This window comes from Streptomyces sp. 3MP-14 (genome assembly GCF_006334905.2).
Lineage (GTDB): Bacteria > Actinomycetota > Actinomycetes > Streptomycetales > Streptomycetaceae > Streptomyces > Streptomyces triticirhizae.
Genome location: NZ_VDLZ02000015.1, coordinates 1 through 56,922, shown reverse-complemented (window position 1 = coordinate 56,922; position 56,922 = coordinate 1). Strand labels below are relative to the sequence as shown.

50 protein-coding genes and 4 pseudogenes (1 of these 54 only partly in view) are annotated in these 56,922 nt (G+C 73.6%); 35 read left to right on the top strand and 19 right to left on the bottom strand.

Annotation, left to right across the window (positions count from 1 at the left end):
* Both FH609_RS23375 and FH609_RS23370 read right to left on the bottom strand, forming a co-directional pair.
* On the bottom strand, positions 1–379 hold the beginning of the coding sequence (locus FH609_RS23375) for a hypothetical protein (protein ID WP_139667432.1). It extends 1,511 nt beyond the left edge of the window; only the first 379 of its 1,890 coding nucleotides appear in the window; it begins with the start codon at positions 377–379; its stop codon lies off the left edge, out of view.
* Positions 376–2,241 (bottom strand): MBL fold metallo-hydrolase, encoded by a 1,866-nt coding sequence (locus tag FH609_RS23370; RefSeq protein ID WP_226961898.1) that lies wholly within the window; start codon positions 2,239–2,241, stop codon positions 376–378. The genes FH609_RS23375 and FH609_RS23370 overlap by 4 nt, the downstream gene beginning before the upstream one ends.
* Before the next feature lie 401 nt (positions 2,242–2,642).
* Between FH609_RS23370 and FH609_RS23360 the strand changes: the two genes are divergently transcribed.
* Positions 2,643–3,233: a GNAT family N-acetyltransferase gene (locus FH609_RS23360; protein WP_139667429.1), complete on the top strand. Its 591-nt coding sequence runs from the start codon at positions 2,643–2,645 to the stop codon at positions 3,231–3,233.
* Here the strand turns inward: FH609_RS23360 and FH609_RS23355 are convergent, their stop codons facing one another.
* The 4 genes from FH609_RS23355 to FH609_RS23340 are packed head-to-tail and all read right to left on the bottom strand — an operon-like array spanning position 3,234 to position 4,872.
* On the bottom strand, positions 3,234–3,692 hold the full coding sequence (locus tag FH609_RS23355; RefSeq protein ID WP_139667428.1) for an NUDIX hydrolase: 459 nt from the start codon (positions 3,690–3,692) through the stop codon (positions 3,234–3,236).
* A gap of 57 nt (positions 3,693–3,749) precedes the next feature.
* Positions 3,750–4,100, bottom strand: a complete 351-nt coding sequence (locus tag FH609_RS23350; protein ID WP_139667427.1) for a hypothetical protein — start codon at positions 4,098–4,100, stop codon at positions 3,750–3,752.
* Complete coding sequence (locus FH609_RS23345; protein ID WP_139667426.1) at positions 4,097–4,417, bottom strand: hypothetical protein; 321 nt, start codon at positions 4,415–4,417, stop codon at positions 4,097–4,099. The genes FH609_RS23350 and FH609_RS23345 overlap by 4 nt, the downstream gene beginning before the upstream one ends.
* Positions 4,417–4,872, bottom strand: coding sequence for an ATP-binding protein (locus FH609_RS23340; RefSeq protein WP_139667425.1), 456 nt, complete (start codon positions 4,870–4,872; stop codon positions 4,417–4,419). The genes FH609_RS23345 and FH609_RS23340 overlap by 1 nt, the downstream gene beginning before the upstream one ends.
* A 249-nt stretch (positions 4,873–5,121) precedes the next feature.
* Here FH609_RS23340 and FH609_RS23335 point away from each other — a divergent pair, with 249 nt between their 5' ends.
* The 4 genes from FH609_RS23335 to FH609_RS23320 all read left to right on the top strand — a co-directional run bounded on the left by FH609_RS23335 (position 5,122) and on the right by FH609_RS23320 (position 7,679).
* On the top strand, positions 5,122–5,997 hold the full coding sequence (locus FH609_RS23335) for a helix-turn-helix domain-containing protein (RefSeq protein ID WP_139667424.1): 876 nt from the start codon (positions 5,122–5,124) through the stop codon (positions 5,995–5,997).
* Positions 5,994–6,218, top strand: a complete 225-nt coding sequence (locus FH609_RS23330; RefSeq protein ID WP_139667423.1) for a DUF397 domain-containing protein — start codon at positions 5,994–5,996, stop codon at positions 6,216–6,218. The genes FH609_RS23335 and FH609_RS23330 overlap by 4 nt, the downstream gene beginning before the upstream one ends.
* 578 nt (positions 6,219–6,796) lie before the next feature.
* On the top strand, positions 6,797–7,000 hold the full coding sequence (locus tag FH609_RS23325; protein ID WP_139667422.1) for a DUF397 domain-containing protein: 204 nt from the start codon (positions 6,797–6,799) through the stop codon (positions 6,998–7,000).
* Positions 7,001–7,103: 103 nt separating this feature from the next.
* A complete protein-coding gene (locus FH609_RS23320) occupies positions 7,104–7,679 on the top strand; it encodes a maleylpyruvate isomerase N-terminal domain-containing protein (protein WP_139667421.1) in 576 nt (191 codons plus the stop codon).
* Positions 7,680–8,287: 608 nt separating this feature from the next.
* Here the strand turns inward: FH609_RS23320 and FH609_RS23315 are convergent.
* Both FH609_RS23315 and FH609_RS23310 read right to left on the bottom strand, forming a co-directional pair.
* On the bottom strand, positions 8,288–9,268 hold the full coding sequence (locus tag FH609_RS23315; protein ID WP_139667420.1) for a threonine/serine dehydratase: 981 nt from the start codon (positions 9,266–9,268) through the stop codon (positions 8,288–8,290).
* A 34-nt stretch (positions 9,269–9,302) separates the two neighbouring features.
* Positions 9,303–10,151, bottom strand: coding sequence for a class I SAM-dependent methyltransferase (locus tag FH609_RS23310; RefSeq protein WP_139667419.1), 849 nt, complete (start codon positions 10,149–10,151; stop codon positions 9,303–9,305).
* 118 nt (positions 10,152–10,269) lie between these two features.
* On the opposite strand from FH609_RS23310, the gene FH609_RS23305 reads away from it, so the two are divergent.
* The gene (locus FH609_RS23305) at positions 10,270–10,878 is read left to right on the top strand and encodes a TetR/AcrR family transcriptional regulator (RefSeq protein WP_139667418.1); all 609 of its coding nucleotides are present in this window, start codon (positions 10,270–10,272) and stop codon (positions 10,876–10,878) included.
* A gap of 8 nt (positions 10,879–10,886) precedes the next feature.
* Positions 10,887–11,732, top strand: coding sequence for an alpha/beta fold hydrolase (locus FH609_RS23300; protein WP_193317871.1), 846 nt, complete (start codon positions 10,887–10,889; stop codon positions 11,730–11,732).
* A gap of 22 nt (positions 11,733–11,754) precedes the next feature.
* Here the strand turns inward: FH609_RS23300 and FH609_RS23295 are convergent, their stop codons facing one another.
* A complete protein-coding gene (locus FH609_RS23295) occupies positions 11,755–12,927 on the bottom strand; it encodes an epoxide hydrolase family protein (RefSeq protein ID WP_139667416.1) in 1,173 nt (390 codons plus the stop codon).
* Between the two features lie 103 nt (positions 12,928–13,030).
* On the opposite strand from FH609_RS23295, the gene FH609_RS23290 reads away from it, so the two are divergent.
* Positions 13,031–13,606: a CGNR zinc finger domain-containing protein gene (locus FH609_RS23290; protein ID WP_139667415.1), complete on the top strand. Its 576-nt coding sequence runs from the start codon at positions 13,031–13,033 to the stop codon at positions 13,604–13,606.
* A 22-nt stretch (positions 13,607–13,628) separates the two neighbouring features.
* On the opposite strand, the gene FH609_RS23285 is transcribed toward FH609_RS23290, so the two are convergent.
* Positions 13,629–14,663, bottom strand: coding sequence for a saccharopine dehydrogenase NADP-binding domain-containing protein (locus FH609_RS23285; protein ID WP_139667414.1), 1,035 nt, complete (start codon positions 14,661–14,663; stop codon positions 13,629–13,631).
* A gap of 114 nt (positions 14,664–14,777) precedes the next feature.
* On the opposite strand from FH609_RS23285, the gene FH609_RS23280 reads away from it, so the two are divergent.
* The 3 genes from FH609_RS23280 (at position 14,778) to FH609_RS23270 (ending at position 18,650) form a co-directional block, all read left to right on the top strand.
* Positions 14,778–15,755 carry a helix-turn-helix domain-containing protein gene (locus FH609_RS23280; RefSeq protein WP_139667413.1) on the top strand — a complete coding sequence of 326 codons (978 nt, stop codon included), beginning with the start codon at positions 14,778–14,780 and terminating at the stop codon, positions 15,753–15,755.
* A gap of 102 nt (positions 15,756–15,857) precedes the next feature.
* A complete protein-coding gene (locus FH609_RS23275; RefSeq protein WP_139667412.1) occupies positions 15,858–17,318 on the top strand; it encodes an AAA family ATPase in 1,461 nt (486 codons plus the stop codon).
* A 9-nt stretch (positions 17,319–17,327) separates the two neighbouring features.
* Positions 17,328–18,650, top strand: coding sequence for a tetratricopeptide repeat protein (locus FH609_RS23270; protein WP_139667411.1), 1,323 nt, complete (start codon positions 17,328–17,330; stop codon positions 18,648–18,650).
* Positions 18,651–18,720: 70 nt separating this feature from the next.
* Here the strand turns inward: FH609_RS23270 and FH609_RS23265 are convergent, their stop codons facing one another.
* The 5 genes and pseudogenes from FH609_RS23265 to FH609_RS23250 form a co-directional block, all read right to left on the bottom strand.
* A complete protein-coding gene (locus FH609_RS23265; protein ID WP_405378936.1) occupies positions 18,721–18,879 on the bottom strand; it encodes a DUF664 domain-containing protein in 159 nt (52 codons plus the stop codon).
* 21 nt (positions 18,880–18,900) lie between these two features.
* Positions 18,901–19,296: pseudogene (locus FH609_RS32490) on the bottom strand (YybH family protein); the annotation flags it as partial.
* A gap of 186 nt (positions 19,297–19,482) precedes the next feature.
* Positions 19,483–19,656, bottom strand: a pseudogene (locus FH609_RS32485) (MerR family transcriptional regulator); the annotation flags it as partial.
* Positions 19,654–19,890 (bottom strand): annotated as a pseudogene (locus FH609_RS32480) (SDR family NAD(P)-dependent oxidoreductase); the annotation flags it as partial. The pseudogenes FH609_RS32480 and FH609_RS32485, both read right to left, overlap by 3 nt.
* Positions 19,891–19,942: 52 nt before the next feature.
* The gene (locus FH609_RS23250) at positions 19,943–20,566 is read right to left on the bottom strand and encodes a TetR/AcrR family transcriptional regulator (protein ID WP_139667410.1); all 624 of its coding nucleotides are present in this window, start codon (positions 20,564–20,566) and stop codon (positions 19,943–19,945) included.
* Between the two features lie 118 nt (positions 20,567–20,684).
* Here FH609_RS23250 and FH609_RS23245 point away from each other — a divergent pair, with 118 nt between their 5' ends.
* Together FH609_RS23245 and FH609_RS23240 are read left to right on the top strand one after the other, a co-directional pair.
* Positions 20,685–21,599, top strand: coding sequence for a zinc-binding dehydrogenase (locus tag FH609_RS23245; protein ID WP_193317895.1), 915 nt, complete (start codon positions 20,685–20,687; stop codon positions 21,597–21,599).
* Between the two features lie 256 nt (positions 21,600–21,855).
* A complete protein-coding gene (locus FH609_RS23240; RefSeq protein WP_139667409.1) occupies positions 21,856–23,130 on the top strand; it encodes a cellulose-binding protein in 1,275 nt (424 codons plus the stop codon).
* A gap of 86 nt (positions 23,131–23,216) precedes the next feature.
* Here FH609_RS23240 and FH609_RS23235 read toward each other — a convergent pair whose 3' ends face one another.
* On the bottom strand, positions 23,217–23,819 hold the full coding sequence (locus FH609_RS23235; protein WP_139667408.1) for a TetR/AcrR family transcriptional regulator: 603 nt from the start codon (positions 23,817–23,819) through the stop codon (positions 23,217–23,219).
* A gap of 306 nt (positions 23,820–24,125) precedes the next feature.
* Between FH609_RS23235 and FH609_RS23230 the strand changes: the two genes are divergently transcribed.
* Both FH609_RS23230 and FH609_RS23225 read left to right on the top strand, forming a co-directional pair.
* Positions 24,126–25,397 (top strand): alpha/beta hydrolase, encoded by a 1,272-nt coding sequence (locus FH609_RS23230; protein WP_193317870.1) that lies wholly within the window; start codon positions 24,126–24,128, stop codon positions 25,395–25,397.
* Positions 25,398–25,573: 176 nt separating this feature from the next.
* Positions 25,574–26,617: a LacI family DNA-binding transcriptional regulator gene (locus FH609_RS23225; protein WP_139667406.1), complete on the top strand. Its 1,044-nt coding sequence runs from the start codon at positions 25,574–25,576 to the stop codon at positions 26,615–26,617.
* A gap of 285 nt (positions 26,618–26,902) precedes the next feature.
* On the opposite strand, the gene FH609_RS23220 is transcribed toward FH609_RS23225, so the two are convergent.
* Positions 26,903–27,442 carry an AAA family ATPase gene (locus tag FH609_RS23220; protein WP_139667405.1) on the bottom strand — a complete coding sequence of 180 codons (540 nt, stop codon included), beginning with the start codon at positions 27,440–27,442 and terminating at the stop codon, positions 26,903–26,905.
* Between the two features lie 45 nt (positions 27,443–27,487).
* Positions 27,488–27,769 carry a hypothetical protein gene (locus FH609_RS32475; protein ID WP_405378933.1) on the bottom strand — a complete coding sequence of 94 codons (282 nt, stop codon included), beginning with the start codon at positions 27,767–27,769 and terminating at the stop codon, positions 27,488–27,490.
* A 515-nt stretch (positions 27,770–28,284) separates the two neighbouring features.
* On the opposite strand from FH609_RS32475, the gene FH609_RS23210 reads away from it, so the two are divergent.
* The 18 genes and pseudogenes from FH609_RS23210 (at position 28,285) to FH609_RS23125 (ending at position 54,546) form a co-directional block, all read left to right on the top strand.
* On the top strand, positions 28,285–29,415 hold the full coding sequence (locus tag FH609_RS23210) for a Gfo/Idh/MocA family protein (RefSeq protein WP_139667404.1): 1,131 nt from the start codon (positions 28,285–28,287) through the stop codon (positions 29,413–29,415).
* Entirely contained in the window at positions 29,412–30,350 is a 939-nt protein-coding gene (locus FH609_RS23205; protein ID WP_139667403.1) for a PmoA family protein, read from the top strand. Before FH609_RS23210 ends, FH609_RS23205 begins: the two co-directional genes overlap by 4 nt.
* Positions 30,347–31,087, top strand: coding sequence for a cupin (locus tag FH609_RS23200; RefSeq protein WP_226961896.1), 741 nt, complete (start codon positions 30,347–30,349; stop codon positions 31,085–31,087). The genes FH609_RS23205 and FH609_RS23200 overlap by 4 nt, the downstream gene beginning before the upstream one ends.
* Before the next feature lie 412 nt (positions 31,088–31,499).
* Positions 31,500–32,450 (top strand): carbohydrate ABC transporter permease, encoded by a 951-nt coding sequence (locus FH609_RS23195; protein WP_139667401.1) that lies wholly within the window; start codon positions 31,500–31,502, stop codon positions 32,448–32,450.
* Positions 32,443–33,327 (top strand): carbohydrate ABC transporter permease, encoded by an 885-nt coding sequence (locus FH609_RS23190; RefSeq protein ID WP_139667400.1) that lies wholly within the window; start codon positions 32,443–32,445, stop codon positions 33,325–33,327. The genes FH609_RS23195 and FH609_RS23190 overlap by 8 nt, the downstream gene beginning before the upstream one ends.
* Positions 33,328–33,385: 58 nt before the next feature.
* A complete protein-coding gene (locus FH609_RS23185; RefSeq protein ID WP_139667399.1) occupies positions 33,386–34,711 on the top strand; it encodes an ABC transporter substrate-binding protein in 1,326 nt (441 codons plus the stop codon).
* Positions 34,712–34,949: 238 nt separating this feature from the next.
* Positions 34,950–35,726 carry an SAM-dependent methyltransferase gene (locus FH609_RS23180; protein ID WP_139667398.1) on the top strand — a complete coding sequence of 259 codons (777 nt, stop codon included), beginning with the start codon at positions 34,950–34,952 and terminating at the stop codon, positions 35,724–35,726.
* Positions 35,727–36,079: 353 nt separating this feature from the next.
* Positions 36,080–37,525: an endo-1,4-beta-xylanase gene (locus FH609_RS23175; RefSeq protein WP_139667397.1), complete on the top strand. Its 1,446-nt coding sequence runs from the start codon at positions 36,080–36,082 to the stop codon at positions 37,523–37,525.
* Positions 37,526–37,914: 389 nt separating this feature from the next.
* Positions 37,915–39,921 (top strand): annotated as a pseudogene (locus tag FH609_RS23170) (BTAD domain-containing putative transcriptional regulator); the annotation flags it as partial.
* Positions 39,922–40,043: 122 nt separating this feature from the next.
* The gene (locus tag FH609_RS23165; protein WP_139667665.1) at positions 40,044–42,230 is read left to right on the top strand and encodes a TOMM precursor leader peptide-binding protein; all 2,187 of its coding nucleotides are present in this window, start codon (positions 40,044–40,046) and stop codon (positions 42,228–42,230) included.
* 70 nt (positions 42,231–42,300) lie between these two features.
* The gene (locus FH609_RS23160) at positions 42,301–44,211 is read left to right on the top strand and encodes a TOMM precursor leader peptide-binding protein (RefSeq protein WP_139667664.1); all 1,911 of its coding nucleotides are present in this window, start codon (positions 42,301–42,303) and stop codon (positions 44,209–44,211) included.
* Between the two features lie 78 nt (positions 44,212–44,289).
* The gene (locus FH609_RS23155) at positions 44,290–45,879 is read left to right on the top strand and encodes a nitroreductase family protein (protein ID WP_139667396.1); all 1,590 of its coding nucleotides are present in this window, start codon (positions 44,290–44,292) and stop codon (positions 45,877–45,879) included.
* Positions 45,880–45,889: 10 nt separating this feature from the next.
* Positions 45,890–48,658, top strand: a complete 2,769-nt coding sequence (locus FH609_RS23150) for a lantibiotic dehydratase (RefSeq protein WP_139667395.1) — start codon at positions 45,890–45,892, stop codon at positions 48,656–48,658.
* A complete protein-coding gene (locus tag FH609_RS23145) occupies positions 48,655–49,740 on the top strand; it encodes a lantibiotic dehydratase C-terminal domain-containing protein (protein ID WP_226961894.1) in 1,086 nt (361 codons plus the stop codon). Before FH609_RS23150 ends, FH609_RS23145 begins: the two co-directional genes overlap by 4 nt.
* Positions 49,737–50,846: a M50 family metallopeptidase gene (locus tag FH609_RS23140; RefSeq protein ID WP_139667394.1), complete on the top strand. Its 1,110-nt coding sequence runs from the start codon at positions 49,737–49,739 to the stop codon at positions 50,844–50,846. The genes FH609_RS23145 and FH609_RS23140 overlap by 4 nt, the downstream gene beginning before the upstream one ends.
* Before the next feature lie 77 nt (positions 50,847–50,923).
* Positions 50,924–51,838: an ABC transporter ATP-binding protein gene (locus FH609_RS23135; RefSeq protein ID WP_139667393.1), complete on the top strand. Its 915-nt coding sequence runs from the start codon at positions 50,924–50,926 to the stop codon at positions 51,836–51,838.
* Between the two features lie 3 nt (positions 51,839–51,841).
* Positions 51,842–52,630 (top strand): ABC transporter permease, encoded by a 789-nt coding sequence (locus FH609_RS23130; RefSeq protein ID WP_139667392.1) that lies wholly within the window; start codon positions 51,842–51,844, stop codon positions 52,628–52,630.
* Between the two features lie 50 nt (positions 52,631–52,680).
* Complete coding sequence (locus FH609_RS23125) at positions 52,681–54,546, top strand: TOMM precursor leader peptide-binding protein (RefSeq protein ID WP_139667662.1); 1,866 nt, start codon at positions 52,681–52,683, stop codon at positions 54,544–54,546.
* A gap of 108 nt (positions 54,547–54,654) precedes the next feature.
* On the opposite strand, the gene FH609_RS23120 is transcribed toward FH609_RS23125, so the two are convergent.
* A complete protein-coding gene (locus FH609_RS23120; RefSeq protein WP_139667391.1) occupies positions 54,655–54,831 on the bottom strand; it encodes a thiazolylpeptide-type bacteriocin in 177 nt (58 codons plus the stop codon).
* 212 nt (positions 54,832–55,043) lie between these two features.
* On the opposite strand from FH609_RS23120, the gene FH609_RS23115 reads away from it, so the two are divergent.
* Together FH609_RS23115 and FH609_RS23110 are read left to right on the top strand one after the other, a co-directional pair.
* Positions 55,044–56,381, top strand: a complete 1,338-nt coding sequence (locus tag FH609_RS23115) for an amidohydrolase (RefSeq protein WP_139667390.1) — start codon at positions 55,044–55,046, stop codon at positions 56,379–56,381.
* Positions 56,378–56,635: a hypothetical protein gene (locus FH609_RS23110; RefSeq protein WP_139667389.1), complete on the top strand. Its 258-nt coding sequence runs from the start codon at positions 56,378–56,380 to the stop codon at positions 56,633–56,635. The genes FH609_RS23115 and FH609_RS23110 overlap by 4 nt, the downstream gene beginning before the upstream one ends.
* Positions 56,636–56,922 lie beyond the last annotated feature (287 nt).

Sequence of the window (56,922 nt, the reverse complement as noted above, 5' to 3'; positions counted from 1 at the left end):
CGACCTCGTCCAGCCGGCCCTCGCCCTCGACCTCCCAGGTCAGCTCGGGCCCCTCGGGCGCGCAGACGATCCGGGTCGTGGCCCGCCGCCAGGCGGTGGAACGGCGCCGCACGACCACCACCGGGTCCTCGCCCGCCCACTCCGGCTCGGCGATCTCCAACGCCAGCGTCTCGTCCCGGACATCGGTCCGGTCCAGCGCGCCGGCCAGCTCCAACACGACCGGGTGCGCGCCGCGTTGGGGCCCGGCCAGCGCGGCGTTCCGCCCGTCGGCGGCCACGGTCAGCGTGTACGCCGCCCGCACGACCTCGATCCGCCCGTCCGCCAGCCGGCGCACGCCCGCGCCCGCCCGCGCGCCGGCGCACGTTCCCTCCGCGCTCATCGGACGCTCACCAGGGCCTCGGCCTGCTGCCCCAGGCGCAGCGCGCCCACGGTCAGGTCGGCCGCCAGCCGCAGCCGCTCGGCGCGCGGCGCGCCGGCCGGCACCCGCACGACGAACTCGACGCTCGCCTCCCGCCCCGGCGGCACGGTGGAACGGACGGCGGGTGGCTCGGCGTGCCAGCCGGCGGGCAGGATCAGGCGCACCTCGGCGGCCTCCTCGTGCGGGAACGGGTTGCGGATCTCGACCGTGTAGCGCACGGTCTCGCCCGGGCGGGCGACCTGGCGGTAGGGGCCGATCCTGGCGGCGAACCCCTCGGCGCCCAGGTCCAGTTCGGCCGGCAGCAACTCCCGGTGCAGCCGGGCCAGTTGCTGCCCCTTCTCCAGCAGCATGTCCAGATAGGCGTCGCTGACCTCGAACGGGAACCAGTGCCCGCTGATCATCAACTCCGGCCGCAGCGCCCGGTACAGCTCGGCGCTGCGCGTGTAGTCGTCGATCTGGAAACGGTTGCGGTACTGGTAGTTGAGGATCTCCGGGCGCAGCCCCGGCTCCCACTCGGTGGTCTGCTGGTCGCCGGTGGCGATCACCCGCCGCCCGTCCACGGTGAACGCGTAGGCGGCGGCGTAGAGGGTGTGCCCCGGCAGGTCGTGGACGCCGATCTCGTACTCGCGCCAGCGGACGCTCCCGTTCACCGGCAGCTCGCGGTCCACCGGGATCGGGTCGTACCACAGGCACGGCAGGTCGAATCGGCGCGGCGCGGCCAGCACCGGCGCGATGTGCGACGGCGACCAGACCTCGGTGCCGTGCACCTCGCGCAGCAGGTTGAACCCGGCCACATGGTCGTCGTGGTAGTGGGTGGGCAACGCGACCTCGACGCGGTCGATCCCGTGGTCGCGGCGCAGCGCGGCGATGGACTCCAGCAGCGGGCGCCGCGCCGAACGGTCCTGGCCGCCCGGCAGCCCCGTGGTCAGGTCGTAGCCGAAGTCCAGCAGCAACGCGGTGCCCGAATCGGACAGCAGGGCATAGGAGTTGGCCATGCTGGTGGTGTTGCGCAGCAGGTGCGGGGTGATCTCGGTCCACGGCCGGTAGAGCATCCGCTCCGGGTCGAACGGGGTGCGCCGGTTCATCTGGAGCAGCTCGGTCAGCTTCGCCCGCAGCCGTGCCACGGCTGCGGGCGGGTCGGTGACCGGGGCGCCGTGCGAGGGCAGCAGCAGTTCGGCGCCGGTGTCCAGCAGTTTCATGGTGGAGAGGATGGTGGCGGCCACGCCCTCCTTGCCGTGGTTCTCGTGGCTGCCGGTGTAGGCCCACTGGGTCGCGGCCAGCGACCAGACCCGCCCCTCGCCGTGGATCAGGTCGCCGACGAACGCCAGCCGTCGCCCGCCGACCGTCACCAGATAGCCGACGGAGCCCGGGGTGTGGCCGGGCAGCGGCAGGGTGTGGATCTCGGCGTGGCCGTAGCGGCGGGTGCGGTACTCGTCGACGGTGCCGGTCACCGGGACCTGCTCCAGCAGCGAGAAGCGGTCCTGCCGGACGTCGTAGTCGTTGTCGAACCGGCGCGTCCGCCAGTGCTCGTCGACCTCGGCGATCAACTCCCGCTCCACCGGCGGCACCCACACCCTGATCCCGGCGGCCACCGCCCGGGCCAGGCCCTGCACCTGGTCGCGGTGGTGGTGGGTGACCAGCACGTCGGTGACCTCGTCCACGTCGAAGTCGGCGAGGTGGTCCAGCACCGCACCGTCCCCGAAGTCGATCAGGACCGCGCGGCGGTCGTGCCGGAGCAGGTAGACGTTGCAGGTGTCCTCGAAGCGGAGGACGTCCGGCGGGAGAGGCGTGGGGGCGGCCGACGCGGCCGGGTTGACGTGCACGGAAGTCCCTTCTGGGGCCTGTGGGAACGATCCCAGATGGGAACGATGTCATCTGCTCGCCGGGTCCGTCAACAAAGGGGTTTGTGGCGGAGTCGCCAGGGCGCTGCGCGCCCGGCGCGGGGCGCCGGCGCGGCGGGTGGAGCCGGCGCGGGCGCCGGCGTGCGCGCGGGCGCCTGCCCGGCGCGGGGGTACGCGCGGGTGTGCTGCGCGGGCGTAGGCCCGCGTACGGGCGCGGATGCGGATGCGGGCGCCGGTGTGCAGCGCTGACGCCCGGGCCGGCGCGCGCTCCGGCAAGGCCGCTCCACCGCCCCGCCGCCGGCACTCCGCACGCGCGTGCGAAGATCGCCCCGGCGGCGCGGAACGCACGCGCCGCCGGGGAGCGCGACAGAGGGAGACCGACGGTGTTCGAACGTTCACTGGGCGATGATGGTGCGGTGCTGAGGCCGTTGGAGCCTAGGCACGCGGAGGAGTATCTGGCCCACATCGACCGGGGCCGGGAGTTCATCGGCCGCTTCACCGGCCTGTCCGCCGCCGCCACCGACCTCGACTCGGCCCGCGCGTTCCTCCAGCGCTACGCCGAGAAGGCCGCCAACGACACCGGCCGGTTCTACGGCATCTGGACCCGGGACGAGTCCGGGACGTACACGCTGGTCGGCGGGGTGCTGTTCCTCGTGATGGACGTGGCCCAGGGCACGACCGAGGTCGGCTGCTGGCTGGAGCCCTCGGCCGTCGGCCGGGGCCTGATCACCCGCGCCTGCCGCGTGATCATCGACTGGGCGATCGAGGAACGCGGCATCCATCGCGTCGAGTGGCACGCCGCCTCCGCCAACACCGCGAGCATCGCGGTGGCACGCCGCCTCGGGATGAAGCGTGACGGCGTGCTCCGGGAGAGCTTCCTGAGGGACGGCGTCCGCCACGACATGGAGGTCTGGTCGATCCTCGCCCCCGAGTGGCGGGCCGCCGCCGCGTCGGCCGAACCGACCGCGCGTTGATCAGCTGAAGGCGGCCTCGGGCCGGTCGGCGTTGACCAGCAACGGCAGTCGGCGGCGCTGTCCGGCGGCGATGATCGCGTACTGGTACAACGCCGGCGGCTCGTGCAACTCCCGCATGGGCACCCAACTCGCGCCCTCCACCGGGTCGTTGTCGGGGACCTCCGGCAGCACCCCGCCGTCCAGCACATAGGAGAACCCGTTCAACTCCCCCTCCTCGTCCGTCGTCGGCGTCATGGCCAGGACCTCGGCGAGGGAACGGTCGCACCCCGTCTGCTTCATCAGTACCTCCCGCGCGGCCAGGATCACGCAGCGCCCCTGCGGCACCGTGCCGTGCGGCAGCACCCACCCGTCGTCCATCCCCTCCCGCTTCCCCCGCACCATCAACACGTGGTTGGACTGCGTGGTCGCCAACACGTGAAAGGTGAACGGAACGGTGGAGCGGACAATCGTCGTACGCATGAGAAACCCTTGTCTCGTGTAGATGAGTTGACTTGCTGAACTTGCTTGGCCAGTTGGTCAGTTGGTGAGTGCCGGGAGGAAGCCGGCCAGGGTGGTCAGCAGGCACATCAGCCCGACGAACGCCGGCCCCAACACCCCGCCCGCGTCCGGCGGTTGCGGTCCCTGGGTGTCCTCGTGCGGGCGGGGCACAACCCGCCAGTGCCGCTCGGTCCGCGCCAGAAACAACGTGTGCTCCGGGAACTCGGCCGTGTGTTGGATCGACCACACCGCCACCGGCAGCTCATCGTCATCAAAGAGCGGCGAACGCGCCTCGCAGCTCATGCACTCCGCCCCGTAGATGCCCTCCGGCACCCCCGGGCCCCGCTCCCGGCACAACACCCAGTCGGCGCTACGAACGATCTCGTTCATCCCCCGCCGCTCCCCTTCGTCTCCGTTGGTTGATACGCGTCGGCCAACCGCCGCAGCCGCCGCCCGAACACCGTCCGCGCTTTGCGGTAACGCGCCTTCCACCCCGACTCCGCGAAGTCCCAGACCATCGCGTGCAGTTGATCCAGACACCCCCCGCAGGCATAGAGCGGGGCGTGCGCCCCCACGGTGGAGACCGCCCCGATCCACACCACCGCCGTCACCTGATGACCACAGAAGAACCAACACGGCCCGACCACCCAGGAGTTGGCCCCCCACCGCCCCGGCAAGGGCAACGCGAACTCCCAGTCCGAGGCCATCAGTTGGTCTTCTCCGGCCGGACGGCCTTGCAGGAGAACCAGACGGTCTTGCCCATCCGGACGACCGTCCCCCGACAGCCGACGCGGAGGGTGAACGGCCTCGGCATGTAGCCAAAGTCGTCGGCCATCTCTCGCAGCAGCCACAGCCCGCGCCCGCACTCCGCCGTCCAGTCCGGGGTCTCCCCCACCACCGGCGGTCGGGCGGACCGGTCCCAGACCTCCACCAGCACGTCGTCGCCGGCCCGGCTGATGCGCAGTCCGCAACGCGGATCGTCCACGTGACGGCTGACGTTGGTGACCAACTCGGTCACCCCCAACCGCACGAGTTCGACCGCCGCCGTGGACGCGCCCCACTCCGTCAGCAGTTGACCAGCCGTCCGACGCCAGGTCTCCACCCAGCGCGGATCGGCGAGTAACCCCCGGCTGAACACCGGGAACACCGGCCTCGAAGCCATCGGAACCTTCATGGAACACCTCCAGCCGCGTTACGCGGACATGGGCAGCCGAACCCCTGCACACAGCGGAGCCGGTTGGCAGCGCTGCGCACATGTGGCAGTGTGGGTCACGTGACCCACACTGCGCAAGTCCCGTTGTTCTAACGGGGATTCGAACTTGTCTCACCAGGGGTAATCCGGCTTGCCACGCGTAAGCGACCGAGCGATACGCTCGCCCGAAGTCTCATGGGGCGGCAGAGAGGGACTGCGATGTCCATCACCCTGAACACCAACGCGATCTACGCCATGCGCACCGTCGGCGAGGAGCTGAAACGCCTCCGACTCAGGGCCAACCTGCGGCAGTTGGACGCGGCGAAGAAGCTCGGCGTCACACGATTCACCGTCAGCAAGATGGAGCGTGGGGCAGCTTTCCCGACGGACACTCAGCTGAAGGTTCTCGGCAAGCTCTACAACTGCGACGCGGACGAACGCGCATGGTTGAAGGCGATGACCGACCAGGGCCGGATGTTCGGCCGCGCCTGGTGGGAGGAACAGCGATTCCGCGACCTGTTCAAGGGCGACTCGTTCCGCTACTTCCACATCGAGGACGCGGCGGAGCGATTGATCTGCTACTCGGGCACCTACGTTCCCGGCCTGCTTCAGACTCGTGAGTACGCGGAGGCCGTCGCCGCCTTCGAGATGCACCACGAAAGCGCCGAACGGCGCGAGTCCTTCGTCGAGTCGCGGGAGCGTCGCCAGGCCATCCTCACCAGGAACAACCCGACCGTCGTGGACCTCCTGTGCCTGGAGTCGGCGCTGCGGGCGATCGTCGGCGGACCCGAGGTGATGCGCGCGCAGCTGCGGCGTCTGATCGAAATGTCGGATCGGCCGAACATCACCTTCCGGGTGATCCCCTACGCGGCGGGCGTTCCGAGCATCGTGAGCACGCTGTTCACCATCGTGGACTTCGCCGGGACCGAGAACCGGAGCGTGGTCTCCCAGGAGAAGCTCACGGGTGAGATGCTGCACGATGATCCGGTTGAGGTTCGACGTACGCGACGCAAGTTCAACAGCCTCGCGGACCACGCGCTGAACCCGACGGAGACGCTTCACCTCCTGCGAGATATCGAGAAAGAAACCCGATGAACCACGAGAAGGAACGACTGCACTCCAGGCCCCTCGACGGCGTTTGGGTCAAGTCCTCCTACAGCAACGGCAGCAGCGGCGACTGCGTCGAGGTCGCCACGCTGGCGGCCGGCGTGCACGGCATCCGCGATTCCAAGCGAACGCGCGGGCCGGTCCTGACCGTTGACGCCTCCACCTGGCGCGCCTTCCTCAACGGCGTGCACAGCGAAGCGATCGACTGAATCACCCACCCCAGCAACAAGGGCTGCTCCCCCCGCGCGCGGGGATGGTCCGCAGCCCCAGGTATACGCACCCCACCACCGGGGGCACTCCCCGCGCACGCGGGGATGGTCCCCGCTGACAGTTCGCGATCCACCACCCCGGGGGCTCGCTCCCCGCACGCGCGGGGATGAGCCTCCGGGGTTCCCTTCTGCCTGTGAGAGCAACGGATACGCCCCGCACGCGCGGGGATGGTCCCGGCCGACTCGGCCACCCCATACCTGCGCCCCACTGCTCCCCGCCCACGCGGGGATGCTCTCGCCGATGTTCAGGGCTCCCATCGGACCGCGCGCGCTCTCCCCTCCCCCGAAGGCCCCCCGCTTGGGCCACCCCACCAGAAGCCCCATGACGGCAGCCGCCGTTCACCACCAACGCCACCTCCCGCGCGTTGCTCCGCACAGGGCCCGTGGTCAAGCGGTCAACCGGGCGTTACCGTGAGACACGACGGCCCCCGCGCGAAGAAGCCTCAACGCCCTAGCAACCTCCACGTCTCACGAACGCTTGGCGATCACCACCCAGCGCCTAGGCAAGAGAAGGACCGATGAACCCTGCGAACGAGCCCCGCATCTGGGTCAAGTCCTCCTACAGCAACGGCAGCAGCGAAGACTGCGTCGAAGTCGCCGCCCTGGCACCCCACACGCACGGCATCCGCGACTCCAAGCGGAAGACCGGCCCCATCCTCACCGTTGACGCCTCCACCTGGCGCGCCTTCCTCAACGGCGTGCACAGCAGAGCGATCGGCTGAGGCACCCGAACCCCGCCGCCCCAACGGGCGCCGGGGTTCGCTCCGTTCACACGCGGCGGTGAGGGAACGGAGTCCGGCACGCGCGGACCGCGAGGAGTTCTGCATGGACCACCAGGACGTCGAAGCCGCCGTGGCGGAGATGCTGCGGGTGCTCGGGCCCCATTCCGCCGAGGACTGGTCGGTGCCGGCGGGGACGCTCGAATGGACCTGCTGGCAAACGGCAGCCCACATCGGCCACGACCTGCTGGCCTACGCGGGGCAGTTGGCGGCGGAGGCCACCGACGGCTACCTTCCCATCGACCTCAACATCCGCCCCACCGCCTCGCCGGCCGAAGTACTCCGGGCCGTTGCCGCCTGCGGCGGACTGCTCAGCAGCGCCCTCGTCACAGCCAGCCCGACCGTGCGGGCCTGGCACTGGGGCCCGTGCGACCCCGAAGGGTTCGCCGCCATGGGCGTCGCCGAAACCCTGCTGCACACCTACGACATCACGCGGGGCCTGTCCGTGGACTGGCTGCCACCAGCACCGCTGAGCGCGGCCGTACTCGCCCGGCTCTTCCCCGCCGCCCCACACGGAGACCACACCCAGGTACTGCTCTGGTGCACCGGCCGCGCCGAACTCGACGGCCTCCCCCGCCGGACCTCCTGGAGATGGGAAGCGGCCCGACCCCTCAGGCGTTGAACGATCTGTTCACTTCCAGACGTGCGCCAAAAAAAGGGGGACCCCCACCCCCCGCCGCGCCCGCCCTCGGGAGTTGACGGCGCGCGGACTACCGAGACGACAGGCGATGTTCGCGCGGCAGCGTGGTCGTTGACCCAACCCCACCACCCACCGCCCGCCCCACCCGAACAACCGGCACCGCCCCCGCGAGACGCCCGACGATCCGCCACACTCCGAGACGGGCCACGCGCCGCAGCAGGCCGGCGAAGCCGGTGCGCGCCACGCACGCCCCCACCCACCAACCGGCCCCCGAACAAGCCGCAGTCCCCGCGCCCAGAGGGCACGGTCGCCATCACCCACCACCCCCACGGCAACAAACCCCACCTCCCGGAAGCCGCGCCCCCCCTCCCAGCCAGCCCCTTGCCGGCATTCGTTACGCCCGCACCCGGCCGATCGTCCGCCATCTAGGCCCGGCGTAGTAGCCGCGCCAGAACCCCAACCCCCCACAACAAGCCTCGTCGACCAACAAACGACCAGTCGGGCTGCCCCGCACCGGCCACCGGCCCGCACTTACCACCCGCACCCACCACCCCACCCGCACCACCCCACCACCTCCACCCCGTTCACCCCTAGCAGCCCACCGCCCCCACCCAACGGTGGTAGGACCCCACATCCACATTGCTGCCGCACACGATGGTGACGACGTGGCGGCCGGCAAAACGTTCGCCGTCCTCCAGGATCGCCGCGATGCCGAGCGCGGCCGACGGCTCGACGACGAGGCCGGCGTGGTCGAGAAGCATCCGCATCCCGGCGACGATCGACGCCTCCTCGACCAGAACGGCGTCGTCGGCGACCAGCAGCAGGTCGTCCAGGACGGCGGGGATGGGGCACCGGCCGGCCACGCCGTCGGCGATGGTGTGGGTCGAGTCCGTGGTGACAACCCGCCGTTGGCGCCACGAGTGGGTCAACGCGGGCGCGCCCAGCGGCTGGACGCAGATCACCTCCACCTCGGGGGCCAACGCCTTCACCACATGGCCCACGCCGGTGGCCAGCGCCCCACCGCCCAGCGCGATCAGCACGGCGTCGAACGCCGGCGCGGCGTCGTCGTCGTCCACCAGTTCCAGGCCGATGGTCGCCGCGCCCTCGCAGGTCTCGATGTCGAGGCTGTCCTCCAGCAGCCGGATGCCGTCGCGCCGCGCGATGACGGCCGCCCGTTCGCGCGCCAACTCGTGGTCGCCGTCGACGAGTTCCAGCCGAGCGCCCAGCGCGCGGATGCGGTCCAGCTTGGCCGCCGTGGCGAAGCGGGAGGCCACGACGGTGACGTCGAGACCCCGGGCCCGACCGGACCAGGCCAGGGCCTGACCGAGGTTGCCCGCGCTCGCGCACACCACGGCCCGCTGGCCGGCGTCCGCGAGTTGGCTCGCCACCACCTCGGTGCCCCGGCCCTTGAAGCTACGGACCGGGTTCGCCGTTTCGAGCTTGATGCTCACCGCGCATCCGAGGTCGGGTTCCAACGCCTCGCAGCGGTACAGCGGGGAGTCGAGAAAGACCGGGTTGATCACCCGGCGGGCCGCCCGGATGCGGTCGGTGTCGAGACGCGTCTTCCGCACAACGCGGCAGCGTAGCGCGCGACCGAACGCCCGTTCAGTGGGTTTTGGCGCGGACGGCGGTGCGGACGGCGGTCCTCGCCAGCGTGCGGACGGCCGTGGTCGCCAGCGTCGTGTAGGGCATCGTGAAGCGGCCGCCCAGGGCGTCGATCGCGGCGCCGACCTCGTTCAGCACCTGACTCATCTGGTCGGGGGCGAGACGGGTGAGGCCGCCGGTGGTGGGGAGCAGGTTCAGCCACTCGTCGCGGGTGTAGGTCCGTTCCCAGTCGAACCGCCACTCCTCGGGGGTGGTGAACTGGCCCGTTGTCACCAGCGTGTTGGCGATCCGGGCGTAGCCGGCCTGGTAGGTCTCCAGGGGGCGGCGGGCCGGTTGGCCGGCGAACGGGGCGTCGGGGGCGACGCGTTGGAGGGCGGTGGCGAGGGGTTCGGCCACCTCGGCGGGTGGCTCGTAGACATGGCCGAAGATCGCCAGGCGGCCGTTCGGGCGCAGCAGCTCGGCGGCCTTGGTGGCGCCGACGGCGGGGTCGACCCAGTGCCAGGACTGGGCGGCGATCACCGCGTCGAAGGTGCGGCCGGCCGGCTCCCAGTTCTCGAACGTCGCCACCTCGACGGTGAGGCCGCGGGCCCGGGCGAGGTCGGCCATCCGCGCGTCCGGTTCGACGCCGAGGACGGTGCGTCCCGCTGCCTGGAACTGGCGGGCGGCGATGCCCGTTCCGCAGCCGACGTCGAGCAGGTCGGGGCCGGGGCTGCCGGCGACGATGCGTGCCACCAGTTCATCGGGGTAGCGAGGGCGGGCCTGGTCGTAGCGGTGCGGGTCCGTGCCGAAGGACTCGGCGGTCACTCGGGCCTGGTGCGGGGCCGGCGGCTCCGGTCGTAGAGTGGGCATACGCCCACCATAGTGGGCGAGCGCCCACTCGCCAACCGGTCGCCGTCAACTGGTCGCCGCGAACCGGTCGCCGGGAACCGGTTGCCGGGAGCCGAGCTTCGTACGAGAGGATGCGTCCGTGCCCACCGGAACTCATCTCCGCGACGCGCGGCAGCAGCTGTTCGACGCCGCCGAACGCGTGCTGCTGCGCGACGGCCCGAACGCGCTGACCAGCCGGGCCGTCACCGACGAGGCGGGCTGTGCCAAGGGCGTGCTGCACCGGCACTTCGCCGACTTCGACGCCTTCCTCGCCGAGCTGGTGCTCGACCGGGCCGAGCGGCTCGCGGGGCAGGCGCGCGCGCTCCGCGCGTCCGCCGGCGCGGGCGCGGTGGCGGACAACCTCACGGACGCGTTGACCGTGTTGTTCGGGCCGGTTCCGGTGGCGATCATCCCGCTCATCACCTTCCGGGACGGGCTGCGCGCCCGGCTGCGGGCGGCGAGGCCCGGCGGCGGCATCGCGATCCTGTCCCAGGCGACGGCCGAGATCTCGGCGTATCTGGCCGACGAGCGGGAACGGGGGCGCATCGCGGCCGACGCCGACCTCGACTCACTCGCCCTCTCCCTCGTGGGGGGCGGGCATCTGCTGTTCGCCGACCGCGACGCGGACCCGCCGACCACGGCCGCCGTTCATCAGCTCGTGACGACGGTGCTCGCCGGCGTCGCGCCCCCGGCCCGGCCGGGGCCGTGAACATCTGGGTGACGAGCTGGGTGGCGGCGGACGACGGGGTGCGGCTGTGGACCGCGACCACGGGGGCGCCGGGGGCGTCCTGGCCGGTCGTCCTGGTGCACGGCGGGCCGGGGCTGTGGGACTACCTGGGCCCGGTGGCCCAACTCCTCGATGGGAACAGGGTCGTTCACCGGTTCGACCAGCGCGGCTGCGGGCGTTCCGACCCGTCGGACGACCAGCGGGTGGCGCGGGCCGTCGCCGATCTGGAGTGCCTGCGGCGGCACTTCGGCCATGAACGGTGGGCCGTCATCGGCCACTCCTTCGGCGCGACGCTGGCCCTCGCCTACGCCTGGACGCACCCGGAACGGGTCGCGTCGCTGGTCCCGCTCGGCTCCACGGGGCTCGGCGACTGGCGCACGCCGGCGCGCGCCGAACACGCGCGGCGCGCGAGCGCGCAGCAGCGCGCGCGGCTGGCGGAGTTGAGTGGGCGGGAGCGGCGTTCGGCTGAGGAGGAACGGGAGTTCCGCACGTTGGCCTGGTTCACCGACCATGCCGACCGCGAGCGCGCCTGGGCGTGGGCGGCCCAGGACGCGGCGGCGCCGCACGCGATCAACTGGACGGCCAACCGGCGGCTGGCGAGGGAGGTGGACTCCTGGCCGGAGGAGACGGTCCGCGCCCGCTGCCGCCGGATCACGGCCCCGGCGACCGTCGTCCACGGCGCCGGCGACCCGCGCCCGGCCGCGACCGCCGCCGCCCTCGCGGCGGCCCTCCCCCACGGCCGCTTCGTGCCGATCCCCGACGCCGGCCACCACCCGTGGCGCGAACAGCCGTCCGTGCTGCGGGCGTTGCTGCTGCGGGCGATCCGGCGGGCGTGAGGTCGGAGGCGCCCGGCCGCGTTCACCGGTGGGCGGCGAGCACGGCCGCGAGGCCCTCCCGGAGATCGTTGACGAAGTACCCGGGGACTTCGAGCGAGGGGAAATGCCCGCCGTTCTCGGGCGACCTCCAGCGGACGATCTCCCGGTATCGTTTCTGCGCCCAGGGGCGGGGATACCTCTCGATATCGCGCGGATAGATGGTGATGGCCGACGGGACATCGACCCGGAGTTCGGGATCGAGCGAATTGTGGCTCTCGTAGTAGATGCGGGCCGCCGAAGCGCCGCTCCGTGTCAGCCAGTACAGGGTGACATTGTCGAGAACGCGGTCCCTGGAGATTGTCTCGAACGGGCTGTCCTCGGTGTCCGACCACTCGGCGAACTTGTCGAGAATCCAGGCGAGCAGGCCGATCGGCGAGTCGACGAGCGCATAGCCGATGGTCTGCGGCCGGGTCGCCTGCTGCTTGGCGTAGGCCGCACGGTGGCGCCAGAACCGGCGGGTCTCCTCGGCCCACGTGCGCTCGACGGCCGTCAGCCCGTCCATGGTCATTCCGGGAGGCGCCTCGGCGAAGGTGGTGTGGATGCCGAGAACGTTCTCGGGAAACCTGCCGCCGAGAACCGTGGTGATATTGCCGCCCCAGTCACCGCCGTGGGCCACGAACCTGGGGTAGCCGAGCCTTTCCATCAGTTCCACCCAGGCGGCCGCGATCTTCTCCGTTCCCCAACCGGTGGTTGTCGGCTTGTCGCTGTAGCCGAATCCGGGGAGTGACGGGACCACGACGTGGAACGCCGGCGCGTCCGCGTTTTTCGGGTCCGCCAACTCGTCCACGATATCGACGAATTCCGCGATGCTGCCCGGCCAGCCGTGGGTGAGGAGCAGCGGGGTGGCGTCCGGGCGCGGGGAGCGGCGGTGCAGGAAGTGGATGCCCAGCCCTTCGATGGTGGTGCGGAACTGGCCGATCCGGTTGAGGCGCTCCTCGAACGGCCGCCAGTCGTATCCGGTGCGCCAGTGGTCCACGACATCGACGAGGTCGGCGAGGGGAACGCCCTGGTCCCATCGGCGGGGGTCGGGCGGGGCGCGGTAGACCGTCTCGGGCTCCGGCAGGCGTGCCGCCGCCAGGCGCGCGCGCAGATCGTCGAGTTCGGCTTCGGGCGCGTGGGCTTCGAACGCCCGGATGTCGGTGGTGGGGCGGGACATGAGACCTCCTCGTTCATGAGCGAGCCGGCGGCGACCGATGCGAACCGGCTAAGACGGTTCTAACAGACGTCCGCGCCATGCGGCAACCAGCTAAGGTGGTTCCATGCCTGTCCAGTTCCCCGACTTCCGCCTCGGCAGCGTGCTGGCGACGAGCTTCACCGGGACCCTCTCCGAACGCCATGGCGAACCCGTCGAGCGCGTTCCCACGCCGCGACGACTCGTCGACTGGCTGGAGGTGTACGGCCTCACCGTGGCGTCCTGCACCGCCGAGCAGCTCGAACTCGCCCGGGAGTTGCGGGAGTCGATCCACGCCGCCGCGACGGCGGCCGCGCTCGGGGACCCTCTCCCCGCGTCCGCCGTCCAGGTCATCAACGACCGCAGCGTTCAGGGCCGGGCCGCCGCCGTCCTGACGCCCGAGGGCGAGCGGCGTTGGCGACTCGGCCCGGACTCCCGCGTGGAGGACGCCCTCGGCGTGATCGCCGCCGACGCGGTCGAGATCATCGCCGGCGAGCGCGACGGGAAACTCGCTCTGTGCGCCTCGCCGACCTGCCGGGCCGCCTTCTTCGACACCAGCCAGAGCCGCACCCGCCGCTGGTGCGACATGAACACGTGCGGGAATCGGCAGAAGAAGGCGCGCCTCCAGGCCAGGCGGCGCGGGGCGTCCGGCTCGGCGGGGTGACCGGCCCCTCCCGGGAGCCCGCTCAGCCGGAGAACTCCACCGTGAGATGGGGGCGCAGCGCCGCGAGGAAGTCGCCGGCGTCGAAGGCGGCGCCGGCGGACGCGACGCCCGCGCCGGTGCGGGTCAGGCCGGCGAGGACGCGGTGCGTCGCCTCCACCACCAGCGGCGCGCTCACCGCGTAGATGTCCCGGCCACGGGCCACGGCCCGGCGTTCCTCCGCGCCGCGCCGCACCCGGACGTCGACGAGGAACGTCTGGTCGGAACGGCCGGACTCGTCGGCCGGCGCCGGCGGCGCGGTGTCGGGGGCGGCGAGGTCGCGGGCCGCCTCGGCGGTCATGTAGGTGCGGACCTCGGGGATGGCCAGATGGCTGGGGAGGGTCACGACATCGGCCATGGTGAACTCGCCGATGACCGTTCGGGAGCCGAGCGGTTCCGGGAAGGTCCAGTTCAGGGTCGGCGGGGCATCGGTTCGGTACTCCAACCGACCGTTGTGGTAACGGATGCGGCGGCCGTCGCGCCGTTCCCGGGAGACCGCGCCCGCCGCCCGGGTGCCGGCCGTGGGGTGCCAGCTGCTCAGGCCGTAGGCGATGTGCGCCTCGTCGGCGGCCGGCCAGCCGCCCAGGGCCGCCGTGGCCAGCAGGTCGCCGAGCCCGCCGAAGAACGCCATCGCCGGGACGACCAGCATCCCGGCCTCCCGGGCCCGGTCGGCGAAGTGGGCGAAGGCGTCGACGTTGGCCTCGATCTCGGCGGCCACGTCCAGGTAGGGGATGCCGGCGCGGAGGGCCGCCTCGATCACCGGGGCGGCGGTGGTGGCGAACGGGCCGGCGCAGTTGATCACGGCCGCCGCGCCGGCCAACGCGCGGTCGAGGGCGGCCGGCTCTTCCACCGTCGCGGCGCGCACCGCCCAACCCCCCTCGTACGCCTGCGCCTTGAGGCGGTCGGCGTCGCGGCCCACCAGCACCGGGAGGTAGCCGCGCTCGGCCAGCTCCGCCACCACGAACCGGCCGGTGTGGCCGTAGGCGCCGAACACCGCGACGCGTTGGCCCGTCGTCCCCATGAGTACTCCCGTCGCTTGTGCCGCTGGCGCTCCCGCGCCTCGTGGGCACGATCCTGGCCGGAGCGGCACCGCACGGCCACCGTCGGGAATGCCATGCCCCATACACTTTCGGACATGACGAGGAGCGCGCGCGGCACGACGGTCGCGGTGGCCGCGACGGACGGGATGCTGTCCTTCGAACTGACCCTGGCCTGCGAGGTGTTCGGCGACGACGCGGCCGAGCTGCCCGAACCCTGGTACCGGCTCGCGGTCTGCGGCCCGGGCGCGGTGCGGCTCGGGCGCTTTCTGGTGGAGCCGGAGCACGGGTTCGACCGGCTGGCGGAGGCGGACACCCTGATCGTTCCGGGGTGGGCGGACGTGGCACGGGAGCCGCCGGGCGCGCTGGTGGCGGCGGTGCGCGCGGCGCACGCGCGGGGCGCGCGGGTGGCCTCGCTGTGCACCGGCGCGTTTGTGCTGGCGGCGGCCGGGCTGCTGGACGGACGGCGGGCCACCACGCACTGGGCGCACGCCGGGGAGCTGGCCGCGCGGTATCCGGCGGTGACGGTGGAGCCGGACGTCCTCTATGTGGACGAGGGCAGCGTCCTGACCTCCGCCGGCAAGGCGGCGGCCCTGGACCTGTGTCTGCACCTGGTGCGCCTCGACCACGGCGCCAGGGTCGCCAACACGATCGCCCGCCGGCTGGTTGTCCCGCCCCAACGGGACGGCGGGCAGGCCCAGTTCGTGATGACGCCGCTCCCCGACCCCGGCAACCACCCGCTCGCCGAGCTGATCCCCTGGGCGATGGAACGGCTCGATCAGCCCCTGAGCGTGGAGGATCTGGCGCGGCAGGCGGGGATGAGTTCGCGCCATCTGGCGCGCCACTTCCAGGCGGCGACGGGGACGACCCCGCTGCGCTGGCTGCTGACCCAACGCGTCCGGCGCGCCCAGGAGTTGCTGGAGACCACCGATGACACGGTCGATGTCATCGCGGCGGCGGCCGGGTTGGGCACGGCGACGACGCTGCGCCGCCATTTCCAGCGGACGGTCGGCGTGCCGCCGGACGCCTACCGCCGCACGTTCCGGGTCGTTTCTCGGGGGCCGGACGCTCGCTAGCACCGGCGGGTTTGCAGGGTGCGGCGCGGTGGCGCACGCTGGGTGGGTGGCGCCACGACGGAGCGTGCGGTGGCGCGTTGCGGGCCGGCGAGGGGGCGTTACATGGCGCAACGGCGTTTGACGCGGCAGGAGTTGAGCCGGCAGCGGCGGGAGGGCGGGTTTGTCGGGCGGCGGCGCGAGCTGGACGTCTTCCGGGAGAACCTGGCGCGGGACCCGCAGGGCGAGGAGTTCAGGTACCTCTTCCATGTGCGCGGCAACGGCGGCGTCGGCAAGTCCTCGTTGATCCGGCGGTGGGAGCGGCAGGCGGTCGAGCACGGCGCGGTGACCGCCGTCCTCGGCGATGAGGTGCACGACGTCATCGAGGCGATGGAGGCGGTGGCGGTGCGGCTGCGCCGACAGGGCGCGCCGTTGAAGGACTTCGAGGCGAAGCTCGCCGAGTACCGGCAGCGCCGGCACGAGGCGGAACGCGAGTTGGGCGGGCCGGGCGTGCTGGACGCCGCCGAGGGGCCGTCGCCCGGCGGACTGGTCGCCGCCCAGGCCGGGTTGATGGCGGCGGGCGCGCTCCCGGTGGTGGGCGCGGTGGCGGGGGCGGTCGATCCGGCGGCCGTCGCGGCGGGCGTGGACCGGCTGCGCTCCCGGATCGCGGGCCGGCTGCGCGGCTCCGACGACGCGCGGCTGGTGCTCTCGCCGGTGCGACTGCTGACGCCGGTCTTTCTCGGTGACCTGGCGGAGGTGGCCCGGAAGTGGCCGCTGGTGGCGCTGTTCTTTGACGTCTACGAACGAACGGGATCGGTTCTGGACGCCTGGCTTCGGGAGGTGATCTGCGAGGAGACCCTTGGTTCGCTGGAGGCCAACGTTCTGATCGTTCTGTCCGGGCAGGGCCCGTTGCACGAACGGCACTGGGGCGACTGGCGCACGGAGATCACCGAGGTGGCCCTCGATATCTTCTCCGAGCAGGAGGCGCACGAACTGCTGGGCGCGCGGGGCGTGCACGACCCCGCGACGGTCGAGATGGTGCTGCGGCTCTCCGGGCGACTGCCGGTGCTGGTCGACATGTTGGCCCACCCGAGGCCGACCTCGCCTGGCGAGGTCGCCGACCCGGCGGAGACGGCCGTCGACCGCTTCCTGAAGTGGGTGGACGACCCGGACCGGCGAACCGTCGCGCTGGCCTGCGCGTTGCCGCTCCACCTCGACGAGGACGTCTACCGGTCACTCGCGCCCGAGGCGGCGGCCGACGCCTACGCCTGGCTGCGCGGCCTGCCGTTCGTCGGCGACCACGAGGGGCGCTACCGCTACCACGCCACCGTTCGGGCACTGATGCTGCGCCACCAGCGCCGGCACTTCCCCTCCGGGTGGGCCGAACTGCACGCGCGGCTCGCGGAGTTGCTGGCCGGCCGCCGCGAGGCCGTCGAGGCCGACCGCACGCCGGGATGGCGCTCCGGCCACTGGAACGTCGCCGAGTGGCGACAGCTGCGCCACGACGAGAGCTACCACCTGCTGTGCGCCCGCCCGGCCGCCGCCCTGCGCGGCGTCCTGGCCGACGTCGCTTCCGCCTGCGACTAGGGCTCGGCGGTGCTGCGGCAGTGGGTCCAACTCCTGCGCCAGGCCGCCGAGGACACGGCCGACGCCGGCGTGGCCGGGTGGGCGGAACGACTCACGACGGCGAGCGAGGCCGAACACCCGGTGATCGAAACGGTGACGGTCCTGCTGACCGCCCCGGAGTTGGACACGGCGCCACGGGCGTTGGCGCTGGCCGCGCGGGGCGCGGCGTACCAGGACAACTACGACCACGAGCGGGCCCTGGCCGACTTCGAGCGCGCGCTCGCTCTCGATCCGAACGACATCGTGACGCTGACCGAACATGGAGTCGCCTGCCAACAGCTGGAGCGCTTCGATGAGGCACTCAGGAGCCTCGACCACGCGGTCGAACGTGCCCCGGACCACGGCTGGATCTACGCCCTGCGTGGCCACACCCACCACTACATGGGGCGGGACAACGAGGCCATCGCCGATCTCGACCGCGCGGTCGGACTCCTCCCCGAGGACACGACGGTGCTCGCCCTGTGTGCCGACTTGCACCGGAAGCTGGGCCGGTACGACGAGGCCATCGCCGGTTGCCGCCGGAGCATCGCACTCAACGCGGAGTACGGCTGGCCGCACGCGATCATGGCGGACGCCTGCTTCTGGGTGGGCCGGCACAAGGAGGCCATCGCCGCTGGCCAGCGCGCCATCGCACTCAATCCCGACGATGCCGGGCCCTCCATGACCCTGGCCGCGTCACGACGGGTTCTGGGGTGCTACGAGGATGCCTTGGCCGACCTCGACCGGGCCATCGCACTCGACCCCTCGGCCGCCGCGCCGCGAGCCTTTCTCCCCTACGTCTACCTACAAACCGGCCGTTACCCCGAGGCGATCGCCGCGTTCTCGCGCTACCCGTCAGGAGAGCAGGACCCGTTCGACCTGCCGCCGATCGTGATCGCGGGCGCGGAGGCGCGGCTGCTCTCGGGTGGTGCGGAGCAGGCGTCTGCCGAACTCGCCGCGCTGCCCGACGGGTTCTCTGACAACGCCTGGGCCGGCGTTCTCGCCGCGCTGGCCGCGCGGCGGTTGGGGCGCGCGGAAGAGGAGACGGCGCACTGGCGGCGCGTCGAGGAAATCCGCGCCACCGCCAATACCTCTCCCTTCTTCCTGTATGCGCTGCGGCCCGAACCGCAGGCCGCGGTCGCGGAGTTGGACCGGCTGCTGGCCACCGCCGACCTTGATGTCGAGACGCTCACCAGCACCCGCAACACCCTGGAACGCTTCGAGCGGGCCGGGTTCGCCGATCCGGCCGTCACGGGGCCGCTGCGCGAGCGGCTGACGGCCGCGTTCGCTGAAGCCGCACCTGCCCAAGGCTGAGCAGCGCGGTGGTCGTTGGGCCGGTCACCGCAGGATCATCAGCGGATGCCCAGGGCAGCATCGACAGATCTCAGGCGCAGGTCCGCCCGTCGACGAGCTCGCGCACGACGTCGAGGTGGCCGTTGTGGCGGGACGTCTCCTCGATGAGGTGGAGGATCACCCAGCGGAGATTGATCGGAAGCGCCGTCGGGTGCCACAGCACCGGCTGTGCTCTGGGAGAGCCCGGCAAGGTCCGCCGGACAGACCCCAGTCACGGTTCGAGGTCGGTCACTCCGTTGCCGCTCGCCAGGTCGAACGGTACGGAGACCTGGTCGTGTGTGACCAACCAGTTGCCGTCGAACTTGCGGAAGCAATAGGTGACCCGGACCCACATACCGTTCGTGACCGTCCCGTCCTTCAGCGTTCCGCTGAACCGAGCGAAGCAGTGCCCGAAAGCCACGTCATCGCCCACGGTGAGTGTCAGGTCGCGAACTTCATAGCGTGCATCCTGGAAGAACGTGAACGTGGTCGCCCAGTTCTTCGACTTCGCCGCCAGCCCCACATGCTGTAGCGGCGGTTCGATATCGAAGGACACGACGTCCGTTGCGTAAAGCTGTTTCAGGCTCTCTAGATCCATGGTTCGGATTCCTTCGACGATCTTGTCGACCTGTTGCCTGATCTTGACGTCGTCCACCTCGCGTTGGCCTGGCATCGCTCCCCATCCTCCATTCGGACCCCAACCTTGGCTTCTCGCCCGTACGACAACACAGCACCCCGGTATGTGACACGCCAGGTCCGTAACCTGACGCGACGCCTGCGGCGTTCGTCGAGGTCCAGGCCCGGTCGAGGTCCAGGCCCGGTCGAGGTCCAGGCAGGGCAGGAACACCCGCACGTCGTCCAGGGTGAGGCCGGCGGCCAGCAGTTGGCGGATCTTGCGGACCCGCGCCACGGCCCGTTGGTCATAGACGCGGTAGCCGTTGGCGGCCCGTTCCGAGGTGATCAGCCCCGCCGCCTCGTAGTGCCGCACCGCGCGGGCGGTCCGTTCCGGTTCCCCCTCGGCGGTGATGTCGGCGGGCAGCGGCGTGATCCGGTCGTGGCCGGTCGCGGTCTCGGCGAGCGGTGCGCTGCGGCGGCCGATCGCGACGACGTGGGCGCCCTGGGCGGCGAAGGCGCGGGCGGTGGCCCGGCCGATGCCGGTGCCGGCCCCGGTGACGGCGACGCTCCTGCGGCGTGGCGGTGCGGTGTCGTTCATGCCGGTCATCGTGCGACCCTGCCGCCAGTGGCAGCGTCAACGGCGCGGGGCCGGTGGTCGGTCAGGCGCCGTCCAGCAGCGTGGTGGCGAGGGTCTGGACGGAGCGGGTGAAGCGGCGGGGCTCGTCGGGCGTGGTGAGGCGGCGGACCAGGGCGCCGTCGAAGACGGCGAGGACGGTGTGGGCCAGGAAGTCCGCGTCCTCGGGCGGGTGGCCGGCCTCCGCGAGCAGCGCGGCGAGGTGGCGGTGCCAGAACTGGTAGCTCGGATCGTCGAACTTGTCGTCGGCGCACGCCTGTTCGTGGGCGGTGAGCAGCAGCGCGTTGCCCTCGGCGATGGCGCCGAGCCCGTCGAGGAACGCGAGCAGGCGTTCCCTGGGCGGGGCGCCGGGGCCAAGCGGCGGTGGGCCCTCGGCGACGGCGGCACGCAGGGCGCGGGAGCGCTCCTCCAGGAGCGCGGCGAAGAGGCCGGCGCGGCTGCCGAAGCGGCGGAAGACGGTGCCCTTGCCGACGCCGGCGAGCGCGGCGACCCGGTCGAGCGAGACGTGTTCCCCGCCGACCCCGCCCGTTCCGCCGCTCCCCGCGCCCTCCGCGAGGAGGCGTTCGGTGGCCTGGAGCACCGCGCGGCGGTTGCGCGCGGCGTCGGCACGTTCCGCGCCCCGGGTGGGCGCGCCGCGTCCCTCGCTCATCAACGCACCTCCCGGTGAAACGGACCGTCGGTCCAGGTGATGCTAGCGTGTGCGAACCAAGCGGACCGTCGGTCCGATTAGCGGCGTTCCGATGAATCGAGAGAGGTTCCCCATGGAGATGCGCGCGATCGTCGTCGATCCGGCGGCCCCAGGTTCGCTGCGGCTGGGCACCGCGCCGGAGCCGGAGCCCGCCGCCGGTCAACTCCTGCTGGACGTACGGTACTTCTCGCTCAACCGGGGCGAGGTCACGGCGGCCGGTGGGCGGCCGGCCGGCGCCGTGCACGGCTATGACGCGGCGGGCGTCGTCGCGCGGGCGGCGGCGGACGGAACGGGGCCGGGCGTCGGGGCCAGGGTCGTCGCCTTCGGCCCCGGCGCGTGGGCGCGGCGGATGGTGGTGGCGACGACGGCGGTGGCGGAGGTTCCGGAGGGCGTGGGCCTGGCCGAGGCCGCCGCGCTGCCGATGGCGGGGCTCACGGCGCTGCGCACGGTCCGTTCCCGTTCGGTGCTGGGGCGGCGGGTGTTGGTCACGGGCGCGTCCGGGGGCGTGGGCCGGTATGCGGTGCGGTTGGCGGCGCTGGGCGGGGCCGAGGTGATCGCCTCGGTGGGTTCGCCGGCGCGGGGCGAAGGACTGGCGGCGTTGGGCGCCGACCGGGTCGTGGTCGGTCTCGACGGCGTCGAGGGCCCGCTGGACCTGGTCATCGACACGGTGGGCGGGCCCCAACTGGTGGCCGCCTGGGACCTGTTGGCGCCCGGCGGCGAGCTGCGCACGGTGGGTGCGGCGTCCGGGGAGCCGGCGGCGTTCGCGCCGGCCTCGCTCTTCTCCCTTGGGCCGCCGAAGGTGTTGAGCACCTTCGGCGATGTCACGGAGCCGGGTCCCGACCTGGCCACGCTGCTGCGGCTGGTCGCGGCGGGGCGGCTCTCGCCCGAGGTCGGCTGGCTCGGCTCGTGGGAGGCGGTGGCCGAGGCGGCGGAGGCGCTGCTGGCGCGCCGGATCGCGGGCAAGGCGGTGTTGGAGGTGGGCGGCGGCAACTGAACGGCGACGCGGGCAGCGGTAGTTGATGGATGGTCAACTGCACGCATGGTCAGTGGGGTTGTGCGGGGTGTTGTCGCGCGGTTACGGTGCTGGCGTACTGGGCCGCGGTTGGGGCCTGGGGGCTGCTTCGACGTACAGCGTGGTCCGGCGCGCTCTCAACATCGCGTGCGCGCCGGCGAGTTGGTGACCCTCCGCCCCGGGTGGCGGTGCGGTCGTCCGCGTCGACGGCGCGCCTTCCTCCGGGAGGTAGGCCCCCATGCGTTTCCACCGACATCGCCCCCGCCGCCGCTGGCTCGCCGCCGTGTTTGTCGCGGTCGCCGGCCTGACGGTCACCACCCTCGCCCCCTCGGCCGGCGCGGCCGACGACCTCGGCGCACCCCCCGCGACGTCGACCGTTCGGCTCGCCGACGAGGACGACGGCGCGGACTGCCCGGTCGATCCGGGGCAACAGCCGTCGCGGTCCCTGCTGCCCGACCCGTTCACCAGGCTGGACGGGACCAGGATCAGCAGCGTGGCCGACTGGCGCTGCCGCCGCGCCGAGATCAGGGAACTGGCGGAGCAGCACGTCTACGGCGACAAGCCGGCGCCGCCGCAGAGCGTCAGCGGCACCGTCTCCTCGACGTCGATCACGGTCAACGTCCAGGACCAGGGCCGGAGTTCGAGCTTCTCCGTCTCGGTCGACCTGCCCAGCGGCTCGGGACCGTTCCCGGCCGTGGTGGTCTACGGCGGCTTCGGCGCCGACACGGCCGCGATCAAGGCGGCGGGTGCCGCCGTCATCTCCTACGACCCGTATGCGGTGGGCGCCGAGGGCACGCCGCGCAACGCCAAGCGGGGCGCGTTCTACGACATCTACGGCGCGTCCAGCCCCACCGGGCTGCTCCAGGCGTGGGGTTGGGGCGTCAGCCGGATCATCGACGTGATCGAGCAGTCCGACGGCAGCGTGCTGCGGGCGGACGCGACGGGCGTCACGGGCTGTTCGCGGTTCGGGAAGGGCGCGTTCGTCGCGGGCGCGTTCGACCAGCGGATCGCGTTGACCATGCCGATCGAGTCGGGCACGGCCGGCGCGCCGATCTTCCGTGGCATCCCGGGCGAGAACGGCTCGCAGCCGTTGAGCAGCGCCTACGGTGAACAGCCGTGGCTCGGCGACGCGTTCGGCTCCTACACCGGGAACCCGAGCGCGCTGCCCGTCGACACCCACGAGATCGTCGGGCTGATCGCGCCGCGCGGGCTGTTCCTGATGGAGAACCCGCACGTGGACTGGCTGGGCGCGCGGTCGGGCAGCGTGGCGGCGCTCGGCGGGGCGGAGATCTACGAGGCGCTGGGCGCCGGCGAGAACATCAGCTACTGGTCCGACGTCCAGGACGGCACGCACTGCGCCTCGCGCGCGGAGTGGCGCGGACCGTTGACGCAGAGCATCCAGGCGTTCCTGCTGGGCTCGGGCAGCCCGCCGGACGTGTTCCGGGTCTCGGGTTCCAAGTCGGGGAACCTGGCGGAGTGGCGCGACTGGGACACCCCGGTGTTGACCAACTGAGCGCCGAACGTTCGCCGACTGAACGGCCGCGCTGAACGGCGGTCGGCGGCGGGGGTCGGGTGGGCTTCGCGGCCCGGGCCCCGCCGTCAGGGTGCGGTGAGCGCGGCGACGGCGGCCTCGACGGCGGCGCGCTGGGTGGTGAGCGGGGCGCCCGGGGGCTGGCGGGCGACGGACCACAGCAGTCCGTCGATGATCACCAGGAACAGCTCGGCGGTGGCGGCCGGGTCGCGGCCCTCGGGGAGGTGGCCGGCGGCGCGGGCGGCGGTCAGGGCGGCGCCGAGCCGGTCGCGGGCCTCGGCGTCCAACTCCTCGATGGCGCGGGCGAACTCGGGCCGCACGGCGGCCTCGGCGCAGAACGCGACCCAGATCCGGGCCTCCGCCAGGCCCTCCTCGTCGGTGGGCAGGAACGCGAGGAGCGCCTGCCGCAGGGCCTCGGCGAAGGTCGGCGCTGCCCGGTCGGCGCCGATCGCGTCGAGCCGGGCGCGGAAGCCGGCGACGGCGACGTCGAAGGCGAAGCGCAGCAGTTCGTCCTTGGAGGCGAAGTACCGCTGGACGGCGCCCAGCGACATGCCCGCCTCGTCGGCGACGGTGCGCATACTCACCGCGCTCAGCCCGTCGCGGGCGGCGATGCGCAGCAGGGCGCCGGCCACGGCCTGGCGGCGGGCGTCTCGGTCGACCGGTCTCGGCATGTTCCCCAGTCTCTCGCACTCCCGAGATGGAATACGATCGTATCGATACGATCGTATTCGCACGCCGGGGCGCGGGGCCCGCCCGCGCGCCGGCGCGCACGCCCGGAGGGAACCGTTCCGATGCGCCGCCCGCCCAACCGCCCGCCCACCCGTCTCCGCGACCGTCTCCGTGCCGGTCTCGGTGCCCGTCTCCGTTCCGGCTGGCGGGCCGTCCGTGCCCGTGGCCATTCCGAAGCCCGGTCGCCCGACCGTTCCGGTTCCGGTTCCGGTTCCGGGGCGTGGGCGAGCCGGGGCCGGGGCGTTCTGGTGTGGGGCGCGCTGGGGCTGGCCGCGTTCACCGCCGCGTTGGCCGTGCTGGCTGCGGCGCTGGTGCTGCTGCCGGCGCCGTCCTGGACGGCCTGGCAACTGGGCCTGCTGGTCCTGGAGTTCAGCCTGCTGCTGGCCGTGCCCTGCGCGCTGGGCGCGGCGCTGGCCTGGGGCGTCAGGCGGCGGGCGCGGCGGACCGCGCTCGCCCTGCTGGCGGTGAACGCCCTGGCGATACCGGCCGCCGCGCTGCCGCCGGCCGCCGGCTGGTGGGCCGCGCGCGAGGCCGGCGTTCCGGTCTCGCTCGGCGACTATCTGACGGGCGGGCTCGCGGTGAGCGCCGACCGGGAGCCGGAGACCGTGCGCTACGCGGCCCCCGAGGGCGAGGAACTGTACCTGGACGTCTGGCAGCCGGCCGACCACGACGAGCGGGCGGCCCCGTTGCCCGTGGTGCTCAACATCCACGGCGGGGCGGAGGACGAGCCGCAGAGCCTGCTGCCGCGCTGGGACGCCTGGCTGGCCGACCAGGGCTATCTGGTGCTGGACGTGGACTACCGGTTCTTCCCGCCGGGCCGGTGGTGGGTCCCGGCGGCGGACGTGCGGTGCGCGGTGGACTGGGCGCGGACCAACGCCGAACGGTGGGGCGGCGATCCGGAGCGGATCGCCCTCATGGGCCAGTCGGCCGGCGGCCTGATCGCGCTCCAGTCCGCCTATGTCGACGGGGAGTTGCCGGAGTCCGGCTGCCCCGGCGGCGCCACCGAGGGCGACGGGTCCGAGGACAGCGGGTCCGGGGGCGACGGGTCCGGGGGCGACGGGTCCGGGGGCGACGGGTCCGGGGGCGACGGGTCCGGGGGCGACGGCGCGCCGGCCGTGGACGCCGTGATCGCCTGGTACGCGGTCACCGACCTGACCTCGGACGCGCCCCCGTTCCCCTGGCGGCTGCGGCACTCGCCCATCGGGGACGAACTGGCCGCGTCCAACGAGGAGATGCTGGGCGGAACGGAGGACGAGGTGCCCCAGGCGTACCGCGACGCCTCGCCGTTGCGCCAGGTGCGGCCGGGGCTCCCGCCGACGCTGCTGATCCAGGGCGGCTGGGACATGCTCAACTCCCCCGCCGACAACCGCCGGTTCGCGGCGGAGCTGGACCGGGCTGGCGTGCCCCACCAGTTGGTGGAGACGCCGGCCGCCGAGCACATGTTCGACCTGAACTGGGGTGGTTTCGGCTCCCAGTTGGCGCGGGCGGAGATCATCCGCTTCCTCGCCGACCAGTTGTGACGACGGCGGCGGCCCGGGGACGGCTGGCCCGGGCCGTTCCTCGGGGCGTTGACCAGGCCGTTCGGTACCGGGATCGAGAAGGGGAAGGTTCGATGTCCGTCGGACCATGCACACTGGGTGGGCACATGTGACCGCCAGACGGTGAGCGACGCCGCGCGCACCGGGAGGGACCGCCGATGCCGGAGCAGCGGGCGACGCCGCCGCGCGACGCGAGTAGGCCGCCGACCATCTACGAGGTCGCGCGGCTGGCCGGGGTCTCCCACCAGACGGTCTCCCGGTTCCTCCGCAAGGACCCCACCATGCGGCCCGACACCGCGCGCCGGGTCTCGCGCGCCGTCCAGGAGTTGGGCTACCGGCCCAACCTCGCCGCCCGCTCGATGCGCACCCGCCGAACCAACCGCATCGCGGTGATCCTCCCCGACACCACCTCGTTCGTGCCGACCCGCCTGCTCAGCGGCGCGGCTGCCGCCGCGCACGAGGCCGGCTATCTGCTGGACGTGGTCGGCCTGGAGGGCGACGCGGCCGCCCGCGCGGAACGGATCGGCACCCTGCTGCAACCGGAGAACGTCGACGGCATCCTGTCGTTCACCCCGCTCGCCGGGAACCTGGAACGGTTGGCCTCCAACGCGCTGCGGGTGCCGATCGTGGTCGACGGCGAGTACGACGACAACATGCGCTCCCGTGGCCTGTTGGCCGACGCCACGGCGGCCGACGAGATCATCGGCCACCTCGCCGCGTTGGGCCACCGGACGTTCGCCCATGTCGCGGGCCCGACGAGTTGGGCCTCGGCGCGCAACCGCCGCACCGTCTACGAGGCGGCCGTCGCGCGGCGTGGGCTGGTGTCGCACGCGGTGGTGGACGGCGACTGGAGCGTGCGGTCGGGCTGGGACGCGGCCCGCGAGGTGATCGCCGACTCGGCGGTGACGGCCGTGTTCGCGGCCAACGACCGGGTGGCGTTCGGGGTGATCCGTGGCCTCCAGAGCGTGGGCGTGGACGTGCCGGGCCGGGTGAGCGTCTTCGGCTGGGACGACGACGAGTTGGGCGCGTACTTCGAGCCGACGCTCTCCACCGTGCGCGTCAACCGGGAGAGCCAGGGCCGGGTGGCGTTCCTGCGGCTGCTCGCGCTGCTGCGCGGGGAGGAGCCGGCGGCCCCGCTGGACACCTCGGGCCTCAACCGCCTGATCCTCCGCGACTCCACGGGCCCCGCGCCGGGCGCGTGACGCGCGCCGGCGCGGGCGTTGCCGGGGCGCGCCGGCGCGGGCGTTGCCCGTATCCGCCGGCGTGCGCTGGGGCTTGCGCGCCGGCGTGCGCGCCAGGGGGCCAGGCTCCGGCCGGGCCAACGCCCGCGCCGCGCGCGGCACTCGCGCGGCGCGGCGCGGCGCCGAGCCCCGCCCCCGGGGCGAGCGGCCGCACCTGCCGGACCGCGACCCCCCGCCGCGACGCGATGTCCCGCGCCCGCCAACCAGCCGTTCCCCGCGCATGGCCGGGGGTTCCCGGGCGGCGGCTCACCGCGCCGAGGTGCGGTTCGCCGCGCTCGTCCGCGCCTCGGGATCGCCGACCCAGCGGGCCAGGTCGGCGGCGACATCGGCCGGGCCCCGGCCGCTCGTGGTGAACTCCCGGTCGATCACCCGCCGAAGCCGGTGTGCGTCCCCGATCGCCTCCGCGATCCGGTCACCGTCCCAGCCACGGGCGGCCAGGCGTTCCCGCCGGTCCGCGTCGTCGCAGTCGAGCCGGGCCCAAACGGTCTCCGGCAACCCGGCGACGCCCGCCGCCGCCGTGGCCCACTCGTCCGGAGTCAGCGGGCACAGCACGAGCACGGGCCCGCCGGCGCGCGGCAACATGGCGATGATCCGCACCCACAGCCGGTTGTAGGCGGGCCAGAGGGGTTCCGCCGACGGGGACGCGATGTCCAGGCCGAGCAGGCTGCCGTCGGGCTCCAACAACTCGTCGAAGTCGACGGCGGCGAACCGGTCGTTCGGCAGTTGGCCGAGGAGCGTGGACTTACCGGAGCCCGGGGCGCCGGACACGAGATGGAGCACCGGCACGCCAAGCCCTCCTGGCCGCTCCGACACCGACAACGGCCGGTCATCCTAGCCCTCGCACGCGCCGTCCCCGCAACCGACTTGCCCCCGGCACCAACCAGGCGCCGGCGAACCCACCGAGGCGATCACCTCGGCCCCGCCCAGCGCCGCCAACCGCACCGCATACCGGCCCACGCCCCCGGACGCGCCCGTGACCAACACCCGCCGTCCGAGCACCGAACGGGAACGGACCGTACGCAGCGCCGTGAGCCCCGCCATCGCCAGCGCGGCGGCCTCGGTCAGGCCCACGCCCTCCGGAACCTCCGCCACCGCCACCGTCGCCACCACCATCCGCCGCGCCCACGCCCCTGCCCCCGACCCCGTGCCCTGCGCCTCCCCCCGCTCCCAAACCGACTCCCCCCGCAACCACCGCCATCCGCCGCGCCCATGCACCCACGTGCCCGGGCCAACCGCGACGACCCTGCCCCCGACACCCGACCCCGTACCCTCCGCCGCCCCCGTTCCCAAACCGCCGCCCAAATCCCGCCGCCCAGCCCCGTCGCACCCCCACCCTCGTTCCCGAGCCGCACCCACCCCGGCCCACCCCGACGAGGCCGAGGGCCAGTCCACAACGCCCCCGCCAGCGCCGGCGCGGTGGGGAAAACGCACCCCAGCAGATCAGCCCCACCCCAGCCGCCTCCACCTCCCGAAACTCACCGCAATCCCACGAACCCGCACACGCCTCGACGACCCGCACCCCCACCCACCCCGCGTCCCCGAAAGCCCCGCAGGGTCTTGTGTGATCGATAACTCATCCCTAGAGTCCCCCATGTTGCAAGCGCTTACTAAACGAGGAGCCCCCTCTTATGCCCTCCCCTCCCTCCCGTCTGCGCGTCGCGGTCGTCGGCACGGGTGGCATCGTCACGGGCAGCCATCTGCCCGCGCTCCGCGCCCACGCCGACCGGGTCGAACTCGTGGCCGCCGTCGACGTCGCCCCCGAGCGGCTGCGCGCCTTCCGCGAGGCGGCCGGCCCGCTGTGGCAGGAGGCCACCGAGGCCAGGGAGTTCACCGACCTGGCCGCCATGCTCGCCGAGGCCCGCCCCGATCTGGTGCTGATCGGGACCCCGCCCTCGCTGCACACGGAACAGACCGTCGCCGCCCTGAAGGCCGGCGCCTGGGTGCTCTGCGAGAAGCCGCTGACGCTCTCCCTCGCGGAGTACGACGAGATCGCCGCCGCCGAGGAGGAGTCCGGCGCGTTCGCCTCCGTCGTCTTCCAGCACCGCTACGGCTCGGGCGCCGTCCACGCCCGGGAGTTGATCGCCGGCGGCGAGCTGGGCGCGCCGCTGGTCGCGCACTGCCAGACCACCTGGCACCGGGACGCGGCCTACTACTCCGTTCCCTGGCGCGGCCGTTGGGCGACCGAGGGCGGCGGGCCGACGATGGGGCACGGCATCCACCAGTACGATCTGCTGCTTCATCTCCTCGGCGAGTGGACCGAGATCCGCGCGATGGCGGCGCGCCTGGTGCACGACGTGGAGAGCGAGGACGTCTCCACCGCCCTGGTGCGGTTCGCCAACGGGGCGCTGGCCACCGTCGTCAACAGCGTGCTCTCCCCCGACGAGGTCAGCCGGGTGCGGATCGACTGCGCCGAGGCGACCGTCGAGCTGACGCACCTGTACGGGCACAGCAACGCCGACTGGTCCTACACCCCGCGCCCCGGGCTCGACGATGAGCAGCGGGTGGCGCGTTGGAACACCCCGGCCAGCGATCTGCCCAGCTCGCACGCCGCCCAGCTCGGCGCGCTGCTGGACGCGCACGCCGCCGGCGTGCGCCCCCCGGGCAGCGGCCCGGACGCCCGGCGGACCGTCGAGTTCGCCGCCGCCCTCTACAAGGCGGCGTTCACCGGCCGCCCGGTGTTCGCCGGCGAGATCACCGAGGGCGACCCGTACTACACCGCCATGCACGGCGACCACCCCGACTGGAGGCCCACGCGATGACGATCCAGGTCACCCACACCCACGGCGAGCGGATCGCCGTCGCCTCCGGCGGCGTCGAGCTGCTGTCCTACGTCTACCGGCCCGACCCCGACCCGTTCGAGTCGCGCAAGCCGTACATCCACCCGCTGCGCACCCTCGCCGGCAACCTGGTCAGCGGCTACCGGCCCAACGACCACCGCTGGCACAAGGGTCTCCAGATGACCGCCAGCCACCTGTCGCAGCAGAACTTCTGGGGCGGCAACTCCTATCTCGGCCCCGAGGTGGGCTACCAGCGGGTGGACGAGCGGGTCGGCTCGATGCGGCACGACGGCTTCGCCTCGGTGGAGTCGACGGACGAACGCCTCGACATCGCCGAGGAGTTGACCTGGGTCGAGAACGGCGGCGCGGAGTGGGCCAGGGAGCGGCGCGGGGTCAGCGTGCACTCCGTGGACGCCGACTCGGGCTCCGACTCCGGCTCCTACGCCATCGACTGGTCGATCGACCTGACCAACATCCGCGAGGAGCCCCTGGCGTTCGGCTCGCCGACCACGGCCGGCCGGGAGATGGCCGGCTACACCGGCCTCCAGTGGCGCGGGCCGAGGGACTTCACCGGCGGCGCGGTGCTCGGGCCGGAGGAGGGGCAGGAGGGCCAGGAGCTGATGGGCACCCAGGGCCCGTGGCTGGCGTTCTCGGCCCCGCACGACGACGTGGACGCGCACTCGACGCTGGTGTTCGCGCACGCGCCGGAGAACCTGGACGCGGGGCGGGCGATCCACCCCTCGCACTGGTTCGTGCGCTCGACGCCGATCCCGACGGTGGCGTTCTCCTGGGCGTTCTTCGAGGAGTTCGAGCTGGCGCCTGGCGCCTCGTTCGCGTTCCGCTACCGGGTGCTGGTCGCCGACGGCGCCTGGGACCGGGCGCGGATCGCGGGCCGGTTGAAGGAACTCCCGTGGTGAGCCTGGCGCGCCCGCTGCCCGGCGCGGTCGGGCTCTCGCACCTGCGGGCCTACGAGTGGGAGGCGGCGGACGGCGTCTGCGGCGGCAGCCCGCACCTGCATCTGGTGTGCACGGAGGCGTATGTGGTCACCGGCGGGCGCGGCGCGGTGCAGACGCTGTCGCCGCAGGGGTACCGGGAGATCCCGTTGGAGGCGGGCGCGGTCGCCTGGTTCACGCCGGGGACGGTGCACCGGATGGTGCAGGGCGGCGACCTGCGGGTCACCGTGCTGATGCAGAACAGCGGGCTGCCGGAGGCCGGGGACGCGGTCTTCACGTTCCCGCCCGAGGTGTTGGCCGACCCGGAGCGGTACGCGGAGGCGGCCCGGCTGCCGGCGCGGTCCGGGCCGGAGGCGGAGGCCGCCGCGCGGCGGCGCAGGGACCTGGCCGTGGCGGGCTTCCTGCCGCTGCGGGCGGCCCTTGAGGCCGGGGACCCGGAGCCGTACCGGGCGTTCCAACGGGCGGCGGCGGCGCTGGTGCGGCACCGGGTGCCGACCTGGCGTGAGCTGTGGCGGGCCGGGGCGCTGGCGGCGGCCGAGCGGACCGGGGCGCAGTTGGACGCGCTGGAGGCCGGGGCGCCGGAGTATCTGGCGGAGTCCGACGCCTTCGACACCGTGCCCTCGCGGCACGGGGGTTGGGGCATGTGCGGCCGGCGCGACGAGTACGAGGTGCCGGGCGCGACGCTGCACCAGGACGGCTGAGCCTCGGCCGTTCCCCGGGCCGGCGGCAGGTGGCCGACGCCGCCGGCCCGGGGACGGACCCGGGCCCTGGGGCCGGATCTTTGACAACCGGCCACTATTTCCCAACATTTCTCTCAATTCCGAGCATTGACCTTTAAGTGATCGATCACTAGCGTGACCGCCCACCGTCGGGTGATCGTTCACTCCGCTTGCCGGAGCCGGGCGGGGAAGCCGCGTCACCGCACCGCCCGCATCACGCACGTCTCGACGGACGACGCACTCAAGGAGGAGCGCCCGTGCATCCGATACAGGTGAGATCGCCGGAGGCAGCCGCCCCGGCGGCCAGGGGGCCGGCCACGCCGGCGCACACGCCCGGGGCGCGAGCGCCCCGCGCGCAGCGACCGGCCACGGGTCCTGGCACCGGGACGGCGCGATGAGCGCGATCGGCGAACTGCGGTCGATGAGCCGCTCGCGGCGCGGCAAGGGTGGCGGCGGCAAGGGTCCGGAGGACAGCACGCCGGACAACAAGGCCGCCGCGTTCTTCCTGGCCCCGTGGCTGATCGGCCTGGTCGGCATCACCATCGGCCCGATGGTGGCCTCGCTCTACCTGGCGTTCACGGACTACAACCTGCTCCAGGACCCGGAGTTCACCGGCCTGGACAACGTCCGCCGGATGCTGGACGACGAGCGGCTGTTCAACTCGCTCCAGGTGACCTTCACCTATGTGCTGGTCTCGGTGCCGCTCCAGCTGGCCGTGGCGCTGGCCCTGGCGATGCTGCTGGACCGGGGCGTGCGCGGGCTCTCGTTCTACCGGTCGGTGCTGTACCTGCCCTCGCTGCTGGGCGCGAGCGTGGCGATCGCCGTGCTGTGGCGGCTGGTCTTCGGCACCGAGGGGCTGGTCAACTCGCTCCTCGACATCTTCGGGATCGAGGGCACCGGCTGGGTCTCCGATCCGGACACCGCGCTGGGCACGCTGATCATCCTGCACGTGTGGACGTTCGGCGCCCCGATGGTGATCTTCCTGGCCGGGCTGCGGCAGATACCGCGCGAGCTGTACGAGGCGGCGGCGACGGACGGGGCCAGCAAGCGGCGGCAGTTCGTGTCGATCACGCTGCCGCTGCTGAGCCCGATCATCTTCTTCAACCTGGTGCTCGGGCTGATCGGCAGCTTCCAGTCGTTCACCCAGAGCTTCATCGTCTCGAACGGCACCGGCGGGCCCAACGACTCGACGCTGTTCTTCTCGCTCTACCTGTACCAGGAGGGCTTCACCAGCTTCCGGATGGGCTACGCCTCGGCGCTGGCCTGGCTGTTGCTGATCATCATCGGCGCGTTCACCGCCCTCAACTTCTGGGCCTCCAAGTATTGGGTCTTCTACCATGACTGACGTCCTCACCCAGCCCACCCCGGTGGGCGCGCGGCGCTCGCGCACCGGTCGGCGGCGGACGATCAGCGTGCTCAAGCACGCGGGCCTGATCGCCGTGGCGCTGCTGATGCTCTACCCGTTGCTGTGGATGGTGGCCAGCTCGCTGCGGCCCAACTCGGACATCTTCACCAGCCCGGGCCTCCTCGTCGACACCTTCGACTTTGACCACTATCCCAATGGCTGGGACGCCCTGGCCTATCCGTTCAGCACGTATCTGCTCAACTCGGCGCTGGTTGTGCTCGGTTCGGTGATCGGGAACCTGATCTCCTGCTCGATGGCGGCCTATGCCTTCGCCCGGCTGAGGTTCCGGGGCAACCGGCTGGCGTTCGTCGCCATGCTGCTCACCATCATGCTGCCGATCCACGTGTTGATCATTCCGCAGTACGTCTTCTACGCCCAGCTCGGCTGGATCAACACCTATCTGCCGCTGATCGTGCCGAAGTTCCTGGCCACGGACGCGTTCTTCATCTTTCTCATGGTGCAGTTCATCCGGGGCATCCCCCGCGAGCTGGACGAGGCGGCGCGGATCGACGGGGCCGGGCACGCGCGGATCTACGGGCAGATCATGCTGCCGCTGATGATCCCGGCGCTGGCGACCACCGCGATCTTCACGTTCATCTGGACCTGGAACGACTTCTTCACCCAGCTGATCTTTGTGACCAAACCCGATCTCCAGACGGTTCCGGTGGCGTTGCGTTCGTTTATCGACGCGCAGAGTCAGTCGGACTTCGGCGCGCTCTTCGCGATGAGCGTGGTCTCGCTGATCCCGGTGTTCCTGGTGTTCCTCTTCGGTCAACGGTTCCTGCTCCGGGGCATCGCCACGACGGGCGGTAAGTAGCCGTGGCGGGCGCGGAGACGGTCAACGGGCGACGAGCACAGCGAAGCGGAGGAAGAGCATGACCCGACACCACCGAGGGCGCCGCGTGCGGGCCGGCCTCGCCGCCGCCACCGCCGGGGTGATCCTCACGTCCTGCGGCATTGGGGAGGGCTTCGAGGGCGAGCCGGAGCTGTCCGAGGGGGATGTGACGATCAGCTTCAACTGGTGGGGCGCGGACGCCCGCACCCAGATGACGCTGGAGGCGATCGAACTCTTCGAGGAGGAGTACCCCAACATCAACGTCGAGCCGCAGTACGCCGACTGGACCGGCTACTGGGACCGGCTGGCCACCATGACGGCGGCCGGCGAGATGCCGGACGTCTCGCAGTTCGACCAGCTCTACCTCGCGGCCTACGCGGAGCGGGGCGCGCTGCTGGACCTGGGGCGGGTGTCGGAGTTCCTGGACACCTCGACGCTGGGCGACGAGCTGTTGGACTCGGGCCGGGTGCGCGGCGACCTTTACGCGGTGCCGACCGGCGGCACGGCCAACGGGATCATCATCAACACCTCGCTCTTCGCCGAGTACGGGGTGGAGCTGCCCGACGTGGAGACCTGGACCTGGGACGATCTCACCCGGGCCGCCGTCGAGTTGACCGAGGCTTCGGACGGCGAGGTGCACGGGATCAGCCCGTTCGGCAGCGACTCGTTCAGCCTCACGGTCTGGGCGCGGCAGCACGGCGGGCAGCTCTTCAACGACGAGGGCGAGCTGGTCCTCGACCCGGAGATCCTGGCCTCGTACTGGGAGCAGGAGCTGGCGTTCATCGACAGCGGCGCCTCGCCTTCGGTGGCGCAGCTGAGCGAGACCCAGGGCCTGCCGCTGGACCAGGGCGACCTGGTGACGGGCAAGACGGCGATGGGGTTCATCCCGGCCGGGCAGTTCAACGCCTTCCAGGCGGCGGCGCCGGACTTCGACCTGCGGCTGGCGGACTGGCCGACGAACCCGGAGACCGAGGAGGGGTACCAGTACCTCAAGCCGTCGATGTACTGGGCGACCTCGTCGACCACCCAACACCCGGCGGAGAGCGCGCTGTTGATCGACTTCCTGGTCAACGACCCCCGGGTGGGCGAGATCTTCGGCCTGGACCGGGGCGAGCCGGGCAACCCGGAGTTCCGCGAGGTGATCGAGCCGACACTCGACGAGAGCAGCCGCCGGGCGCTGGCGTTCACCAACCAGATCACCCAGGAGGTGGGCCCGACCCCGCCCATCACGCCGGCGGGCGCCAGCGACATCGAGGTGCTGCTGGGGCGGTACAACCAGCGGGTGCAGTTCGGGGACGCCTCGCCGCGCGAGGCGGCGGAGGATCTGATCAACGAGCTGAACGACTCGATCCGCGCGGCGAGTTGAGGCGAGCCGCGCCGGCGGCGCGGCGGCGGGCCGGGGCCGGGCCGGCCTGGGGCCGGCCGCTCCCCCGTCGAACCGGGTCCCCGCCCCCTGCCGGGCGGGGACCCGGTTCTCTTAATGGCCTCCCGCCGACGCCCGGAAAATTCCGGCGCCCTCGGGACCGCTCCGGAGGCCGGCCGGGTTGCGGAGGCTACGCTTCCGCTGACCGGCGTACGCGACCTGGCCAAGGGAGGCCCCCCGCATGGACATTGACAGCTCAAAGGCTCATTCGGCCCGGGTGTGGAACTTCTGGCTGGGCGGCAAGGACTGGTACGCGTCGGACCGGGACGCCGGGGAGCAGATCACCCGGGTGTACCCGGGCATCGTGCGCACCGCGCGCTACCAGCGGATGTTCCTGGCCAGGGCGGTCCGCTTCCTGGCGGGCGAGGCGGGGATACGGCAGTTCCTCGACCTGGGCACGGGCCTGCCGACCGTGGACAACACCCACGAGGTGGCCCAACGCGTCGCGCCCGACTCGAAGATCGTCTATGTGGACAACGACCCGCTGGTGCTGGCCCACGCCCGCGCGCTGCTGACCAGCACCCCCGAGGGCCGCACGGCCTATATCGACGCGGATGTGCGCACGCCCGAGCGCGTCCTGGAGCAGGCCGCCGAGGTGCTGGACTTCTCGCGGCCGATCGCCGTGACGATGCTCGGCATCCTGGGCCACATCCCGGACGAGGACCGGCCCGGCGACCTCGTGCGGCAACTGGTGGCCCCCCTCACCCCTGGCAGCTATCTGGCGATCAGCGACGGCACCAACACCAACGACACTCTCAACGCGGCCACCGACAACTACAACGCCCGCCTGGCCGGGGACTACACGCTGCGCAGCCCGGACGAGGTGCGGGAGTTCTTCGACGGGTTCGAGCTGCTGGAGCCGGGCGTGGTCACCATCGAGAGCTGGCGGCCCGAGCTGCCTCCGTTGAAGGAGGAGCCGCCGGTGGACGCCTACTGCGGTCTCGGCATCAAGCGCTGACCCTCCGAAAGGTTTTCTGGGTTCTCCGATAATTCTCGGAACATCCGGCGCCGAGAAGCCTCGTGTGGCGCCGCCGGCGACGGGAGAGGCGGGAGGGAACGGCGCACGAGTGGGCAGCTCGTGGGCGAGGCCAACTCCCGTGCTGGCAGCAAACGTTGACCGGAAGTTTCCCGGAAGGATTCATTGACGGCCCCTCGGGTGGGGCGCATACTCCGATCGATCGTTGCCGATCGCCACGGCGCCGTCGCTCTCCGGTGGGTCGAGGGCGGCGGCGCCTCCGGGCCGCACGGCAGGTCACCCCTTGTCCGGACGGCGCGTTGGCCCGTCCGGATTCCTGGAAGAAGGGAACCGCCATGATCGACGCACCCCGTGGGCGCACCCGCCCGCGCTGGAGATCCCCCCTCAGACGGGCCCTGGCCGGCACCGCCGTCGGCCTGCTGGCCGCGACCGGCCTGGTCGCGACCGCCGGCACCACGCAGGCCGCCGCCGACACCGCTCAGACCGCCGACACGGTGCTGGCCGCCGACACCGCGCTGGCCGCCAGCACGCTCGGCGACGCGGCGGCCGAGCGCGGCCGTTACTTCGGCACCGCCGTCGCCGCCAACCACCTCGGCGAGGCCGACTATGTCGGCACGCTCAACCGCGAGTTCAACAGCGCCACCCCCGAGAACGAGATGAAGTGGGACGCGCTGGAGCCGCAGCGCGGGCAGTTCACCTTCGGCAACGCCGACCGGATCGTCGACCACGCCCAGGCCCAGGGCATGGACGTCCGGGGCCACACCCTGGTCTGGCACTCCCAACTCCCCGGCTGGGTGGGCTCCCTGGGCACCAACGACCTGCGCGCCGCGATGAACAACCACATCACCACGGTGATGGGCCACTGGCGCGGCGAGATCCACTCCTGGGACGTGGTCAACGAGGCGTTCCAGGACGGCAACAGCGGCGCCCGCCGCTCCTCTCCCTTCCAGGACCGGCTCGGCAACGGCTACATCGAGGAGGCGTTCCGCACCGCGCGGGCCGCCGACCCCAACGCCAAGCTCTGCTACAACGACTACAACACCGACGGGATCAACGCGAAGAGCAACGCGGTCTACAACATGGTCGCCGACTTCAAGCAGCGCGGCGTGCCGATCGACTGCGTCGGTTTCCAGTCCCACTTCAACGCGCAGTCGCCGGTGCCGGCCGACTTCCAGCAGAACCTCCAGCGGTTCGCGGCGCTGGGCGTTGACGTGCAGATCACCGAGTTGGACATCGAGGGCTCCGGCACCGCCCAGGCCAACAACTACCGCACCGTCGTCAACGCCTGCCTGGCGGTGTCCCGTTGCACGGGCATCACGGTGTGGGGCGTGACCGACAAGTACTCATGGCGCAGCGGCGGCACCCCGCTGCTGTTCGACGGCAACTACAACAAGAAGCCCGCCTACGACGCGGTGCTGGCCGCGCTCGGCGGCACCCCGGGCGGCGGCGACCCGGACCCCGACCCGGGCGACGGGAGTTGCACGGTCAGCTACGAGGAGACCGACCGCTGGGGCGACCGGTTCAACGGGCGGGTCACCGTGCGGGCCGGCGACCGGGCGATCACCGGCTGGACGGTCACGGTAACGGTCACCTCGCCACAACGGGTCTCCACGACCTGGAACGGCACGCCCAGTTGGGACGGCAGCGGCAACGTCATGACGATGCGGCCCAACGGGAACGGCAACCTGGCGGCGGGACAGTCCACCAGCTTCGGCTTCACGGTGATGGCCAACGGCACCTGGACGCAGCCGCGCCTCGGCGGCTGCGTGGCCAGCACCTAGGCCGGAGCGCCCGGCAGCCCGTAACGGGCCGGTGTCCGATCCGGCGGGATCGGGCACCGGCCCGTCCTGGGTCGGACGGTTGCCGCCCCGGCGGCGCGGACCGTGGGGAAACGGGCAAGCGGGACAACGGGACAACGGGGAAACGGGGCTCCGGTGCCTCCCGCTTGGGCCCGATCTGGCCGGAAGCTGCGGCCCTCGGCTGCAACATCCTGACGCGTGAGCCCCTGCTCGGGGCGGGTCGATGCGGGTAGCGTCGGGCTCCCTCGTCCTCCCCCACCCCGTCAGGACCAGGTGGCCCGCATGACGACCCGCATCACGCCCCCACCGCCGTCCGCCCCCGCACCCCGGGGCCGCCCCGCACCCGACACCCGGATGTTCCGGGGCCGCGCATGAGCGGCGTCCGCTTCCAGTTGCTCGGCCCGTTGAGCATCACCGACGGCGGCGAGACGGTGGTGCTCCACCCCTCCAAACCGGCCAACCTGCTGGCCGCGCTGCTGCTCAACGCCAACGCCATCGTCTCGGTCGAGTACCTCCAGCGGATGGTGTGGGGCGACGAGCAACCGGCCACCGCCCGGGCCGCGTTGCAGACCTGCGTGCTGCGGCTGCGCCGCCTGTTCGTCAAACACGAGGTGGTGGACGCCTCCATCGAGGCGGTGCCCGGCGGCTACCGGATCACCGCCGACGCCCGCTCGTTGGACCTGATGGACTTCCGCGACCGGCTGCGCGAGGCGGCCGGGCGGGCGCCGGGGGCCGCGTTGACCCCGCTCCAGGGCGCGTTGGGGCTGTGGCAGACCGGCGTGCTGGCCAATGTGCGCTCCGACGTGCTGCACCGGGACGAGGTGCCGCGCCTGCTGGAGGAACGGCTGCGCGCCGTGGAACTGCTCTGCGACCTGCGGCTTGAGCTGGGCCAGTGCGGGCCGGCGCTGGAGGAGCTGTGGGGCGCGACCCGGGCGCACCCCGACCACGGCCGGTTCCGCGAGCAGCTGATCGAGGCGCTCTACCGCTCCGGGCGGCAGGCGGAGGCGCTGGCCGAGTACCGGCGGTTCAAGGCATATCTGGCGGAGGGGCTGGGCGTCGGCCCCTCGGCCGCGCTGCGCCAGCTGGAGCTGTCGATCCTGCGCGGCGAGGACCTGGGCCCGGCGAGCGAGTCGGCGCCGCCGCTCACGCCGGCGCCGGCGGAGCAGCGGGCCGGGGCCGGGGCCGGGGCGCGGCCGACGCTGCCGGCGGTCCCGTGGTTCACGGGCCGGGCCGACGCGGTCGCGGCGCTGCTGCGGCGGCTGACGGCGGGGCCCGAGGCGACGGGCGCGCCGGTCGCCGAACTGGTCTGCGGCGGGCCGGGCATCGGGAAGACCGCGCTGGCGCGGCAGGTGGCGCACCTGGCCCGGGACCACTTCCCCGGCGGGCAGGTGCTGGTGCGGATGGCGCGCGCGGACGGCACGCCCCGGGGCGCGGCCGAGGTGACGGACGAACTCGCCGAGCGGCTGGGCGCGTTGACCCCGGCCGGTCCGGGCGAACGGGCCTTGCTGCTGTTGGACGACGCCGTTGACCCGGCGGGCGTCCGGGACGTGCTCTCGGCGGTCACGGGTCACGCGACGGTGATTACCAGCCGGCTGGGCCTTGCCGGTCTTGTCGCCACCCACGGGGTGCGGGTGCACCGCCTCGGGGCGCTGTCGGCGGAGGAGGCGACGGGGCTGCTGGCCGCCGTGCTGGGCGCGGAGCGGGTGGCGGCGGAGCCGGGCGCGGCCGAGGAGGTGGCCGAGGTCTGCGGCCACCATCCGTTGGCGCTGGTGATCGCCGCCGCCCGGCTGGAGACCCGGCCCGGTCTCGGCCTGGGCGACTGCGCGCGCTGGCTGGCCGAGGAGCCGCTGGCGCGGCTGTCCCTGGCGGGCGACCCCCGGATGTCGGTGGTGGCGCTGCTGGACGCGGCCGTTGACCGGCTGACGCCCGAACTGGCCGCCGCCTACGCCGCGTTGGGGACGCTGGACGCCCCGGGCTGGGAGCCGGCCGACTGCGCCGTGGTGCTGGAGCGGTCGCCGGCCGAGTGCGAGGCAGTGCTGGAACGGCTCGCCGACGCCGGCCTGGTGGAGGACGGCCCGCCGGGCCCCTACCGCCCGCATCCGCTGCTGCGACTCCACGCGCGTCACATCGCGCCGCGTGACGGCGGGCCAGGCCCGGTCGGGGCGGGTCGGTCGGGCGGGGCGGGTCGGTCGGGCCCGTCGGGCCGGTCGGACCGGCCGCGTCAGCCGGATCAACGGGACCAGCCGGGTCGGGCGGACCCACCGCCTCAGCCGGACCAACGGAACCAGCCGGGTCAGCCGGACCCACCGCCTCAGCCGGACCAGCCGACCCACGTCGGCGAGCCGGTCCGGGCCAGTCACGCAAGCGAACCGCGTCGGTCCACCGAACCGAGCCGGCCCACCGAACCGAGCCAGCCGGCCGTGCCGAGTCGGCCGTCCGAGCAAAGCCAGCCGCTGCGACCGAGCCAGCCAAGCCAGCCGAGACAGAGGGTGTGAGAGGGATGCCACGAGCGTTCGAGGGCCTCGCCGAGATGCGGCCTCGGCTGCGCAGGGACGTGCTGTTCACCCAGACCCCGGGAGGTGTGCTCTTCCACAACGCGGACGGCGGCTTCCATCTGACGGGGCGCACGGCCTACCGCTTCGCGTCGCTGATCGTGCCGCACCTGGACGGCAGCCGGCCGCTGGTCGAGATCTGCGCCGGCCTTGGCGAAACCCAGCGGGCCATGGTGGCCGAGCTGGTCGGCTCGCTGGTGGAACGGGACTTCGCCCGGGACGCCGCGCCCTCCGTCGAGCCGGGGCCGCCGGCCGGGGTCGCCGAGCGGTTCGCCGCCCAGATCGCCTATGTGGACCACTACACGGACGAGGCCGCCGCCCGGTTCGCCCGCTTCCGGGACACCAGGGTCGCGGTGCTCGGCAGCGGCGAGACCGCCCGCTGGGCGGTGCTCGGCCTGGTCCGCAACGGGCTGGCCGAGGTCGCAGCCGAGGAGCGGTCGGCGGAGGCACTGGCCGAGGCGGCCGACCTGACGGCGGCCGGCTGCCCGGCAACGGTCACCCAACTCCCCGCCGAGACAAAGAATCTGTCGGGCCATCAGGTGCTTCTGGTCACCGGGGCCGACGCGGTGGCCCGAAGCCAGGCGATCCTCGACGCGGGGCTCGCCGAGGACCAACTCCTCGTTCCGGCCTGGACGTTCGGGGAACGGGTGGTGGTCGGGCCCCGTTCCGGCGGGCTGACCGCCGGCTGCCTGGGCTGCGCGCTGCTGCGGCTGGGCGCGTCCACCGACCCGGCGCTCGCCGCCGGGCTGCTCGCCGAGCTGGCCGGCGTGGCCGTCCCCGCGCCGGCCCCGCCGGGCGGTCCGTTGACCGGCCCCGTCGCGGCGATGGTGGGGAACCTGCTGGCCTACGAGGTGTTCCGCTCGGTCACCGGCGCCCTGCCGCCCGAGACCGAGGGCCAGGTGCTGATCCAGGAGCTGGACTCGCTCGACGTGGTGGCGGAGCCGCTGCGGCCCCATCCGCGCTGCCGGCGCTGCGCCGAACGGGCCACCGACGAGGGGGAGTTGCGTGAGTTGCCGGCCGCGCTGTCCGTCGCGCCGACCGTGACGGTGGAAACGGCCAGGGACGCCGAGGAGTTGGTGGCGCGGCTCAACCGGCTGGGCGATGCGCTGGTCCGCCCGCACGTCGGGGTGTTCGCCCGGTACCGGGACGAGGAGCTGACCCAGACGCCGTTGAAGGTGTCCCGGGTGGAGGTGCCGCTGGGCGCGGCCGGCACCCGGCTGGTGGCCGCGTTCGACGTGCACCACCTGGCCGGCGCCAGGCAACGCGCGCTGCGCGCCGCCTCCGTCCTCTACGAGGAGCATCTGGTGCCGGTCGCCGCGCTCGGCGAACTCCCGCCGGGCGTCGCGCGGTTGGCGCCCGGGCGGCTGGTCGCGGACGGCGGCACGGGCGCGGGCCTCGCGGACGTCGACTCCTGGTCGCTGGTGACCTCGCTGCTCACCAAGGACGAACTGGCCGTTCCCACCGCCGCGTTGCGGCCGCTCGGCCCGCCCAACCGGGACCGGCTGGTGCTGCCGGGCGGCTGGGGAACGGGCGCCGGCGAGAGCCCGGGCGAGGCGGCCGGGCACGCGCTGCTGTCGGCGCTGGCACACGAGGCGCTGCTGCGGGCCGTGGCCGGCGCGGCGCCGGTGCGGGCGCTGGCGACCGGCGATGACCCGGAGTGGGTCTTCCTGGCCCGCTCGGCCGAGACGCTGGAGGTCGCGGTGGAGCTGCTGGACCTGGGCGAGGCGGAACGGTCCGGGGCGCGGGTGGCGCTGGCCAGGGAGGGTTCGGGCCGCTGGGCGGTCGGTGCGGCGCTGAGCCGCGCGGGCGCGGCGGTGGCCGCGCTGCGCGACCTGCTGGGCCAGGTCCAGCTCTCCGCCGAGACCGGCGGGGCGCCGGACGTCGGCGACCCGCTGGTGCCCGAACTCGCGCCGGGTGCGGTGGCGTTGGCCGAGGGCACGGTCGCAGGAGGAGCGGTCGCGGAGGACGACGGGGAGCCGGCGACGTTCCCCGGCGTGTTGGAGCGGCTGCGGGCGGCGGGCCGGGACGCGCTGTGGTGCGACAGCACGCCGGCCGACCTGCGGGCGGCCGGGCTGCACACCGCCCGGGTGCTGCTGACCGGGGAGAACCGGGAGGGCAACGGTGACGCTCGCTGAGCCGGAGGCGCCCGCCGCCGCCGAGTCCGAGGCGCCGGCCGCCGGGCCCTGGGGCGCGGCCTGCCGCGCGCTGGCCGAGGAGTTGGCCACCCGGCTGGCGGCGCTGCTGCCCGAGCCGCCGCCGCTTGACGTGGCCCCGCTGGGCCTGCGGGACGCCTTCGCCGCGCCGGCGCGCACCCCGGCGGAGACGCCGGCGGGCACGCCCCCGGACGCGCCGGCGCCCGGCGCGCTGCCGGTGCGGCTCTACGGCCGGCACGCCGTGCTCGGCCCGCTGCCGCCGGGCCCCGGGGCGCGCGGCTGCGCCCGCTGCCTGGAGCGGCGTTGGCAGGCCGCCAGGTCCCGACAGCTGCGGGAGGCCGTCGAGTTGGGCGCGGGCACGGCGGCCGTGGGCCGGCCGCCGCAGCTGACGCCGTTCGCCGCCGCCGCGCTGGCCGGGCTGCTGGCCGCCCGGGTGCGCGCCCCCGGGCGCCCCCGCGACATCCACCAGGTGGACCTCGCCGACCTGACCGTGCGCCGCTACCCGCTGGTGCCCGACCCGGAGTGCCCGGTCTGCGGCCCCGGCGAGCGGGACTCGGCCGAGGCGGCCACGCTGGAGCTGACGCCCTCGCCGACGTACCGTCAAGGAGCGGACAGGACAAGGCCGTTGGACGAGTACGACCTGGCGACGGACGCCTTCGCCAACCCGGTCTGTGGCGCGCTGGGCCCGACCGTGGTGCTGGACGTCTCCTCCACCTCGACCTCGGCGACCATCGGCTGCTTCTCGCTGCGCTCCGGCGACTACCTGCGGGAGACGTTCTGGGGCGGGCACGCCGACACCTTCCGGGACAGCCTGCGGATCGGGGTGCTGGAGGGCCTGGAGCGCTACGCCGGGATGCGGCCCAGGGCCAGGGCGACCACCGTCCGCGCCAGCCTGGACGCGCTGACCGCCGAGGGCCGCCCCGCGCTGGACCCGCGCCGCTGCGGGCTCTACCCGCCGGAGTTCCACCGGCGCACCGGGCTGGCCCCGTTCACGCCCGGCCGGGAGATCTCCTGGGTGTGGGGCTACTCGCTGACCGCGCGCCGCCCGCTGCTGGTGCCCGAAGTGCTCACCTACTACCACACGCCGGGCCTCAACGAGCGTTTCGTGCAGGAGAGTTCGAACGGCTGCGCGTCCGGCGGCTCGGCGGCGGAGGCGGTCTACTACGGGCTGATGGAGGTCGTGGAACGGGACGCGTTCCTGCTGGCCTGGTACGGGCGGCAGCCGCTGCCCGAGCTGGACCCCGCCTCCTCCGGCCGGGCCGCGACCCGGCAGATGGTGGCGCGGCTGGCGATGTACGGCTATCGGGCGCGGTTCTTCGACACGGCCCTGACCTTCCCGATCCCGGTGGTGACCGGGGTGGCCGAGCGGCTGGACGGCGGGCCCGGCCGGATGTGCTTCGGCGCGGGCGCGGGGCTCGACCCGGAGGCCGCGCTGGCCTCGGCGCTGGACGAGATCGCCACCGACGCGGTCAACCTGGCCGGCCGCACCGAGCGCGAGGAGCCCCGACTCCGGGCGATGGCCGCCGACTTCGACCGGGTGGCGGCGCTCCACGACCACCCGCTGGTGTACGGGCTGCCCGAGATGGCCCGGCACGCCGCGTTCCTGCTGGAACAACCGGGCGCGGGGAGCGGGCCGTTGGCGAGCCTTGGGCAACGGTTCGGCGGCGGGCGGACGTTGGCCGCCTCGGACGACCTGGCGGTGGATGTGGCCGGCTGCGTGGCGGCGATCGACGAGGCCGGCTTCGAGGTGGTCGTGGTGAACCAGACCCTGCCGGAGCAGCGGGAGTTGGGCCTGTGGACGGTCAGCGTGATCGTGCCGGGGCTGCTGCCCATCGACTTCGGCTGGTCGCGGCAGCGGGCGCCCCGGATGCCCCGGCTGCGCACCGGGCTGCGCGAGGCCGGCTGGCGCGACCACGACCTGACCGACGAGGAGATCAACCCCGCACCGCACCCGTTCCCCTGACCCGACGGCCGAGCCACTCGACTGACGGGCCGTCACCGAGACGCCGGCGACCTGACCCTCCCGGATAAGGAGCAGACCATGGGATACGCCCACGGATACGCGACCGCGATCATGCATCGCGGCCGGGTGCCGATGGAGCCGGTGGACTACGTACCCAACTGGGCGGACGGTCCCCGCAAGACCAAGCACTACCCGGGAACGGACCGGCTGCCGCTGCCCGACGGGCCGCCCCTCCCGGCCGGGGCGAGCGTGGAACGCGGCCTGCTGGAGCCGGCGCCCGCCGACGGGCCGCCGTTCGAACTCGGCCTGCTGGGCGGCCTGTTGCGGGACTCCTACGGGCTGGTCGGCCGGCGGCTCGGCGTGCAGGCCAACACGGACCTCAACGCGCTGCCGTTCTACCCGCTGGCCAACTGGTCGCGCGGCACCGCGTCCGGCGGCGGGCTCTACCCGGTGTCGATCTACTGGGTCTCCGGCGCATCGGGTCCGGTGCCGCCGGGCGTGCACCACTACTCGGCGCGCCACCACGCCATGCGGCGGCTGCTGACCGGCGATGTCACCGGGGTGGTGCGCGAGGCGCTGGGCGAGGGCGCGCCGGGCCCGGAGACCGACCAGTTCCTGGTGTTGGGCGTCAAGTACTGGCAGAACGCGTTCAAGTACAACAGCTTCTCGTTCCACGCGGTGAGCATGGACGTGGGCGCGCTGCTGGGCACCTGGCGGATGTGGGCGGCGGCGCACGGCACCGCGCTGGAGCCGGCGCTGTGGTTCGACGAGGAGCGGCTGGCGCGGCTGCTGGGCGTGGCGGGCGTCGAGGAGGGCGTCTTCGCCGTGGTGCCACTGCCGTGGGCCGGCGGAGCCGCGCCGGGTCGGGCGACGCCGCCGGAGGTGGCGGTGGCGCGGCGGGACCAGGAGCGCTCCCGGACGGTGCTGCGCTTCGAGGCGCTGACCGCGATGCAGGAGGCGACGGCGGCCGGCGACCGGGACCGGCCCGCGCGCGGGGCGCTCGCGCCGGCGGCCGCGCCCGCGCCGGAGCGCGCCGAGACCGCGCTACCCGAACGGGCGCCGCTGACGCGGGGCGTGCGGTCGGCGCTGCGCGCCCGGCGCTCCAGCTTCGGCCGGTTCTCCGCCGAACGCCCCCTGGACGGCGGCGACCTGGCGGCCTGCCTGCACGCGGCGCTGGCCGGCTCGCGGCTGGGCGGGGACGCGGCGGCGGCCGGCGCGGACGGGCTGGTCACGCTCTACGCCCTGGTCAACCACGTCACCGGGGTGGCGCCCGGCTCCTACGCCTACCAGCCGGGCGAGCCAGGCCGGCTGCGGCTGATCTCCGCCGAGCCGCCGGGCGCGTTCCTCCAGGAGCACTACTTCCTGGCCAACTACAACCTGGAGGCGGCCGGCGCCGTACTGGTGCCGACCGTCCGCACCCACAGCGTGCTGGACGCGGTCGGCGACCGGGGCTACCGGCTGGTGAACGCGCTGATCGGCGGCGTCGCCCAGGCCACCTACACGGCGGCGGCCGCGCGGGACGTGGGCTGCGGGGTGGCGCTCGGCTTCGACAACATCGCCTACCGGGAGCGGCTGGAGCTGCTGGAGACCGACGAGGCGCCGCTGTTGATCATGATGCTGGGCCACGAACGGCCCCGACCGGCCGACTTCCGCTTCGAGATCGTCTGAGGGGGCGGAGATGACCACACAGCTGGCGCCCGGCGCTCGGCGGGCGGGCACCCCCGTCCTGGGGCCGCGCTTCCTGGCGCGGATCGCCGGGCTGCCGGTGGGCACCGTGGCGGCGCTCCGTTCCCCCGCCACCCGGGCGTGGGCCGAGGAGGTGCTGGCCGCCGAGGAGCGGCTGGCGGCCGGCGCGGGCCCGTTGGGCGATCTGCTGCACGGGCTGGTCGCGGGGCGCGAGGACGAACGGGTCCGGCGGGAGCTGCTGCGGCTGCGGCGGGCGGTGTTCAACGGGCGGGCGCCGGCCGACCCGGAGGGAGCGCTGGCCCTGGTCGCCGGTCTGGCCCCCGAGGCGGCCGAGCCGCTGCGCGCCTGGATGACGCTACGTCAACGAGTCACAGAGGTCAGGGAGTCGGGCGAGGCCCTGCTGGCCGACGAACTGGCCCGCACCCGGGCTGAGTTGCGCGCACTCGCCGGCGACGAGCGGCTTCGGAACGGGGTGTTGCTGGCCTCCCCGGTGCTGGACGCCCAGCTGGACGGCTTCGCCGCCTCCGACCCGGCCGGCGGCGACAAGCGGACCCGGAAGGTCGAACGCTCCCTGCTCGCCTACCTCTACCGGACGGCGTGCAAGACCAGCCCGTTCTCCACGTTCACCTCGGTGGCGCTGGGCCGGCTGGTCGAGACAGGGCCGGGTCCCGAGGCGCTGCGGACCGGCGACGGGCGGCGCGGCCACCCCCGGCTGAACGTGCTGGCCGTGGGCCGGATCGTGGACGCGGTGCTGGCCGACCCGGCCCGCCGGGCCGATCTGCCGGTGGCGCCCGCGCCCGGCTGGGGCCTGGACGAGGACCGGGTGCGCTATGTGCGGCGCTGGGTGACGGCCGGCGACGACGACATGGCCGTCACCTTCGACACCGTGAAGGACCGGCTGTTCTTCCTGCGCCGCAGCGGGGTGCTGGAGCGGATGCTCGGCCTCTTCGAACGCCAACCGACGCTTCGTTACGGCGAGTTGGCCGACTGGCTGGCCGTCGACCTGGGCGCGGACCCTGGGTCGGTGGATCGCTATCTGGCGGCGCTGGTGGACGTCGGGATGCTGCGGGCCCCCTCGCTGGACCTGCGGGCCCACGACACCGACCCGCTGCGGGCCTTCCAGGGCGCGCTGCGGGAGCTGGGCCGCCCGTGGGCGGAGCGGGTCGCCGAGGCCCTGGAGGGGCCGGCCGCGCTGCTGGCCCGCCACCCGGCGGCCGCGCCCGCCGAGCGGCGCGCCCTGCTGGCCGACGTCCGCCGCCAACTCGGCGCGCTCCAGGAACAGTTGGGCGTGACCGAGCCGCGCGTGCCGCGCACCGTGGTGTACGAGGACACCACCGCGCCCGAGGTGACCGCCGACCAGGCCGCGTTCGAGGAGGCGCTGGCCGGGCCGCTGCGCGCCGTGGAGGCGGTGCTGCCGGCCTTCGACCTCACGCTGCCGCAACGGCTGACGCTGCGCGGCTTCTTCCTCGCCCGGTATGGCAGGGGCGGGCGCTGCGACGACCTGCTGAAGCTGATCCACGACTTCCACGAGGACTTCTTCGACCAGTACCTATCGTTCACCTCGCGCCGCACGCCGTTCGACGCCCGGGGCGCGTATGTGCCCGAGGAGAACTGGCTGGGGCTGCCGCAGCTGCGGGCGCTGGACGCGGCGCGGCGGGCGTTTCTGGGCGGGATGCGGGAGCGCTGGTCGGCCCATGAGGCGGCCCACGGGGCGGCCCACCGGGCGACCGGGGCGGCCGAGGGCGGCGAACTCGTGCTGGACGACGGGCTGTTCGCGGCGGTGCGGGCCGAGCTGGCGGCGCTGCCGGCGGAGACCGCGCTGCACAGCCACCATGTGCAGCTGGCCGGCGAGGAGCCGCTGGTGGTGCTCAACCGCTCCTACGGCGGGCTGCACTTCCCGTTCAGCCGGTTCACCCACTGCTTCGACGGCGACGGCGACGGTGCGGGGGACGGCGACGGCGCCCTGTCGGCCGAGCTGCGCGCGCGGGCGCGCGAACTCCAGCCGCCGGGCGCGGTGTTCGCCGAGGTGACCGGAGGACCGGTCACCAGCAACCTCAACCTCCACGGCCGGCTGACCGACTATGAGATCGTCTGCCCCGGCGAGACCAGCTCCGTTGAGCCGGCGCGCCAACTCGCCCTGGAGGAACTGACGTTGGAGCACGACGTGGCCGGCGACCGGCTGGTGCTGCGGTCGGAACGGCTGGGCCGCGAGGTGGTGCCGGTCTATCTGGGCTATCTGGTGCCGCTGGCGCTGCCCGAGATCCCCCGCACCCTGCTGCTGCTGTCGCCGACGTCGATGTCCCCGGTGGACGTGTGGGCCGGCGTGCCCGAGGGCGAGCCGCACGAGGGCGTCACCCACCGGCCCCGGGTGCGGCACGGCCGGCTGGTGCTGGCCCGCCGCGCCTGGCGCGCCCCGGCCGGGGCGCTGCCGCCGCGCGCCGCCGGCAGCGGGGACGCGGCCTGGCTGCTGGCCTGGCACCGCTGGCGCCGCGCCCACGGCCTGCCGCCGCGCGTCTACGCCACGGTGCGCGCCGCGTCGGCGCGGGGCGCCACCGGCGCCAAGCCGCAGTATGTGGACTTCGACAGCCCGCTGTCGCTGCTGGCCTTCGAGGGGCTGCTGCGCGGGGACGGCGCGCTGGTCACGTTCCGCGAGGCGCTGCCCGACGCGGAGGGGCCGCTGTTGAGGACCGAACGAGGCGGCCACGTCGTGGAGTTGGCCGTGGAGACAAACCCCGCCGCGCGCCAGGAGGAGACCCCGTGACCGGACCGCACGCGCACGACCCGAGGCAGCCCCCCGGCGCCTGGCAGGCGCTCCACGTCTACTACGCGGCCAACCCCGTCCCGATGCTGCTGGGTTGTGTGCGGCCGCTGGTGCGGGAGCTGGAGCGGGACGGGCTGCTGCACGGCTGGTTCTTCCTCAACTACTGGCTGGAGGGCCCGCATGTCCGGCTGCGGCTGCGCCCGTCGTCCGCCGGCGCCGAGGCCGAGGTCAGGGAGCGCGCCGAACGGGCGGTGGACGCGTTCCTCGCCGAGCGGCCGGCGCTGTACCAGGTGGACTCCGGCTTCCTCAACGACTTCTACAACCAGCTCTTCGACATCGAGTTCACCGCCGACGAACGGGGCGACTACACCGACGCCGAGGGCCGGATGAACCTGCGCCCCAACAACTCCCGCGCCTGGCTGCCCTACGAGCCGGAGTACGGCAAGTACGGCGGGCCTGCCGGCGTCGCGCTGGCCGAGTGGCACTTCGCGCACTCCAGCGAGCTGGTCATCGACGCGCTGCGGGCCAAGAACCTCCATCTCCGGACCGTGCTGCTGGGCACCTCGGCCCAGCTGATGCTGGTGATGGCCACCGCGTTCCTCCCCGAGGACGAGCGGCTGGCCGAATTCCTGGACCGCTACTACGCGTTCTGGCACCGCGCCTTCCCCGACACCGGGTTCATCGGCAGCACCGAGTACGAGAGGCGGGCCGACGAGGTGGCGCCCGGGCTGCGCACCTGGCACGGCCGGGTCCGCGCGGCCGCCGCCGGCGGCGAGCCGCTGCCGGCGCTGCTGGCCCGCTGGGCCGAGCACTGCCGCCAACTCCGCGCCCGCGTGGTGGCGTTGGCGGAACGCGGCGAGCTGGTCTTCCGCTCCTGGGACGGCACCAGGGACGAGCCGGTGAGCGACCCGGACGAGGCCCTGGAGCGGCTGCTGTCGCCCTACCTGCACATGACCAACAACCGGCTGCACGTCACCATCCAGGACGAGGCGTATCTGTCGCATGTGCTGGGCCGCGCGCTGCGCGCGGGGACCGAGGCGGGAGCCGGGGCGCCGGCCGAGGCGGGCGGGCCGGGCCGGTGAGCGCGCGGGACGCCCTGGCCGGGCACCGGCCCAGACTGCGCGACGGGGTGCTGGTCAGCGAGCCGCTGCTGCGCGGGCCGCGCACCGTTCACCTGGTCAGGGACACCGCCACCGGGCAGTCCTTCGAGGTCGGGCCGCGCGAGCGGTTTCTGATGACCCGGATGGACGGCTCCCGCACGGTGGCCGATCTCGGCGACGCCTACGCGACGGCCTTCGGCCGGCGGCTGGGCGAGGCCCACTGGGGCCGGCTCCTCCAACTCCTCGGCACACGCGGCCTGTTGGACGGCGCGCCACACCCCGAGCCGGCCGGGGCCACGGCGGCGGCGCGCCCGGCCAACGGGCCGCTGGCCGGCAGCGTGCGGCTGGTCGCCGACGCCCACGCGACGGCCGGCCGACTGCACCGCGCCGCCGGCTTCCTGCTGGGCCGGCTCTGGGGAACGGCGCTGCTGGCGACGCTGGTCGTCATGCTGACGGTGCTCGCGCTGCACCCGGGCGAGCTGATCGACGGCGCGGCCGCCGTCTTCACCCAGCCCGTGCTGCTGATGGCGGTGGCCACCGCGCTGTGGCTGTCCACCGCGCTCCACGAGCTGGCGCACGGGGTGGCCGCCCGGCACCACGGCGGCCGGGTCGGCGAGATCGGGCTGCGCTGGCGCCTCCCGGTGGTCATCATGTACTGCACCGTCGAGGACTACCCGTATCTCGCGGGCCGCCGCCAGCGCATCGTGGTCGCCGGCGCCGGGGCGGTCGCCAACCTGCTGTTCCTGCTGCCGTTCTTCGTCTGGTGGCTGCTGGCGCCCGAGGGCCCAACCCGCGAGGGGCTGGCCGGGCTGCTGTTCCTCGGCGTCCTCCAGGCGGCGGCGATGCTGGTGCCGCTGCCGCCGCTGGACGGCTACACCATCGCGGGACAGGCCCTCGGCGCGCTGCGGCTGGCCGAGTCCAGCCGCGCCTACCTCGCCCTGGCGCTGCGCCGCTCCCCCGAGGCCGCCGCCTATCCGCGTCGGGCCCGCGCCGTCTATCTGGGCTATGCGCTGGGCACGCTGCTGACCGTGGCCGCCCTGGCGGTGGCGCTGGTGCTGCTGGTCCGCGCCGTCGTCCTCGCCGCCTAGCCCGCCCCAGCCGACGCCCCGTCATCTCGCTCCGCCCGCAGCTACGTTCGTCACATCGCCCCACGAAGGAGACCCTTGTGCCCGACAATCCCACCGGGGAGAGCCCGGCCGTCCGCCTGACGGCGGTGCGGAAGAGCTACGGCGATCTGCGGGCGGTGGACGAGGTGACGTTCACGGTCCAACGCGGCGAGTTCTTCGGCCTGTTGGGCCCCAACGGCGCCGGCAAGACTACCCTGGTCGAGATCATGGAGGGGCTGCGGCAGGCCGACGGCGGCACCGTCGAGGTGCTGGGCCGGGCGCCCTGGCCCCGGGACCCGGAGCTGCTGCCCCGCCTGGGGGTGCAGACCCAGAGTTCGGCGTTCTTCGTGCGGCTGACCGCCCACGAGCACCTGCGGACCGTCGCCGCCCTCTACGGGGCCGAACGCGACGCCGTGGCACGGACGTTGACGATGGTGGGGCTCGACGAGCAGGCCACCACGCGCGTCGAGGACCTCTCCGGCGGGCAGCGGCAGCGGCTGGCGATCGCCTCGGCGCTGGTGCACTCCCCCGAGTTGATCTTCCTCGACGAGCCGACCGCCGCGCTCGACCCGCAGGCCCGCCGCGCCCTGTGGCAGGTGCTGCGGGAGCTGAAGCGCGCCGGCCGCACCATCGTCTACACCACCCACCACCTCGACGAGGCCGAGGCGCTGTGCGACCGGGTCGCCATCGTCACCCGGGGCCGGATCACCGCGCTGGACACCCCGGGCCGGCTGGTGGCGCGCGGCGGCTCCTCGGTGTGGCTGCTGGTGCCGGCCGAGCGGCTGCGCGAGGAGGACGCCAGGGCACTGCCCGGCGTCAGCGAGGTCACCCGCGAGTCCGACGCCCTGGTGCTGCGCACCGAGGACGCCGGGCCGGTGCTGGCCGCCGTCGAGAAGGTCGCCGGGCTGGCCGGGGTACGGACCCGCACCGCGAGCCTGGAGGACGTCTACCTCCAACTCACCGGACAGGAGTGACCGTTGACCACCACCCAGGCCCCCCGCAGGGCTTCGACGCGTGCCCGCTCCGCCCTGACGGAGGCCGGCTATCTGGCCTACACCCGGGACAAGACCACCCTCTTCTTCACCTTCGCCTTCCCGCTGCTCTTCCTGGTCGTCTTCGGGCTGATCTTCAACGGCCAGGAGGTGGAGGAGTCCGGCCGGCCCTACATCTCCTACATCGCGCCCGGGGTGCTCTCCTGGGGCGTCGCCAACGCGGCGGTCTTCGGCGTCGGCTTCGTGCTGATGCAGTGGCGCAGGGACGACATCCTGCGGCTGATCCGGATGACGCCCACGCCGCTGAGCGCCGTGCTGGGCTCCCGCTACCTCCTGGCGCTGGGCATCGGCCTGGTGCAGGCGGTGATCTTCGTCGCCGTGGCGCTGCTGCCGCCGCTCGGCCTGACGGTGGAGGGGAGTTGGCCGCTGGCGGTGCCGGTGCTGGTGCTGGGCATCACCGCGTTCCTCGCGCTGGGCGCCATCGTGGGCTCGTTCACCCGCACCCCCGAGGCGGTGGCGGCCGTCGCCAACTGCCTGATGGTGCCGATGGCGTTCCTCTCCGGCTCGTTCTACCCGCTCGACGCGATGCCGTCCTGGATGCAGGCGCTGTCCTGGGCGCTGCCGCTGCGGCACCTCAACGACGGGGTCTCCGCCGCGCTGACCGACTCGGGCGGCGGCGGCGACATCCTCGTCGGCTGCGCCGGGCTGACCGCGTTCGCCCTGGTCTTCGGCGCGGTCGCGTTCCGCGTCTTCCGCTGGAGCGACCAGACGTGACCGCCGCCGGCGCATCACGACGCGCGGACGCGGCGGCGCCCCGCCCGTTCATGGGGGCGACGGCATGGCTGGCCGAGGCGCTGCGGCGGCGCTGGGCGGCGGACGGCGAACGGGGCGCCGCGCCCGTGGTGGTGCCGCTGGGTGCCGACGACGCCCTGGGTCCTGGCCGCGACCCGTGGGCCGCCGAGCGGGCGGGGGCCACCGCGCATCTCAGCGCCCGCGCGCTGCTGGTCGGCCCCTGGGGCGCGGCCCACGACCGCGCCGCGTGCGGCCGCTGCCTGGCGATGCGCTGGCAGCGGCTGCGCACCCGCTCCGAACGGGAGGCGCTGGAGGGCGAGTTCGCGCCGGCGGGCGGCGCCGGCTGGCCGGTGCTCACCGACCACGCGGTGGACGCCGCCTGGGCGGTCCACCGGGCCGTGGCCGGCCGGGCCTCGCCCGACGGGCTGCCCCGGGTCACCCGGATCGACCTGGGCACGCTGGCGCTGGCCACCTTCCCGCTGCTGCCCGAGCCGCTGTGCCCGTCCTGCGTCACGCCCGGCGACGACGCGCCCGAGCACGGCCGGCTGCGGCTGGACCCGACGCCCAAGCCGGCGCCCGACGCCTACCGCACCAGGCCGCTCGACGCCCTGGCGCTGCCGGAGGCGGCACTGGCCAACCCGGTCTGCGGGGTGCTCGGTTCGACGACGCACCTCAACCCGGCCTCGACGACCACCGCGCCCATCTCCGGCAGCGCCTTCGTGCGCGGCTACGCCGGGCTCAACGACGTGACGTTCAGCGGGCAGGCCGACGCCTACGCCACCAGCCGCACCCTCGCCTACCTGGAGGGCCTGGAGCGCTACGCCGGCACCCACGCCCGGCGCGGGCTGCGGCCGCTGACCGGCTCCCTGGAGGAGCTGGTCGCCGAGTGGGGCGAGGCAGCGGTGGTGGACCCGCGCCGCTGCGGGCTCTACGCGCCCGAGACCTACACGGACGATCCCGTGCTCGACCCGTTCGACCCGACCCGCCCCATCCCCTGGATCTGGGGCCACTCCGTCGCCGGCGACCGCCCGGTGCTGGTGCCGGCCAGGCTGGTCCACTACAGCGCGGGCCTGCCCTCCGACAACTTCGTCTTCGAGTGCTCCAACGGCTGTGCCACGGGCGGTAGTTCGACGGAGGCGGTGCTCTTCGGGCTGCTGGAGCTGGTGGAGCGGGACGCGTTCCTGCTGGCCTGGTACGGGCGCCGCCGGCTGGCCAGGATCGACCCGCGCTCCACCGAGGACGCGCGGGTGCGCGGAATGCTGGACCGGGCCGCGCTGCTCGGCTACCAGGTGCGGGCCTTCGACACCCGCAGCGACCTGGGCATTCCCGTGGTCACCGCGCTGGCCGTGCGCCGTGACGGCGGCCCTGGGCTGCTGTCCTTCGGCGCCGCCGCGAGCCTGGACCCGGCGGAGGCGCTGGCCGGCGCGTTGAGCGAGGTGCTCACCTACATCCCGCACCTGCCCTACCAGGTGAGCGAGCGGCGCGCCGAACTGGAGGCGATGGCCGTGGACTTCGACCTGGTGCGGCAGCTGAAGGACCACGCCCAGCTCTACGGGCTGCCCCGGATGGCCGAGCACGCCGAGGAGTTCCTCACCGAGGACCCGGCGCTGCCGCTGGCCGAGGTCTTCGCCGACTGGGCGCGGGTCCGGCCGGCGACGCTGGACCTGCGGGACGATCTGCGGCTGCTCACCGACGCGTTGGCGTTCCGTGGCCACGAGGCGGTGGCCGTCGACCAGACCACGCCCGAGCAACGCGCCCTCGGGCTGCGGACCGTCGCCACGCTGGCGCCGGGACTGCTGCCACTGGACTTCGGCTGGCGCCGCCAACGCGCCCTGCTGATGCCCCGGTTGCTGGGTTCCAGCGAACGGCTCCGCCTGGCGCCGCACCCGTTCCCCTGAACTCGACCGCCCGCATGGGGCGTTGAGCGTGCGGGGAAACGCCGCAGCCCTCGCGGGAGGTGGGTCGCCTCCCGGGAGGGCTGCCTCACACGCGCCTCTGACGTGAGGTCAGGCGCTGCACGAGGTGGTGCTGGTGGTGCTGGAGCAGGTCGAGGTGGACGAACACGAGGTCGAACCGGCCAGCACGACCTCGGCCTGGTCCGAGTAGTCGGAGATCTCGAAGGTCTCGGACTCCAGCTCCAGGATCTCGTCGGCCAGGGTGGAGAGCTGCGGCTTGTCGGACATGGGGACTCCTTCGGTGAGCGGGGCGGCCCCTCGGGCAGTGGCGGGCCGCCGGTTGCCCCCAGTGAACCGGGGGCCGCTGCCACCCCCGCCCGCCTTCCGCTGTCACCTCGCTGACACCCGATGACAGCGGGCTGAGCCCACGTTGGCCGACCGGTCCGGCAGCCTGGGCCGTCGGGCATCCTGGACCGTCGGTCAGGAGAGGAGCGTGGCGCATGGCCGTTCCCGGGGACGTTCTCCGTTCCGCCGTGGAGTGCTGTCTCGACCTCCACCTCAACCCGGAGCCCTCGGGCGCCGAGCGGCGCACCGCCGGCGTCCTGGCCGAACGACTGACCGCCGACGGCTATGCCGTCACCCGGGGCGTGGGCGGCCACGGCGTGGTCGGCCTACTGCGACGCGGCGATGGCCCAACGGTGCTGCTGCGCGCGGAACTTGACGCGCTCCGGGTCCGGGAGACCAGCGGCCTGCGCTACGCCAGCACCGTTCCCGGCGTGGCGCACGCCTGCGGCCACGACGTGCACCTCGCGGCGCTGGCCGGCGCCGCCCGGATGCTGGCGCGGGACACGGACGGCTGGCGGGGAACGGTGGCGATCGTCGGGCAGCCGGCGGAGGAGACCCTGGGCGGCGCGCTGGCCATGCTGCGCGACGGCCTCTTCGAGCTGACCGGTCGGCCCGACGTGGTGCTCGCCCAGCACACCGCGCCGCTGCCCGCCGGCACCCTCGCGCACGCCGACGGGCCGCTGCTGGCCGGCACGCTCGCTGTCGACGCGGTGCTGCACGGCACCGGCGGCCACGCCGGCGCGCCCCATCTGGCCGTGGACCCGGTGGTGTTGGCGGCGGCCGCCGTGCTGCGGCTCCAGACCCTGGTGGCCCGCGAGTGCGCCCCGGCCGAGCAGGCGGTGCTGACGGTCGGCCGGCTCGCCGCCGGCGTCGAGGCCAACGTGATCCCCGACCGGGCCGAACTCGGCATCAGCCTGCGGGCGTTCGACGGCGGCACCCTGGAGCGGCTGCTGGCCGGGGTGCGGCGGGTGCTGGCCGCCGAGGCGGAGGCGTCGGGTGCGCCCCGGGCGCCGGAGGTCGCCGTCCGGGCGCGCTCCCACCCGCTGCGGGCCGACCGCTCGCTGACGTCGGCGCTGCGCGCCGCGCACGCGGAGGCGTTCGGCGCCGGGCGGGTGCTGACCTGGCAGCCGGCCACGGCGGCCGAGGACTTCGGCTGGTTCGGTCCTGCGGGCGCCGAGGTGCACGGCGGCGCCGACATCCGGCTGGGCTACTGGATGCTGGGCACGGTCTCGGCCGCCGCCCGGCGCGAGGCGGCCGAGACCGGCCGCCCGATCCCCGGCAACCACGCGCCGGACTTCGCGCCGGACCTGCGCACCACCCTGCCCACCGGCATCGAGGCCCTGACCAGCGCGGCCCGCCTCGCGCTGCGCGGGGCGGGGGTGCCGGCGGCGGAACGGGGCGCCGCGCGGCCGGGGGCCGAACCAGTAGTGGAACGGCCGGCGGCGGCAGGGGACTTCGACCGGCCGGCGTCCGCACCGCAGGGCGTCCGTTGACCGCCCACCGCGCCGTGGAGGTCGCGGTGGTGCGCCACGCGCTGGATGCCCCGCCGGCGGAGACCACGGCCATCCGCCTGCTGTGGCTGCTCCGCGCGCACCTGCCGCACGGCCTGCGGGTGGAGTCCGAACGCATCCGACTGTGGCTGGCCGTGCCCGAGGACGCGCCCCCGCTGCTCGCCCACCGCGCGATGGGCGACGCCCTCACCCACCGGGGCTGCGCCGGCTGGTCCGTGGAACGCCGCGCGGTCTAGGGTCTTTCTGGTGGGTGGGTGCGGGTGGTGGTGGTTGGGTGCGGGGTTTGTCTGCGGGCCGGTGGCCGGTGCGGGGCAGCCCGACTGGTCGTTCTGTTGGTCGACGAGACGCGCCACGGGGGTGGAAGGCTCTGGCGCGGACCACGACGCCGGGCCTAGATGTATTGATCACGAGCGTTGTTGACACTGGTCACAGTGGTTGGGGCTTGAGCATGACGAAGACCTCCGATGTGGTGGAGCTGTCTAGGACTGCACCGCATGGAGGTCTTCGTGTCCCACCGTAATGC

Bases quoted from the DNA above. Each gene is read 5' to 3' on its own strand.
- FH609_RS23335 (WP_139667424.1), top strand. From the start codon at position 5,122: ATGTCCATCACCCTGAACACCAACGCGATCTACGCCATGCGCACCGTC.
- FH609_RS23165 (WP_139667665.1), top strand. From the start codon at position 40,044: ATGCCACGAGCGTTCGAGGGCCTCGCCGAGATGCGGCCTCGGCTGCGC.
- FH609_RS23210 (WP_139667404.1), top strand. From the start codon at position 28,285: ATGCCCTCCCCTCCCTCCCGTCTGCGCGTCGCGGTCGTCGGCACGGGT.
- FH609_RS23125 (WP_139667662.1), top strand. From the start codon at position 52,681: ATGGGGGCGACGGCATGGCTGGCCGAGGCGCTGCGGCGGCGCTGGGCG.
- FH609_RS23295 (WP_139667416.1), bottom strand. From the start codon at position 12,927: ATGTCCCGCCCCACCACCGACATCCGGGCGTTCGAAGCCCACGCGCCC.
- FH609_RS23325 (WP_139667422.1), top strand. From the start codon at position 6,797: ATGAACCCTGCGAACGAGCCCCGCATCTGGGTCAAGTCCTCCTACAGC.
- FH609_RS23280 (WP_139667413.1), top strand. From the start codon at position 14,778: ATGACGAGGAGCGCGCGCGGCACGACGGTCGCGGTGGCCGCGACGGAC.
- FH609_RS23115 (WP_139667390.1), top strand. From the start codon at position 55,044: ATGGCCGTTCCCGGGGACGTTCTCCGTTCCGCCGTGGAGTGCTGTCTC.
- FH609_RS23205 (WP_139667403.1), top strand. From the start codon at position 29,412: ATGACGATCCAGGTCACCCACACCCACGGCGAGCGGATCGCCGTCGCC.
- FH609_RS23285 (WP_139667414.1), bottom strand. From the start codon at position 14,663: ATGGGGACGACGGGCCAACGCGTCGCGGTGTTCGGCGCCTACGGCCAC.
- FH609_RS23275 (WP_139667412.1), top strand. From the start codon at position 15,858: ATGGCGCAACGGCGTTTGACGCGGCAGGAGTTGAGCCGGCAGCGGCGG.
- FH609_RS23120 (WP_139667391.1), bottom strand. From the start codon at position 54,831: ATGTCCGACAAGCCGCAGCTCTCCACCCTGGCCGACGAGATCCTGGAG.
- FH609_RS23235 (WP_139667408.1), bottom strand. From the start codon at position 23,819: ATGCCGAGACCGGTCGACCGAGACGCCCGCCGCCAGGCCGTGGCCGGC.
- FH609_RS23350 (WP_139667427.1), bottom strand. From the start codon at position 4,100: ATGAACGAGATCGTTCGTAGCGCCGACTGGGTGTTGTGCCGGGAGCGG.
- FH609_RS23245 (WP_193317895.1), top strand. From the start codon at position 20,685: ATGCGCGCGATCGTCGTCGATCCGGCGGCCCCAGGTTCGCTGCGGCTG.
- FH609_RS23150 (WP_139667395.1), top strand. From the start codon at position 45,890: ATGACCACACAGCTGGCGCCCGGCGCTCGGCGGGCGGGCACCCCCGTC.
- FH609_RS23195 (WP_139667401.1), top strand. From the start codon at position 31,500: ATGAGCGCGATCGGCGAACTGCGGTCGATGAGCCGCTCGCGGCGCGGC.
- FH609_RS23320 (WP_139667421.1), top strand. From the start codon at position 7,104: ATGGACCACCAGGACGTCGAAGCCGCCGTGGCGGAGATGCTGCGGGTG.
- FH609_RS23345 (WP_139667426.1), bottom strand. From the start codon at position 4,417: ATGGCCTCGGACTGGGAGTTCGCGTTGCCCTTGCCGGGGCGGTGGGGG.
- FH609_RS23250 (WP_139667410.1), bottom strand. From the start codon at position 20,566: ATGAGCGAGGGACGCGGCGCGCCCACCCGGGGCGCGGAACGTGCCGAC.
- FH609_RS32475 (WP_405378933.1), bottom strand. From the start codon at position 27,769: ATGGTGGTGGCGACGGTGGCGGTGGCGGAGGTTCCGGAGGGCGTGGGC.
- FH609_RS23355 (WP_139667428.1), bottom strand. From the start codon at position 3,692: ATGCGTACGACGATTGTCCGCTCCACCGTTCCGTTCACCTTTCACGTG.
- FH609_RS23290 (WP_139667415.1), top strand. From the start codon at position 13,031: ATGCCTGTCCAGTTCCCCGACTTCCGCCTCGGCAGCGTGCTGGCGACG.
- FH609_RS23340 (WP_139667425.1), bottom strand. From the start codon at position 4,872: ATGGCTTCGAGGCCGGTGTTCCCGGTGTTCAGCCGGGGGTTACTCGCC.
- FH609_RS23225 (WP_139667406.1), top strand. From the start codon at position 25,574: ATGCCGGAGCAGCGGGCGACGCCGCCGCGCGACGCGAGTAGGCCGCCG.
- FH609_RS23180 (WP_139667398.1), top strand. From the start codon at position 34,950: ATGGACATTGACAGCTCAAAGGCTCATTCGGCCCGGGTGTGGAACTTC.
- FH609_RS23175 (WP_139667397.1), top strand. From the start codon at position 36,080: ATGATCGACGCACCCCGTGGGCGCACCCGCCCGCGCTGGAGATCCCCC.
- FH609_RS23190 (WP_139667400.1), top strand. From the start codon at position 32,443: ATGACTGACGTCCTCACCCAGCCCACCCCGGTGGGCGCGCGGCGCTCG.
- FH609_RS23330 (WP_139667423.1), top strand. From the start codon at position 5,994: ATGAACCACGAGAAGGAACGACTGCACTCCAGGCCCCTCGACGGCGTT.
- FH609_RS23240 (WP_139667409.1), top strand. From the start codon at position 21,856: ATGCGTTTCCACCGACATCGCCCCCGCCGCCGCTGGCTCGCCGCCGTG.
- FH609_RS23155 (WP_139667396.1), top strand. From the start codon at position 44,290: ATGGGATACGCCCACGGATACGCGACCGCGATCATGCATCGCGGCCGG.
- FH609_RS23310 (WP_139667419.1), bottom strand. From the start codon at position 10,151: ATGCCCACTCTACGACCGGAGCCGCCGGCCCCGCACCAGGCCCGAGTG.
- FH609_RS23185 (WP_139667399.1), top strand. From the start codon at position 33,386: ATGACCCGACACCACCGAGGGCGCCGCGTGCGGGCCGGCCTCGCCGCC.